Raw genomic sequence first — 41,372 nt, 5'->3', positions numbered from 1 at the left:
TCATAAGGTTCAGCGGCCCCCGCGAGCCGCGGTAGGGGATGGTCACGACCAGAGCCTTCTGCCGCCTGCTCAGCGTGCTGAAATCTGGTACTGCCCAGTCGAGGCCGACCAGCCGTAGGAGGCTTTCAACGAACCCCGTCGTCTGCCGGAGGGCCATGCCGAAGAGGACTTTCATCGTCAGGCACGTCTGGATCGCGGCATCGCTATACTGTGGCTGTCGGCCTCGCTTGCCGGTCGGCGGCGGCACCCAGACCATGTCCGGATCGAACCAGATCTTCAGGGACCCAAGCTGCTTCAGCGCTTCGTTGTAGGCCGGCCAGTTCTTGGTTTTGTAGCTCGGTGGGATGGGTCTGCCTATGCATACCAGCTACTACGCTGGATTCACAAGATGAACCCCTCGCTCGACCTTTGCGCAACAAAGCCGCGCCGAGCCAAAACCCTCGCCTATGAACTGGCGCCTATACCTGAGCCTGCCGGTGTTTCTTGGGAAAAACAATCAGGTGCGGGCGTAGACGTCCTCGTAGCGGATGATGTCGTCCTCGCCGAGGTAGGACCCGGTCTGCACCTCGATCAGCACCATCGGCACCTTGCCGGGGTTCTCCATCCGGTGCACGGCGCCCAGCGGGATGTAGACCGACTGGTTTTCCGTCACCAGCTTCACCTCCTCGTCCACCGTCACCTTGGCCGTGCCCTGCACGACGATCCAGTGTTCGGAGCGGTGGTGGTGGGACTGCAGCGACAGCGCGGCGCCGGGGTGGACGTGGATGCGCTTCACCTGGAACCGCTCGCCGATCACGAGGCTTTCGAACCAGCCCCAGGGGCGGTGGTCCACCGGCAGCTGCGTCGCCTGCTTGGCGCCGCGCTCCTTCAGGACCTTCACCGCGGTCTTCACGTTCTGCGCGCTCGACATGTCGGCCACCATGACCGCGTCGCGCATCGCCACCGCGACCACGTTCTTCAGGCCGATCCCCACCAGTTCCTGGTCGGGGTCCTCGGCGCGCAGCAGGCTGCCTTCGCAGTCGAGCGCCGTGGCATGGGCCGAGACCGCGTTGCCGTCCTCGTCGCGGTCGGATTCCAGCCAGACGGATTCCCAGCCGCCGAGGTCGGTCCAGTGCCCCTCGAAGCGCACCGCCGACAGGTTGCCGGCCTTCTCCATCACCGCGTAGTCGATCGACTGGTCCTCCACCGTGGCCCAGATCGCCGGGTCGATTCGGGTGAAGTCGAGGTCTTCCTTCGCCGCCTCCATCGCCTCGGCGACGCGGGCCAGGATGGCGGGGGCATGGGTCTTGAACGCCTCCACCAGCACGGAGGCCTTCGCCAGGAAGACACCCGCGTTCCACAGGTAGCGGCTGTCGGCAAAGAGCGTCTCGGCGGTGGCGGCATCGGGCTTCTCGACGAAGCGTTCCAGCCGGCAGAGGCCGGGCGCGCTTTCGGCCCCGGTCTCGAGCCAGCCATAGCCGGTCTCCGCCCGCGTCGGCACGATGCCGAAGGTCACGATCTGGCCTTCGGCGGCGGCCTTGGCGCCCAGCTTCACCGCGTCGCGGAACATCTCCGGCTGCGGCACCGCGTGGTCGGAGGGCACGAGCAGGATCATCGCCTCCGGATCCTTGCGCAGCGCGAAGAGCGCGGCGGCGGCGGCGGCGGGCGCGGTGTTGCGGCCCTCCGGCTCGATCAGGATGCCCGCGGGCTTCACCCCCAGGGCATCGAGCTGCTCGGTCACGATGAAGCGGAAGGGATCGCCGGTCACAACCAGCGGTGCACCGAATCCCTCGCCGGAAAACCGCCGGGTCGAGGCCTGGAACAGGCTTTCATCCCCGGTGACGTCGGCGAACTGCTTGGGATAGGACTTGCGCGACAGGGGCCACAGACGTGTTCCGGAGCCGCCGCAAAGAAGGACTGGAAAAATCATTTTCTCTCACCTGAAGGTCTTTTCCAGTAGGGCATAGTCACAGGCGAAGGCGGATTCCACCTTGCTCCGCATCCCGGCGTCGAAAAAACTGCCGTGCGAGAGTTTTGCGCCTATCATGAGGTCGCATGGCCACAGATCCATCGCCTTTCCGTCCCGCCCGCCGCTGCCCGATCCGGTGACGTTGCGGGCCTGCCGCTCCAGCCGGACGCCGCTGCGCTCTTCAACCAGAGCGAGCAAATCGTTGACCTGGTCGAGCCGGTAGAGCCGGTCGTAGGCGATGCCGTCGAGATAGAGCGCCTGCGGCCGCCAGTGCGGGTCGAGCAGGCACCCCGGCACCGAGGTCACGTGGTCGATGAACTGCCGGAAGGTGATGCCGCGGTCGTAATCCGGCGCCTCCGGCCCGGCCTGTCCTTTGGCCTGCGCCTGCACCGCCTCCACCACCGCGCGGGTGTGGAAGATGTTCGCGGGCACCGTGCGGCCGATCACGAACTTCTCCATGTAGGCCGACAGCAGCCGCCGTTCCGGATCGCGCAGCACCGCCACCTTCAGGACATCCGGGTCGCGGATCATCGCCTCCGCCTCTGCCTGCGGGTAGTCCGACAGCTGCGCCCCGGTGCGCACCCGGTCGGTCAGGGTGTGGATGTCGCGCGCCATCCAGTCGGCATGCGGCAGCCCGGCGCTGCGCACCATCTCGGACTTCAGCAGGGTGCAGGCGTTCTTGCCGATCGGACAATAGAGCATCCGGGCCGGAACAGAGACGAAAACCTGCGCCAGCGGCCAGCCCAGCGGGGTCTTGCGGGCGCGCGGGCCCTGGCGGAATTCCTCGGAGGCGAAGAGCATCCGGTAAAGCCGGTGCAGCGAGGTGAAGGGCGGCGCGGTGCGCGGGTTGGGCGGCCGGCCGAGGATCACCTCGTAGGCGGCGACGGCATCGGGCGGCAGGGGGGCAGGGGGCAGGGAAGCGGCGGGGGCTTCCGCCGCGTCCTCCTCCGGAAAGCCGGTCGCGGCGGTCATGCGGCATCCTGCGCGGCGGCGGTGCAGAGCGCCGGGTTCGACCACATCTGCACGCCGTCGATGGCCACCACCGGGCGCCCGCCCCGGAGCGGCGCGATGGCCGGGCGGTCGATCTCCATCCGCCAGCCGCGGCCGAGGAAATGCGCCTCCAGCGCGCCCTCGATGGTGCGGCTGTGGGTACCGATCAGCACCCGCCGCACCTGCCGGTCGAGCGCATCGGCATTGCCCGCGACAAAGGCGGTTTCCGCCCCCTGGATGTCGATGTGCAGGAGGTCGATGCGGCGGCCGCCCGCCAGCTCCTCCAGTGGGTAGCAGTCGAGCACCTGCACCTTCGGATCGGCCTCGGCCCGGGCCAGCGTCGCGGCGTCGGGGTCGAAGACCGCAGCCCCGCCCCAGCCCGCCGCCCCGGCGCGGGGAAAGATCGCCTTGCCGGGCCGCGCGGCGGCGATGCCGTGCACCAGCCGCCAGTCCTCAGGCCGGAAACCGTTGAGCGCCAGCGCCGCTTCCGCCTGCGCGAGGTGGCCGGCGTCGCCCTCCACCCCGACCAGCGTGAGCTCCAGCCCGCGGCGGCGCGCCGCAAGCCCGGTGTTCATCAGCCAGCAGCCCCAGCCGCAGCCCAGTTCGACCACGGTGAACCGGCCCTCCGCCGCCTCGACCGCGCGCAGGGCGGCGGCCCATTCGGCGATGTCGGCGTGCCAGTTGCCGGGGTCGGGCACCCCCTCGACGGTGCCCGCGAGCGGTTCGAGCACCGCCGGGCAGACCGCGACCGGCACCTTCAGCCCGAGGAAGTTGGTCACCGTCCCGGGCGCGGCGGCGGGCCGTTCGGCGGGGGCATGGCGGCGGAGCACCGCGATGGCGTCGAATTCCGACTGGTAGTGAAAGAGCGCCTCGTGCTGGGCATGGCCTGGGGCGGGCATCAGTCTCTCCTTTGCGGGCAGGGGCGGGCGGGAAACGGACCGGCGCGGCGCATCACTCCGCAGCCCTGCACCGGGCGCCGCCGTCCAGCTCCGCTAGGATCTGGCGCATGCGGGCGGCGTAGCGGCGGCCGATCGCGGCCTCCGAGAAGTCCCGCTGCACCCGGGCGCGCGCGGCGCGGGCGCGGCGGGCCAGTTCGCGGGGATCGTCGCGCATGGCGCGCATCTGGCGGGCGGCATGGGCAATGTCGGGCTCGGCCCATTTCTGGCCCGGCACCACGAAGATGTAATCGTCCTGCGTCAACTCCACCAAGCGGTAGTCCACCAGCCAGCAGGTCTCCTCGTCGCAGAAGTCCATGTTGCCGGAATAGCCCGTCGCCAGCACCGGCACGCCGAGGTTCATCGCCTCGATCATGCCGAAACCCCAGCCCTCCGAGCGGTGCAGCGAGATATAGGCGTCGGCGCCCTTCTTGAACTTCAGCAGGTCCTCGTAGCGCAGCGTCTCGTCGACCAGCGAGATCCGCGGATCGGCGGCCAGCGCCGCGTCCACCTGTTCCCAGATGGCCATCTGCACCGGGCAGGTCACCTTTGCCCGGTTCTGCGTCTTGATCACCAGCCGCACGTTATGGTTTTCGCCTACCGCTTCGCTGCCTGAGGCGGGTTTATCGCCTACCGCTTCGCTGCCTGAGGCGGGGGGGCCGTCCATGGGAAACGCCTGCGCGAAGGCCTGCAGCACCCCCAGCGGGTTCTTGCGCTGCACGAAGGAGAAGCTGTCGAAGGTCACGGCAAGGACGAAGGCGTCGTCGGGCACGCCGGTCTTCTCCTTCAGGAAGGCGCGGGCGTTGGTGCGGGTGATCTCCGGCAGGGCCTCGTAGGACATGCCGACATTGACCACGGGCCGGTCGGTGTGGGGCCGGTAGATGTCGACCCCGTACTGCGTCGACACCCAGATCTCGTCCATCAGGTCGAGCCCGAGATGGTGGCAGGCGGCGGGGCTGTCGAGTTCCCAGAACACGTAGCCGATGTTGTAGGCCCCCTCCATCACCTCCGGCTGGTAGGCGACGGACAGCGGCAGGCTCTCGGCGTTGATGTGGAAGAGGTTCACCCGCGCGGGCCGGTAATCGCCCGCGTCGCGCTCCGAGCTGAAGCCCTCGGGCGCGGGGTTGTCGAGGCTGTAGTCCACGGTGTTGATCGTCAGCCCCAGTTCGCGGCCCAGGGTGGCCTCGAGGCAGGCGGCCGAGAGCCGTGTCGCCTGGCCCAGCCCCGAGGCCTTCTTCACCGGGCCGATGATCTGGATGTCGACCGGGGGACCGCCGGGGACGGGCAGGCGCGCCGCCTCCAGCCGGTGGCCCTCGGCGGTGAGGGTGGCAAAGCGCAGCCCGTCCAGCTCGAACCCCTGCTGGCGCAGCACGCCGGCATAGGCGGCACGGGTCAGCCCCGGCATCGGGCGGTCGAGCTCGGCGCAGAACTCAGCCAGCGCGGTGGGGGTCGGGTCTGGCTCCGGGGGCTGGGGCCCGCGCAGCAGCCGCAGCGGGCCGCGCACCAGCGTCGTAAGCTGCGCCTCCGGCGGGGGCAGGATACCCTGCCGCGGGGCCAGCGCCGCCTCCAGCGTGTCGCGCGGCAGGTAACGCAGGAAATCCGGGCGGAAGAGCGCCATGATCAGCAGCGCGCAGGCCAGCCGGCGGCGGCCGTCCTCCTCCTCGAGCGGCAGCTCCGACAGCTCCGCCGTCTCCGCATGCATCCGCACCATGAACTCCGACGGCGCCCATGTCTGCCCGGCAAAGCGTTCGGGGACGTGGCTCAGCGCGGCGGCCATGTAGTCGGGCACGAGGCAATCCTCGCCGCCCACCGCCTCCGAATGGTTCACCGCCCACCAGAAGGCGGCCCAGGCGTACCAGTCGGGATTGTGGAAATCGATCGAGTGCAGGATCGGCTGCACCTCCATCATGAAGGACCAGGCGGCGCGCGACAGGTGGCGCGGCTGGCCGCCGATGACCTGCGGCGCGTTCAGCCAGGCGATGGTCTCCGCCGACATCGGCACCCGCAGGCTGCGCCGCATGGGCGCGTAGGAGCCAAGGTAGAACTTCAGGAAATGCGCCATGTCGCCGGGCCGCGCGGCGGGGTCGAACTGCGCATCCACCCGGTAGCGGTAGCGCATGTAGTCGGCATAGGCGAAGAGCGGCGCGGGCAGGGGGCCGTCGCGCCCGGGGGCCATGTAGTCGCGCGGCGCAAAGAGCCGTGCCTGCGCCGTGCTGCAGGCGGGGGCGGGGCGGGGCGCGGGCAGGGGCATTGCCCGGAGCCTCTCGGGCGAGAGCCGCTCCGCCAAGAGTTCCAGCCCGCCGTAGAGCCGCTTGCGCAGGGCGCTGCCGCGCAGCGGGGCCACCTCCGCGCCGGGGGCCGCCTCCACGATCTGCACCTGCTCGAGGAAGATGCTGCGGTCGCCCGAGAGTACGCGCAGGTCCACCCGCCCGGAGTTGGCCAGCGCGATGCGGGTCATTTCCGGCGTGACGGGGATGACGAAGCCGTGCCGCCCGTCGCCGACCCCGGCCTTTTCCAGGTCGCGGCGGTGCACGTTGGCGGCGACCTCGTGGATGCGCGCGCCCTGCACGAAGACTCCCACCCGCAGCATCTGCTGCCCGGCCGTCACCGGCTGCACCCAGCCGACGATCTCGCCGCCCATCAGCCCGTCGACGTAGCCGCGGAACCCGCCGTGGTGGTGGACGACGCGGGCGCGGAGCTTGCGCAGCCCGTCAGCGAGCGAGCGCATCGAAGTCCGCCTTCGCCATCATCGCCGCCAGTCCGCGCACGTCGACCTGCGGCTGCCAGCCCAGCCTGTCGCGCGCCTTCGTCGCGTCGCCGATCAGCAGGTCGACCTCTGCCGGGCGGTAGAACTTCGGATTGACCTTCATCACCAGCCGCCCGGTCCGGCGGTCGTGCGCCGTCTCCGTCTCACCCGAGCCCTGCCAGTCGAGCGCCATGTCCAGCGCGCCCGCGACATAGGTGAAGAAGTCGCGGATGGTGGTCGTCACCCCGGTGGCCAGCACGTAGTCGTCGGCCTCCTCCTGCTGGAGCATCCGCCACATGCCCTCGACGTAGTCGCCGGCAAAGCCCCAGTCGCGCTTTGCGTCCATGTTGCCCAGCTCCACCGGGGCGTTGCTGCCCCGGGCGATCCGCGCCAGCCCCTGGCTGATCTTGCGGGTCACGAACTCCTTCCCGCGCAGTGGCGATTCATGGTTGAACAGGATCCCCGAGGAGGCGTGCATGCCAAAGCTCTCGCGGTAGTTCACCGTGATGTAGTAGCCGTAGACCTTGGCCACGCCGTAGGGCGAGCGGGGATAAAGCCGGGTGGTCTCGCGCTGCGGCACCTCCTGCACGAGGCCGAACATCTCGGAGGTGGAGGCCTGGTAGAAGCGGGTCCCGGGCGAGAGCGTCCGCAGCGTGTCGAGGATGCGCACCACCGCCATGCCGTCGACATCGGCGGTATAGACCGGCAGGTCCCAAGAGGTGCCCACAAAGCTCTGCGCCGCGAGGTTGTAGAACTCGTCGGGCCTCGTCTTCTCGACCACGCGGAAGATGTTGTTGGGCTCGGCCAGGTCGAACTCGTGCAGCTCGACATCGCCGGTGATGCCAAGCAGGTCGAGCCGGGTGGTCTCCGGCTGCGAGATCCGCCGCACGCCGCCGTGCACCGCATATCCCTTCTCCAGCAGCAGTTTCGCTAGGTAGGCGCCGTCCTGCCCCGTGATGCCGGTGATGAATGCTGTCTTCATGTGTGGAACCCCGTTACCTCGGGCCCGTTGTCTCACCATCAAGGTTAAATGCGCGTTAAGCGCAAGTGAAGAACGAGCCTACTAGCTCTCGAAACGAGCAAATAAGGTTGCAACAAATTCTTGCGAAGAAGATTATTACATAATCCAACTTATAGGCCTTTAGTTTTGTAGCGGGGTGGATTCAAAAACGAAGTGCAAACTCTGTATGAAACCAGAAGTTTGCATGGAGGATGTGAATTGACCGCTGCTACCTGCACCTGACTTTCGAGGAACGCCGGAAATCCCGAAATGGTGTGAAGCCCAGATGTCGGCCCCGGAAATCGCGGCACGGCTGGGCCCCGCGCCTTCCACGATCTATCGCGAACTGCTTAGGAATGTCTTTGAAGACAAGGAGGTTCCAAGCCGAGCGCGAGAGCTTGGTTCCGTATGTCGGGCCTTTCGACGGCTTCCATGCAGTGCCGGCGTCTGTGTCCAAGACTTGCTGAGCTACTCCCCGATTGTTGGACAGTATCTGGCGTAAATTAAGCTACTCGTTGCACCTGCTGATCGGGTTGGTTGATATCATCTCTCTGCCAATAGACCAGCGCCGGTGGCTTGCCGCCGAGGGCCGAGTGAGGGCGCTGGTGATTGTAGAAGGTCATCCATTTCCGGATCGCCGCCTTCGTCTCTGACCCTGTCTCCCAGGCATGCAGGTAGACGCACTCGTATTTCAGGGTGCGCCACAGCCTCTCGATGAAGATGTTGTCGAGGAACCGGCCTTTCCCATCCATCGAGATCCGCACGCCCGACCGGCGGAGCCGATCCGTCCAGGCGAAGGACGTGAACTGCGAGCCCTGATCCGTATTCATGATCTCGGGCGGGCCGAACTTGTGGATGGCCTCGTTCAGCGCCTCGACACAGAAGTCGGCCTCCAAGGTGTTTGAGATCCGCCAGGACAGAACCTTGCGGGTGTGCCAGTCCATGATCGCCACGAGGTAAAGGAACCCACGCCGCATGGGCAGATAGGTGATGTCCGAGCACCAGACCTGGTTTGGGCGATCCACCCGCAGACCTCGTAGCAGGTAGGGATAGGTCTTGTGCCCCTTCGCCGACCTGCTCGTGTTGGGCTTCTGGTAAATCGGCATCAATCCCATGAGGCGCATCAGTCGCCGGATGCGCTTCTCGTTCACCGGGTGGCCGTCGTTGCGCAGGTGCCAGGTCATCTGACGAACGCCGAAGAACGGCGTCTCCAGGAACTGCTCGTCGATCCGCCGCATCAGGCCGAGGTTCTGTTCGGTCTCGCCCTTAGGCGTGTAGTAGAAAGACGAGCGCGCGATCGACAGCAGCTTGCACTGCTGGCCGATCGACAGATCCGGGTGGTCCGGCTCGATCATGCCGCGCCTCACTTTCCGCCCCAAGGCTTCAGCTTTCGTTCCAAAAAAGAGTTGGCCACCGCCAGCTCCCCGATCTTGGCGTGGAGCTCCTTCACCTGCTCCTCGTCAATCTCGGGCTTCTTGCGGCCCCCGCGCTCGAATACGCCCGATGCGCCTTCGAGCAGGGCTCGCTTCCATTGATGGATCATCGTCGGATGCACCCCGAACCGGCTTGCCAGCTCGGCGGCCGTCTCCTCGCCTTTCAGGGCTTCCAGCGCGACCTTGGCCTTGAACTCAGGCGCGTGCTGCTTCCGTTTCGACATCTCTGATCTCCTTCTCGTCGAAGATCAGCAGACTGCAAATCGTAGCTTATGTCAGCGTCCGAATTTCGGGGGGTAGCTCACCCTAGTCGACACATATCCCGGCCACGATCTCTCGCAGAGGGTCAGGCTTCAGAGCTTTCGCCGAATAACATCCTGCAACATCTCTCTGTCCAGCGTCCGGTCGGCGACGATCTTCTTCAGCCGACGCATCTCGTTAGGTAGCAACCCGCCGTATTATTTCTTTCAGTGGAAGTAAGTCGCCTGACTGATCCCCGCCTTGCGGCAGATCCCCATGATCGGCGTGCCTTGCTCGCCTTGCTTCAGAATGAACGCCTTCTGCGCTTCCGTGAACTTCGATGCCTTCATGCGATTCCGTTCTACTCCCAGTCAGGGGGATATTACGGAAAACTTCAATTTCAAACTGTCCAGTTTTCAGGGGGGCAGAACAACAACCTGCAGAATCTCATTATGAATGAGGGATCGGCAGAGGGCAGGTCACACCACATAAATTGAGCGGGCCCAATTTCCAGCACCTGTTGACAACCAAGAAGCCCCGAATATTCCTGAATTCAACCTCGTTGAGTTTCCAGCCGATCAAGGCAATCACTGCCCGGAATATCGATCTCAATCGACATCGTCGATCCGGGTTGATGAGCGCTTTCTATTCTAGGTGGCTAGCCTCTGTTCAAAAAACCCCAATCTCTTGTGTCTCTTTTTGGATATTGACGTTAGAAATTTTTCTCTCAGTTGGAAGTCCGGCATCATGATTTCTGACCTCCTTAGTTGTGCCTTCGAAAATTGGGACAACTAAGCACGGGTGAGATGTGATGACCTTTAGCCTATCATTTCGTTTCAGTCTTGGATATGGTGCTTTTATCGAGAAACATGAGACTGACTATGGCATCGTTTAATCTTGAAGAAATGTCCTTGGATGAGCTTAAAAAGCTGGAGAAGGAAGTTGGCAAGGCGATCAAAACCTTTGAATCGCGTCGTAAAGCTGAAGCACGCGCAGCTGCTGAGGCAGCCGCGCGCGAAAAGGGCTTTAGCTTGGCCGAGCTAGCCGAAGACCTGAAGGCAACTAAAACCGCGCCGAAATATCGACATCCTGAGAACCCTGAGCTCACTTGGACCGGCAGAGGGCGTAAGCCTTCGTGGTTCATTGATGCTCTAGCAGCGGGAACGCCCGCAGAAGATTTGCTCATTGAAGGCACATAAAGCCCCCGCCCTATGCTAATGCATAGGGCGGGAGTAACCCTTTGAAATCCCTAAAACCTCTTGACCTGCCCCCTGATTGCCCTCGCTCAGAAGTTAAGTCTGTTCCGGATTTGGTCCTTCTCTGACAGGTTAAAGTATTCCCGTGGCGTGAGCCTGTCGAGGTTCGTGTGGGGGCGATGGTGGTTGTAATCGTCTCGCCATGCCGAGATCAATTGGCGGACATGGCGCAGTCCAGAGAGGAGGTTCTCGTTGAGATGGCGCAATCGGGGCTTCGCTCCCGGTCCTGCCGGTGATCTTCTTTTCGGCGGGTATCAAGCCAGAGAGGATCAGAGATGGTTGTGCTATATGCCGGGTTGGACGTGTCGCTGGAACTGACCAGCATCTGTGTGGTGGATGAGGAAGGCCGGATGGTTCTGGAGGCGAAGGCTGCCTCGGAACCCGACGCCAGCGCCGACGCGCTGTGCGAAGCGGCGGGAGAGTTCGTGAGGGTTGGCCTCTAGGCGGGGCCGCTTTCGCAGTGGTTGCTCTTCGGCCTCAAGGATGCCGGCCTGCCCGCCGTGTGCCTCGAGGCGCGCCATGCGAAGGCAGCCATGGTCGCGATGAACCGGAACAAGAACGACCGCAACGACGCCCGGTCGATCGCCCAGCTGGTGCGATCTGGCTGGTTCAAGGCCGTTCATGTGAAGTCTCGCAAAAGCCAAGAGTTGCGCACGCTGCTGACGGCGCGAGAGTTCTACGTCAACAAGCTCCGAGACCATGAGAACGAGATCCGCGGCGTATTGCGTTCGTTCGGCCTGAAGGTCGGCAAGGTTGGGGCGCGAGCCTTTGAGGCCCAGGAGCTGGTTGCGGGGGAGCCCTTGCTCGAACTGTGTATCGAAACCCTGTTGGCAGGACTGGCAGCGATGAAGAAGGCGCTTGCCGAACTCCATCGCGCCCTACTGCGGCTGACCGAGAACGATGAGCTTTGCCGACGATTCATGACGATCCCTAGCGTAGTGCCGGTGACCGCGCTTGCCTTCAAGTCGACGATCGACGACCCCGCCAAGTTAAGAAGGTCGAGTGATGTCGGAGCGCACCTCGGGCTGACACCCCGATAATATCAGTCTGGCGAGACGGATGTCCGCGGTCGCATCGGTCATGTCCCGGGGCGTGGTGTAGCTGAGGCGGTCATCGGGTTTCTCGGTAGGGTCGGATTGCGAAAGCCAACCTGAACCGAGGGACGACCCCGATGACCAAACCCATGATGGACCTGAGAGAGCTCGTGGATGTTGGATGTCACTGAGAACTGACCCAGCGGCGATAGGAAATGTCACTGAGAACTGACCCATGTGGAACCCTCCCCCTGACGGGATTTGTCGGGGGTCATTGGAGTGATCGACATGGATATTTTGAGCGTCATTCGACGTTGGGCACTTCGGGATAAGTTGCCCATCCGTGAGATTTCGCGGCGGACTGGTCTGTCGCGCAATACTATCAGGCGTTACCTGCGTGCCGGGATCGTCGAGCCCAAGTTCAACGTGCCGTCGCGGCCGAGCAAGCTCGACGCGTACGCGGAGAAGTTGTCGGGCTGGTTGCTGGCCGAACAGCGCAAGTCGCGCAAGGAGCGGCGGACGGCAAAGCAGATGCACGCGGATCTGGTTCAGCTGGGATTCGACGGCTCCTACGAGCGGGTCTCAGCCTTTGTCCGCGCCTGGAAATCGGACCGGCAGCGGGCGCAGAGCACGACGGATCGCGGGACATTCGTGCCTCTGGTGTTCAAGCCGGGCGAGGCCTTCCAATTCGATTGGAGCGAAGATTACGCGATCATCGGGGGCGAACGGACCAAGCTGCAGGTCGCACACGTCAAGCTGTCGCATAGCCGCGCGTTTCTGGTCAGGGCGTATTTGCTGCAGACACATGAGATGCTGTTCGAGGCGCACTGGCACGCGTTCAGGGTCTTCGAAGGCGTGCCGGCCCGCGGGATCTACGACAATATGCGCACGGCGGTGGACCGTGTGGGCGTCGGCAAGAAGCGCGACGTGAATGCGCGCTTCATGGCGATGACAAGCCACTACGTATTCGAACCCGACTTCTGCAACCCGGCCGCCGGATGGGAGAAGGGGCAGGTCGAAAAGAACGTCCGCGATGCTCGCAGCCGGATGTGGCAGGTGATGCCCACCTTCCCTGATCTCGATGCGCTGAACCGCTGGCTGGAAGAACGGTGCAAGGCGCTGTGGGTCGAGACCGTACATGGCGGCTTGCCCGGGAGCATCGACGATGTCTGGCAAGCGGAGAAGCCCTCGCTGATGCCGTTGCCCACGGCGTTCGACGGCTATGTCGAGCAAAGCAAGCGGGTGTCCCCAACCTGCCTCATCACGTTTGATCGCAATCGCTACTCCGTGCCTGCCAGCTTTGCGAACCGGCCCGTCAGCCTGCACATCTACCCCGAAAGGCTGGTTGTCGTTGCTGAAGGGCATGTCGTCTGCGAGCACCAGCGCATCATTGAAAGGTCGCATCGGCAACCGGGCCGCGTCATCTATGATTGGCACCATTACCTCGCCGTGGTCCAGCGCAAGCCGGGCGCGCTGCGCAACGGTGCCCCGTTTGTCGAGATGCCGGAGGCATTCCGCCAGTTGCAGGATAAACTGCTCCGCAAGCCCGGCGGCGATCGAGAGATGGTGGAAATCTTGTCCCTGGTGCTCCATCACGACGAGCAAGTCGTGCTGTGCGCCGTGGACATGGCACTGCAGGCAGGCGTGCCGACAAAGACCCACGTATTGAATCTGCTCCATAGGCTGGTGGATGGCACGCCGACTGACCAGCCCGACGTGACGCCGCCTTCAAGTCTCGTCTTGACGAAAGAGCCCGAGGCCAATGTCGCACGCTACGATGGGCTGCGCACATCCGGAGGCAAACGCCATGCGTCATGATCCCGCCGGCGCTGCTATCGTCATCATGCTCCGCAGTCTGAAGATGCCAGGCATGGCGCAGGCCGTGCATGACCTCATGGAACAGGGTGCGCCTGCGTTCGAGGCGGCGATCCCCATCCTGTCGCAGCTGCTGAAGGCCGAAATGGCCGAACGTGAAGTGCGGTCCATCTCTTATCACATGAAGGCAGCGCGCTTCCCGGCTCACAAGGACCTGTCGGGCTTCGACTTCGCCGCCAGCGAGGTCAACGAGGCCCTCGTTCGGCAGCTTCACCGATGCGAGTTCCTGGATGCTGCCGAGAACGCGGTCCTGATTGGCGGGCCCGGCACCGGGAAAAGCCATGTTGCGACTGCCCTCGGTGTCCAAGCGATCGAGCATCACCGCAAACGCGTGCGCTTCTTCTCCACAGTCGAGCTGGTGAACGCGCTGGAACAGGAAAAGGCGCTGGGAAGGGCCGGGAAAATCGCCGAGGCGTTGGTGAAAACCGAATTGGTGATCCTCGACGAGCTCGGATACCTGCCGTTCAGCGCCTCGGGCGGCGCCTTGCTGTTCCACCTCCTCAGCAAGCTCTACGAGCGCACAAGCGTCGTGATCACCACGAACCTGAGCTTCAGCGAATGGGCCAGCGTCTTCGGTGACGCCAAAATGACCACCGCGCTCCTCGATCGCCTCACACACCGCTGCCACATCCTGGAAACCGGAAACGACAGCTATCGCTTCAAGGCCAGCTCGGAGACCGCGAAAAAGAAGAGGAAGGAGACGCCAATGTTGACCCCGTCATGAACCGACCGACATACTGACAGGCGGGTCAAATCTCGATGACAATGCTGGGTCAGTTCTCAGTGACATCCAACACTTCTGGAGCCTCAAGCATTTGCAACGCGAAGCCGATCGCGGTTAGACCAAGAAGCAGAAGGCCCACGGCGACGAGCGAGTAATGCAACCAAGCGTGATTGTAGAACGGGGTCGGTGCATAGCAGTCGCCACATCGCGTGGATCCGAAGCGCAATGAGTGATCGCATGCGCGGCAAGAGAAAAGCCTCAAGTCTTTCATTTTTCACCTCATAAACTGCTAAACTGAGACGGATGCAAGCTGCTTTACGTCTGGGGAAACATCAAGGTTTGTAAGAGCTGTTTAAAAGCGGCGAGTAACAAATTTGCGCCAGCTTTCTACGCTGCCGAATAACGATGCGGTGTAAAGACAAATCTCGCCTTGCTGTCATGTTGCTTGTGATCATATCGCGTTCCCTGACTTTAGCCTACGGCGGATGCCAGTCATCCAAGACACCCCGCCTTGTAACAGGAAATCTGTGCCCTCAGGCGTGCAGCTGTGTCAGGCGTGTCCGACATCGACGGCTGAAACAAGCCCGCGCTCCCGACGCGACAGAGTGCACGCTCAGTCTCGGTACCGGATTTCGGGCGGTTGAACCACACGGTGCAGCCGCTAACGATCAACGCGAGTGCCCAGATCAGAGCTGCGGCGGAGATCCGGTGCATCGCCTTGTCTTTGCGGCAAGGCGCCCACGACGGGAGCCAGCGGAACCGGCCAGTTTTCCTGCATCTTGGGCAGAACTCCCTGCGTTTCTGACAAGAAATCCCGCACGGCCGGAGGGCGGCACGCCTCAGCTCGCCGGACCTACCGTCGATCCAGCTGGCGAAGTAGCATAGCCCGGCTAGGTCTTTCTCCAGCATCGCCCATAAGCCCTTGATCTCAGACCGCACGTAGTCGCCCACCGGATAGCCCCGACGGGGTCCGGCAGGTACGGCAGCCTGGTGATTTTCCATTTGCACAGCTGGCGCAAGCTCAAGGTCATCTGCACCTCGGCATGGGTCAGCACGGTCTCGCACCACCGCTGCCAACGGTTGTATAGCATCTTGTGCGGGCCCAAATTTTGCGGAGCATCGAGCCGACGCAAATAACTGATATTAATAAGATTTATTTCGGACAGCACCCATCAATCATCGACGCAAGACCTGCCATGCAACGCAAGGAAGCTTGGTCCGAGGTGCGCCATCTGTGCGTCCGTCAGCCGAAAGAAATCGCTCATGTCACCGCTCGCGTTTCGAGCCGTGAATCAGAAGTCTGCGGCCAGATCAACAGTAGCCGCCCGGTTGCTACCGCGGATCAATGCGGCGGCGTCCAGTTCCATGGAAGCAGCTCGTCGAGCCGGTTGATCTTGTGATCATGGATGCGGTCAAGGATGTCAGCCAGCCAGGCTTGCGGATCGAGACCGCTCATCTTGGCTGTCTCGATGAGCGTCATCGCCCAGGCCAGCGTTTCGCCACCGCTGTCGGAGCCAGCGAAGAGCCAGTTCTTCCGCCCGATACCAATCGGGCGCATGGCGCGCTCGGCCGGTTTGTTGTCGATGCCGACACGGCCATCATCAAGGAAGAGCTCGAAGGACGGCCAGCGGCTGAGACCATAGCGGAGAACCTTGGCGGGAATGCGCAGCAATTGGACCTCGGCCCATACCTTAAAGGCTTCAACCATAGGGCGTGCTTGCGTTTGACTTGCAACTGCAGTTCGACCAGGACAGGTCGAGAGGGTGCAGGAGATTGTGGAGGTTAGGAAAAGGCGCCGAAATCCACCGGCAGGAATACCGCACCGCGATCCGGCGACCACAGAGCCTTCTTCTTCGGTTCGCGCCTCCAGCCATAGATCTGAGACCGCGTTATCTCGTGACGCCAGGCGACCTGGGTCACAGAAGCCCCGTCGACACCCAACTCCAGCAGGATCTCAAGCTTCTCATAGTCATTCCAGCGACGGCGTCGTTCGACACCCAGAACCCCGCCCAGCATGGCCCCTCCCGATAAGACACGTCGCTAACGACGTCGTTATGCACGTGTCTTAACTCACTGCGCCCCCGTCAGGCAGGCGGCCTCAATCGAGCGGCTACGATCAAGAAGCCCTGATCCTAAAAACCATCCAAGAAAACGGCTTACTCAATCAACGCGCTTTTAACAAAACTGCACCATCATTCCAAAAACAGGAGTGAATCATGCTGATAAAAGATAACAACTCGTTTCTGATGGCGTCCGGAGAAGGATCAAGAATCGAACTTAACTCAGCAGACTCACAAAAAGTAAGCTTTACTCAACTTTCGCAATCCACCGAGATCGGAGATCGACACCTCCATCTCTCCGAGAGCGTGAACTGGAAAGTTGGCGACAGAATAGCATTGGCATCGACGAGTTTGAAATCGAATGAAGCAGAAGTCTTTACCATCAAACATGTCTCTGTAGACGGAAGAGTCTTGGAGCTTGATCGCTCGGTAGGCCACTTCCACTCGGGCGTTCAAGAAGAGTATTCCATGGGAGATAAATGGTGGACGATGGATATGCGCGCAGAAGTTGCGCTGCTAAGTAGAAACATAAAAATACAAGGTGCATCCGACTCGTCACTAGATGGTTATGGAGGGCATACTGTCGTAATGAATGGGGCAGAGCAATACATCTCGGGTGTTGAGTATTACAACATGGGGCAAGCGGGTGCAGTTGGACGGTACCCGGCGCACTGGCATTCATTGCGTGACGACGGTTTAGGGCAGTACTTCAAGAACTCCAGCATTCATGGGTCCTTCAATAAGGGATTAACAATTCACGATACTAACAATCTAATAGTCACAAATAACGTAGTTTTTGACACCGTGGGACACGGATTCTTCTTTGAAGATGGAAGCGAAACAAATAATTATTTAATTGGAAATATTGCCTTTGGACAAAGAGCCGCCACATCAATAGAGGATGCTGCTATTGCATCAGATCACGTTCGGCCAACCAGCTTTTGGATCACAAATCCAAAAAATCATTTCATTGACAATCACGCCGCCGGCTCGGAGGGGTCAGGATTCTGGTTCACCGCAGAGGCAAATGTAAAGGGAGTATCTGCCTCTACCGGTGACTATGATGGGTACCAACCTCGCGCCCAAGCCGTTGGAACAATATCTGGAATAACCGCTCACTCAAATGAAGAAATAAACTTCTCAATGGGCTGGAGTATTTCCGATGACGGAAACCTCGATATGGGATCCCTGCTGTCCAGTAGAGATGAGGATGGAAATTTCAATAATTTCTCAGCAAATGATTTAACAATCTACAACGGCTCTGGCGACGCTCAACTTTGGATTCGTGCATTGGGTGGTGTATTCTCGGATGTAAAGGTTGCGAACGCGTCAGTAGGAGCTTTGCTAAGAGGGTATCAGATCATCAAAGATAGCCTATTTGTCGGGCGGACGAATGATCCTTCGTTAGACACCGGTCAAGAAGTACGACATGGCTTGCAACTTTACGATGAGGCGTTTGAGGTCGAAAACACCTTGTTTGCTAATTATGAAAATCTTGGAGATTTTGCATTCAGCGTACGCAGGGGGATCAGCGCTTCATCAAACTACTTATTGAAAGGAGTAGGATTTGATCACGTCCCCTCAGATAATATATTCTCAAATCAAGGGTACCGTGGTGAACGCATGGACGTACTAAATGGAACAGCAAGAGCGATAATGGATTTGGATGGGTCCTTATATGGCACCCCAGGCCTAATATTAACGCCAGTAATAAATGACCGAGCTCCAGGAGGCATTGATGTAATCGACCCTGGATTTAACTCTTCGGCCAATGCAATTTTGTCAGACAATGGGAAGATATGGCTCAACCCATCAGACACAAACTTTGGGGTGTTTTCATTTGATTCTCCTGGAAAATTTAGCATCTCAAAATCAAGCGGCGGTGCCTTGAGCGTGAATGGAAATGCGAAACTCCTAGTTGAATCTGGGAGTGATATCACATATTTAGTGGATCCTATGAATTGGGACTTCGATCTTGCAACCTTGTCACTGTCGCATCTTTTTGAGGGAAATGATGTTTTTTTGAACCTCGTAGACATGCCTGCGCGATTCAATATATCTGGCGCCACAGAGGCTTACTCAATGGAGCAGATGGAGGAAAATGGTGCGACCTCTTTTTATAGAGACGGCGATCAAGTAAGGATTAAACTTGTAGCAAGTAAGGCTTCCAATTGGCCAGCATCCCCCTCAAAAGAACTTCTTCAGAAGAACTTTGGCATCGACGTTCACATTTTCGACAGAGAAAAAACTAACGCGCCAGCACCTAGCGCAGTAAGAGAAAATATTGCAACCATTTCAAATGAAGTTGCGGTAGCGCCTGTTCTCGATTACGTCAACAACGTACCAATAAACCTTTCGCCGCTCCAGAATTTTCCGATTTGGTCGGAGGAAAGCAGCTGGGCTGGTAATCCTCCCAGTGCGGAGGAAATATTAGTTATTCGCGATGGAGAGAAACTTACGCTAGATCAGAGCGTAACAGTTTCCGGCATACTAATACATGGAGAAGGCTCTGCTTTGAGCGTCCTTGACCGCGCAGGGCTTGATATAGAGGTAACCGCGGATTGGATCTTAGTATTGGATGGGGGGCTACTTCAAGGCGGCACCGCTTCTAACCCTTTGGACACCAATTTTACTTTGACTCTTGCTGGAAAGGACAAGGAATCAGAAATCGATGTGTTGGGCTTGCTTTCAGGAAGCGACAGCAATGCGATTTACCTGCCCCTGACAAACGCCTCTGACCTCGAGAGGATTATAGGAACCGCCTCTGAAGATTTAATTTTTCCAGGCATCAGCGAAAAATTTTTAGTTGGTGGCAAGGGGAATGATATCATAAACGGCAGCGTCACCTTTGAGGACTTTGACTCCACTGTCGATATGATTTTTGATCTATTTCAATCCGGGCTTGACAGGAGGCCTAGCACAGTTGGCTTGCGTGAGACCTTAGACAGAATCCTTATTTCTTCGATTAACTATGAGTATTTGTCGCGAGCGATCATTAGATCCAAAGAGTTTCAAGATAAATACGGTGAGCTTTCAGATGATGGGTTTGTGAGCTTGTTGCTTTCCAATAAGTTTGGAGAGAATTCGAGACCGGACCTATTCCAGGAAAATGTCGCTAACCTTGCTTCGGGAGGCCGGCGTGAAGATGTTCTTATCGATATAGCTAGCAGCGTTGGCCCGATTGGAGAAATATACGTTGACAAATTTTATAATCATCGCGCCTCTCTGCAGAATGAATATGTGGAGGAGGTAGTAGGCTGGAGTTTAGCGGCGCTGAACCGGGCAGTTACAAGCGACGAAATTTTTGAGCTGGCCGACTCCTTGGTTCAGGAAGGGGGAGATAAGGATGCATTTACTTCCTCCCCTCTATCTCTTGAATTCCTTGAGATTTACTCAAGCCTCAATAACCAAGACTTTGTATCATCTTTATTCGCGAAAACTCTAGGCAGGGCTCCTACACTTTCTGGCCTTAGCAGGTGGATCGATTTTCTGGAATCCGGGCTAACGCGATCTGATGTTGTGTATGCGATTTCTCACAGCCGTGAGTTCCTCACATACTCTCGCAACGATGTTCTTAAGGCCATTCAAGAAACAAATGCGGGCAGCATACTGGAAGGGGGCGATGGGTCGGACACACTGTTCGGATCTATTTTTTCTGATACCTTTGTGTTTGGCGCCAATGACACCGGTTCGGATGTTGTCCTTAATTTTGACCCTTGGGACAAGATCTACGTAAAGGGGGGAGATTTCGATAGGCTAACCTTGGCGGGAGAACGCTTGAGGCAGTCAGGCGATGACATTGTTTTGAACTTGGATAATGGATCTGTTGTTTTCCGAGGTGTAGAGTTGGGTGAAATTTCCGAAGATTCCTTTTTGTTTTAGGGTGAAATATTACCCCGTGACAATCATCGCTCAATTATACAGAATTCGCTTGCACCGGTGAATAATGCGATTAATTTTAATTGCCCCCTGCCGGTTTTCAGAAAAAAACCTATCTCTAGATCCCACCGAAGCCACAACCCCGAATTCACGCACCAAGCCGTCTCGGAATAGCATGCTGGCGAGACGCTGCATACAAGCGGTCGCCGTTACGACCTGTCGTGCAACATGATCCGTGCGTGGGTCAACATGGCCGAGGCCGGCGCACTTGCCCCGACGGATACAGGAACGCGCGATACTGACAACGAGGTGCGATTTTCTGTTTCCGGTGCCGCCGATCGGAATGACGTTGCTCTTCTGGTAAAAGCATTAAAATTACGCAATATCCACCCCGCGGGTCCTCGAAGGTGAACTCTTCAATCTCCATGGTCGGGGACAACCGCGCGATTGGACTTGCCAGTTTGCCGTGCTCTGCCCAACCAAATACACTCATCCGCTCAGGATCGAGGCAAGTCTCGCAAGAACCTGCTCAACACGCATGTGTGAGGGCGGGCCGCGCGCTGCGCTGTGATATATCCCTTACAAGGCAGCTACAAATATGTTGCTCCCCACACGTCTTGGTCCCGAAAAGGAGCCCCCACGTGAGTTACGACCCGATTCTGGCAGAGATCCGCTTTGGCTGCGGCCTGTCCCCGGCACATGCGCCGCCGGGATCCGCGCGGGACATGCTGGAGCGCCTCGCCGGACCGGACCATATGGCGGAACTCTGGCCGATAGACGGGCCCGAGGTGCTAATGGACCGGCAGAAGACCTTCTTAGAGCTTCTACGCCAGCGCCGGGAGGCGAAAGGCGATGCCGTGCAACTCAAGAGCATCGCCCGCGACATACGCAAGCTGCGCAAGGCGGGCCGCGCGGCGCAGATGCGTTGGTTCGGCCAGAGCCTGCGTCGGCGTATCGGATCCGAAGATGGCTTTCGCGAGCGGCTCGCCTTCTTCTGGGGCGACCATTTCACCGCCATGGGCCAGGGCGGGGCCCTGCAAAACGGCACCTCGCCCTATGTCGAGGGCGCGATCCGGCCGTATCTTGCAGGACGCTTTGCCGACATGCTCAAGGCCGTGACGGCCTCACCGCTGATGCTGAATTACCTCAACCAAGCCAGTTCCATTGGCCCCGGCAGCGCCGCCGCCGTGCGGCGCAAGAAGTCCTGGGCCGGACTCAACGAGAACCTCGCACGCGAACTTATGGAGCTGCACACGCTCGGCGCTGGCGGCCCCTACGGGCAAAAGGATGTCACCGAGCTGGCGCAGCTACTCACCGGGTTCAGCTTCACGCACAAGCGGGGCTTCGTTTTCCGCCCAGAGTATGCCGAGCCTGGTCCGGAAACGGTGCTCGGCAAGAGCTACGGCGGTGCGGAGCCTGCCCGGCTGGACGAGGTCTTGGCGCTGCTCGAGGATCTCGCGGCCCATCCCGCGACGGCACAACACCTGTCGCGGAAGCTGGCGGTGCATTTCATCTCGAGCACGCCCGACCCAGAACTGGTCGAGGCCATGGCGGCACGCTACCGCGAGACCGATGGCCAACTACTGGCGGTCTACGAAGCCATGCTCTCACATCCCGCCGCCTGGCAGGGGCCAGGCAAAGTCAAGCCGCCGGTGGATTTCATCACCTCCGCCCTGCGCGCTCTCGCGGTGGAGGAGTTGCCCACCGGCAACCGCAAACGGATGGAGCGGTTCTTTTTCCGCCCGCTGCGGATGATGGGGCAGACCTGGGAAACCCCGGACGGGCCGAACGGGTGGCCCGAGGAAGACGCCTCCTGGGTTACCCCGCTGGCGCTGGCGGCGCGGCTGCAATGGGCGCTTGCCATCCCCGGGCAGGTCTATGGCGCCCTGCCCGACCCCCGGCAGTTCCTGACCGCCGCGCTTGGCGACCGCGCCCACGATAGCCTGCGCTTTGCCGCCGGTGCCGCCGAGGGTCGCCGCGAAGGCATTGCCCTGATCCTCGCCTCCCCCAGTTTCCAAAGGATGTGATGCGCATGACTCGGACGATCCAGACGAGTTGTAACGGCACAAGGAGTTCCTCATGAGTACCGGAGAGATGAACCGGCGCGGCTTCTTGGGGCGTGGCCTAACGCTTGGCTGTTCGGCGGCGGCGAGCCCGCTGCTCTCGACGTTGACCTTCGCCTCGGCGCCCTGGGACGCGCGGCTGGTGGTGATCATCCTGCGCGGCGGCATGGACGGGCTCGGCGTCCTACAGCCTTGGGGCGATCCCGAGTTCGCCACGTTGCGCCCCGGCATGGAGGCGCTGCGCCCGGGAAACCGCGGCGGCGCGCAGAACCTAGACGGCTTCTTCGCCCTGCACCCGGCAATGAGCCCGTTACTGCCGCTCTGGCGCTCTGGCGAGTTCGGCTTCGTGCAGGCGGTCTCTACCCCCTACCGCGACAAGCGCAGCCATTTCGACGGGCAGGGCATGCTCGAGGCAGGCACCGCCGACATGCTTCCCCGCTTCCGCGACGGCTGGCTCAACCGCATGCTGCAGCAGGTCCCCGGGCTGGAGGGCGAGACCGCCTATACCGTGGGCGTGCCCGAGATGCTGCTCACCCGCGGCCCCGCCCACGTGATGCATTGGTCGCCCGAGGCCGCGCTCGAGTTGAGCCCGCAGGCGCAGCGCCTGCTGGAGATAGTGATGCACGACGATCCGCTGTTCCGCGACAGCCTTGCCGATGCCGTCAGCTTGGCGCAGGTCCAGACAGAGGTACAGGCACAAACACGGGGCGCGACACAGCAGAAGATGCAGAAGGCCGCCAAGCCGCCCGCCAGTCACCAGCGGTTGGCTTCCTTTGCCGCAGGCAAGCTGCGCGGCGACAGCCGCGTGGCGGCCTTCTCGCTCGGCGGCTGGGACACCCACAACCGGCAGGATCAAACCCTTGCTCCGGCGCTCACCCGGCTCTCGGAGGTGCTGCTTACCCTAAGGGGGGACCTGGGACCGGTCTGGGAGCGGACCGCCGTTCTGGCGATGACCGAGTTCGGCCGCACGGCGCGGCTCAACGGCACCAGAGGCACTGACCACGGCACCGCCGGAACGATGCTCTTCGCCGGCGGCGCGCTGCGCGGCGGGCAGGTGCATGGCCGCTGGCCCGGCCTCGCCGAAGCCAACCTCTACCAGCGCCGCGATCTCATGCCGCTCAGCGATGTCCGGCTGCACGCCGCGGGCGTCATGCAGGGGCTCTTCGGCCTGTCGCGGGACGTGCTCGAAGGGTCAGTCTTTCCGGGGCTCGACATGACAGCTCCAAGCCGACTGGTGCTGTAAGGACACCGGCCCCCAACCGAAGACCCCAACGTCTTACTAACACAACCCCTGCCTAGGTGTTCATCCCTTGGTCAGCGCGTCGATGGCCTTCAGCCCCTTCAGGATGCGCCCGAGGTCCTCCACCGGCACCATGTTCGGCCCGTCCGACGGCGCGTTGTCGGGGTCCTCATGCGTTTCCATGAAGACCGCCGCCGCCCCCACCGCCAGCGCCGCGCGGGCCAGCGGTTCGACGTATTCGCGCTTGCCGCCCGTGGACTTGCCCTGCCCGCCCGGCATCTGCACCGAATGGGTGGCGTCCATCACCACCGGGTAGCCCGTGCCGGCCATGATCGGCAGCGACCGGAAATCGCTCACCAGCATGTTGTAGCCGAACGAGGTGCCGCGCTCGCACAGCAGGATGCGCTCGTTGCCGGTCGAGGCGATCTTCTCCGCCACGTTGCCCATGTCCCAAGGCGCCAGGAACTGGCCCTTCTTGACGTTGACCGCCGCACCAGTCTCTCCGGCGGCCAGCAGCAGGTCGGTCTGGCGGCAGAGGAAGGCGGGGATCTGCAGGATGTCGACCACCTCGGCCACGGGGGCGCATTGCTCCGGCCCGTGCACGTCGGTCAGGACCGGCACGCCGAACTCCTCGCGGATCAGGCCGAGGATCTTCAGCCCCTCCTCCATCCCGAGGCCCCGCCGCCCCTCCAGCGAGGAGCGGTTCGCCTTGTCGTAGCTCGCCTTGAAGATCCAGCGCGTGCCCGCGGCCTCGGCGGCGGCGGCGATCCTTTCGGCCAGCATCCGGGCGTGGTCGTGCGATTCAAGCTGGCAGGGCCCGGCGATCAGCACGAAGGGGCGGTCCTGGGCGATGGCGACATCGCCGCCGGGGGCAGAAACAGTGACTGTTTTCATGCGATGCCTTCCTTCTTCAGCACACCTTCGATGCGGGCCACGTCGACGGGGTTGTTGAGCTCCCAGAACACCCGGCCGCGCGCCTCGACGGGCACGCAGGTGACGGAAGCGCCGTTTTCCAGGAAGCGCAGCTGCTCCAGCCCCTCGGCGCGCTCCACCGGACCTTCCTCCCAGGCCATGTAGGCGGCCAGTGCGGCGGGGCGATAGGCGTAGACGCCGACGTGGTGCCAGACCTCCGGCGGGGTCTCGAGGTTGCCGACGTAAGGCAGCACCTCCTTCGAGAAGTAGATCGCCGTACCGTCGCGGCGCAAGACGGCGGTGGTGCCGCCGACCCGCCCGGCGTGACGGTCGGAGACGAAGTTCGACAGGGTGTCGTGGTCGCATTTCAGGACGGGGGTGGCCATCTCGACCTTGTCGTCCTGCATCGCGGCGATCAGCGCCTCGACGAACCACGGCGGCGTCAGCGGCGCGTCGCCCTGCAGGTTCACCACCACTTCCGGCGGCTCGGGCAGCTGCGCCACGCCCTCGGCACAGCGCTCCGTGCCGTTGCGCGCCCGGTCCGAGGTCATCAGCACCTCGGCGCCGAAGGCCCGCGCCGCGTCGCGGATCCGGACGTCGTCGGTCAGCACATAGACCGCATCGGCCCCCTGCACCTGCTGCGCCGCTTCCCAGGCGCGCTGGATCAGGCTCTTCTCGTGCCCGGTGGCCCCCTTCAGCCCGACCAGCGGTTTGCCCGGATACCGGGACGAGGCATAGCGGGCGGGAATGAAGATCACGGTTTTCATGGGGTTCGACCCTGTAACTGCGTTGCCTTGGGGAAGGACTCTGCGCCCTGCCGGTGTACTTCGGGGCGGGCGCTTCATCGCCCTGCGTTTCATGTTCTCGCGATCCGGCGCGGCTGTCACGCCACCCCGGCCCTCAGTGCGTCGTGGATGTGGATCAGCCCGGTCAGCGCGGCCCCTTCGGTGACCGGCAGGACGGTGCGTTTGGAGTCGTTCATGACCCCCAGCGCCTCCAGCAGCAGCGTGTCGGGGGCGGTGGTCAGGGGGGCGCGGGTCGCGACTTCGCCGGCGGTGCGGTCCATCAGCCCGGCCATGTTGCGGCGCAGGTCGCCGTCAGTGATGATCCCGGCCAGCCGGCCCTCTTCCACCAGCAGGGCCACGCCGAACCCCTTCTGCGACATGATCAGCAGCACGTCCGGCATGGGCGTGTCCGCGGCCACCACGGGCAGCTCGTCGCCGGTGTGCATGACCGCCGCCACCCGCAGAAGCTGCGCGCCCAGCGTGCCGCCGGGGTGGAAGGCGGCAAAGCTTTCGCGGTCGAAGCCCCGGTGCCGCATCATCGCCACCGCCAGCGCGTCGCCAAGCGCCATCGCCATCGTCGTCGAGGTGGTGGGCGCCATGCCGATCGCGCAGGCCTCCGGCGCGTCGGGCATCAGCAGCACGTGGTCCGCCGCCTGTGCCAGCGTGCTGTTGGCGCGCCGGGTCATCGCCACCAGCGGCACGGAGAACCGCGCGCAATGGGCGATCATGTCGGCCAGTTCCTTCGTCTCGCCCGAGTTGGAGATCAGGATCACCGCGTCGGCGCGGGTGATCATCCCGAGATCGCCGTGCGAGGCCTCGCCGGGGTGCACGGTCTGTGCCGGCGACCCGGTGGAGGCGAAGGTCGCCGCCATCTTGGCCGCCACGTGCCCCGACTTGCCCATGCCCGAGACGATGATCCGGCCCGGCACCTCCAGCAGCATGGCGGTGACCGCATCGAAGCTGCCGGGCAGTTCCCGGGCCAGCCGGTGCAGCGCCTCGCCTTCGGTGGTGAGCACCTGGCGGGCGATCTCGGACGGGGTCGGGGAGGGTTGGGACATGGAGGGAAGGCGCCTGTTTTCAGGCGCTCTCTAGCCGGTTCGGCGGGGCTTGTCCAACGCCACCGGCCGGGATGTCACCGGCCAGTCTGCGTCACGTGGCCTCCGATACCGGCAGAGCGCAAGCGAGTCAGAAATAGCGAATACGTACCACCGTACCACCCATACTCTTCGACTTGGGGAACAATGGCTCAATGACAGGGCGTGGATGGGGCGATGGTGACCAAAATCTTAACCCTTCCCGGGCGAGGATCGCGGGCGAAAGGTCCCGCGCCCATGTCCCAGCCCGCTCTCTCCCCCGTCCCGGCCCTGCCCCGGGTCACCGTCCTGATGGCCTGCCACAGGGGCGCCGCGCACCTGGGCCAACAGCTGGCCTCCATCGCCGCGCAGGAAGGGGTGGACTGGCACCTGCGCGCCTCCGACGACGGGCCGGGCGACGGTACGGACGATGGCACCGCCGCCCTCCTCGCCCGCTTCCGCGACGCCCACCCCGACCGGGTGACGCTGCACGCAGGGCCGCGGCGCGGGGTGGCGGCGCATTTCCTGTCGCTGCTCTGCGCCCCCGGCCTCGGCTCCGGCCCCGTGGCGCTCTCCGACCAGGACGACATCTGGTACCCGACGAAGCTGAAACAGGCTCTGTCACGCCTCGAAAGGGTCACTGGCCCGGCGGTCTACACCGCCCGCAGCCGCCACGTCGACGCCATGGGCCGTCCGCTCGGCCTGTCGCGACGGCCGCGCGGCGCGCCCTCCTTCGGCAATGCGCTGGTACAGAACCGGGTCTCCGGCCACGCGGCGGTGCTGAACCCGCAGGCGCTGGCGCTGGTGCGCGCCGTGGGCCCGGTAGAGGTGCCCTTCCACGACTGGTGGCTGGCGCTCCTGATCACCGGCGCCGGCGGCACGGTGGTGGAGGATGACTCGGTTGTGCTCGACTACCGCCAGCACGGCGGCAACGTCCTCGGCGCCCCGCGCGGCTGGCGCGCCCGGCTGGCCCGCGCCGCCCGGGTGCTGGGGCCGGAGGGCCGCCGGATCATGGCCGCCAACCGCACGGCCCTCGCCCGCGCCGCCCCGTTCCTGACGGAAGACGCGCGCGCCCTGCTCGACCGGCTCGACACCGCCCCGGCGCATGGGCCCGCCCGCCTGCACGCCCTGGCCCGCCTGGGCGTCCGGCGCGACGCGCCCGCGGCACAGGCCGTCCTCGCCCTTGCCGCGACCCTCGGGCGCTACTGACCCCCCAGGCCGCCCCCCGGACCCACGGCCCCCTCTTCATCTTGGCGGAAAATACCTCGGGGGAGCCGCTCCGCAGGGGCGGCGGGGGCAGCGCCCCCATCCCCCGGTTTCGCGCGCGAAACCGGGCCGGGTCAGGCGGCGGCCATGGCCTGCACGTGGTGGGCAATGGCGTCTTCGACGTCGTCGTAATACCAGGCGCGGCCGTGCTCCAGCACGATGCCGCTGTCGCACAAGAGCCGGATCTGCGGCAGGGCGTGGCTGCAGACCAGCGCCCCGGCCGAGCGCAGCCGCGCCTTGAACAGCGCGTCCGAGCGTTCGCGGAACGCCGCATCCCCCACCGCGGTGATCTCGTCCACCAGGTAGACGTCGAAATGGATGCCCATGGAGATGCCGAAGGCCAGCCGCGACCGCATCCCCGAGGAATACGTGCGGATCGGCATCCGGAAATGCGGCCCCAGCCCGGCGAAATCCTCGACGAAATCCACCAGCTCGTCGGTGTCGACGCCGTAGATGCGCGCCACGAAGCGGCAGTTCTGCTGGCCCGTCAGATCCGGGTGGAACGACCCGGCAAAGCCCACGGGCCAGGACACCTGCCCGGTGGTGACGATCCGCCCCTCCGTCGGCCGGGTCGCGCCCGAGACCATGCGCAGCACCGTCGACTTCCCCGCGCCGTTGCGCCCCAGAAGCCCGACCGACCGCCCGGTCGGCACCGTCAGGCTCATGCCCGAGACCACGGTGACCACCTTGCCCTCGGTCACGTAGCGCTTGGTGACGTTCTCGAAGCGGATCATCGCGCCGCGGCCCCCGCCCCCTGCGCCATCACAACCCGGCCCGTCACCGCCGGTCCTTCAACGCGTAGACCACCAGCACCAGCGTGCCCCAGACCAGCAGTATCAGCAGCGTGGCCAGCGCCAGAAGCATCTCGCGTTCCGGGTAGCGCGGGCTCTGCGCCAGTGTCGGGTGCACGTAGGCGGTGAGGTATCGGCTCTGCCGCCGCGCCTCCGCGACGCTGGCGTCATAGGCCGCCCGGGCCGAGGTATAGGTCGCCTCCGCGAACTCCCGGTCGACGACCAGCCGCTCGTACTCGCCGAAGAGGTCGGCATAGACGCCATCCTCGCCCGTGACCGCCTCCGCCCCGCCGGCCAGGCCCAGCTTGCGGCGTTCGGCGGCGATGCGGTCGCGGATCACCCCGATCCGGCTTTCGGCCTGCGTCAGCCGCGGGTCGTCGGCCCGGGTCCTGAGCGCCAGCAGGTCGTATTCGATCAGCTCGTTGGCCAGCAGCCCCTCGAGGTTGGCCAGCACGCCCGACTGCCGCTCCATGTCGACGGTGGGATCCACCATCTGGTTGCGGTTGCGGAAGGAGGTCAGCGCCTCGCGCGCGGCCTTCAGCCGGTCCTCCGCCTTCCCGAGGTCGGCGCGGGCGTAGCGGATCGCATCCTCCCGCGCGGTGGCGAGCAGCGCGTTGATCATCTCCGTCGAACGGTCGAACAGCGTCTCCGCGATGAGCTGGGCATCGCGCGCCTCGAAGGCCAGCACGCGCACCTCGATCAGCCCGGCGCCGTCGTCGTAGTAGATCTTCACCATGCGCTGCCAGTGATCGACGAGGTCCTCGATCGTGCCGTCGGGATCGAAGGCGAAATACGGGTCGGTGCCGCCCGGTTTCGACCAGATCGCGCGCAGGTCCACCGCCGCGTCGATCTCTGCCACCAGCTTCTGGCTCTGCAGGTATTCGTAGAGGATGTCGGTGTCCGAGGAGGAGGAGCCCGACAGCTGGGTGAGGCCGCCCAGCAGCTCCAGCGCGGAATTCGTCTCTTCCGTGCGGACGGAGAAGGCCACGGTGGAGGCATACTGGTCCGCCGCCCGCTCCCAGAGATACCAGGCCACGGCGGCGGCGGGCAGCAGCACGCCCAGCACGAAGCTCAGCATCAGCGCCCAGTGCCGCCGCCTGAGACGGGCGGGCCCGGCCATGCGCGCGCCGCCCGGAACGCCGGGGCGGAAGCCCGGCGGCGGGATCGGCATGGGCCGCGGCACCGGTTTGGGCTGGGCGCCGCCGGCGGGGGCATGGGCCGGCACGTGGGTTGGGACATGGGTTGGTACGGGGCGCGGCCCCGGCACATGCGCCGGAAGCTGGGCCTGCACGCCGCCATGGTCGCCGGACTGGTTGGCGGACTGGTTGGCGGGCTGGGTCACGGGCTGGGCATTGTTCTGGGCACCGTTCTGGGCACCGTTCTGGGCGGTGGCGGGCACATGCGCCTGTGTGCGGGCCGGCACCTGGGCGGCCCTCTGGGTCGAAACCTTGGTCAAGAGCGGTATCCGCAGACGATCCGAATGTCGCCGCACCTTCGGACATAAACCTTTAGGAAAGATTTACCGTGCATGGAGAAGGGCGGGGCCTGCCCCGCCCCCCGGGCCGCGCAGGGCCCCGCAAGGATCACCAGAGGATCACGGAAGGATCAGAGGCGCCCCGCCATGTCCGACACCACCCAGGCCCATGCGCCTCATGCCGGCGCGCCCCCCGCCCCCCAGCGTCCCCGCCCCGGGGTGCCGCGGCTGGCGACGCTGCGGTCCGTCGGGGCGCTGATGCTGCGCGAGATGGCCACCAGCTACGGACGCTCCCCCGGCGGCTACCTCTGGGCGGTGCTGGAGCCGGTGGCGGGCATCGCGCTTCTGACGGCGGTGTTCTCGATCGGCTTCCGCTCGCCGGTGCTGGGGACGAGCTTTGCGATGTTCTACGCCACCGGGATGCTGCCCTTCATCCTGTTCACCGACCTCGTGGGCAAGGTGGGCCAGGCGCTGAACTACTCGAAGCAGCTCCTGGCCTATCCCCGCGTGACCTTCGTCGACGCCATCGTGGCGCGCTTCGTGCTGAACCTGATGACCCAGATCCTCGTCAGCTACGCGGTGCTCGGCGGCATCGTCGCCCTGTTCGAGACGCGGGTCGTCGTCGACGGCATGGTGCTGGTGCGGGCCTATGCGCTGGCGGCGGCGCTGGCGCTGGGGCTGGGGACGTTCAACGCCTACATGCTGGTGCGCTTCCCGATCTACCAGCGCGTCTGGTCCATCGCCATGCGCCCACTGTTCCTGTTGTCCTGCGTCTTCTACCTGTTCGACAATCTGCCGGAGCCCTATCGCGGCTGGCTCTGGTACAACCCGCTGGTGCATGTGATCGGGCTGATCCGGCACGGCTTCTATCCCAACTACGACGCCCTCTACGTGTCGGAGGTCTACGTGCTGGCGGTGTCGCTCGTGGCGCTGGTCGCGGGGCTGATGCTGCTCAGGCGCGACCACCGGATGCTGCTGGAGCTCTAGCGTTTCGCGCGCGAAACCTCAGTGCGACAGATGCCGCGCCCGTGCGAGAATCGCCTGCGGATCCTCCGCGAGGCCGAGCGGCAGCAGCGCCACATGGGCGCCACGAGCCTCAGCCGCGCGCACCGCCTCCGCCTGCCCGCCCAAGTCGAAGACCATGACCGGTAGCCCGGTGGCCAGCGCCTCGTGAGTAGTGAACGAAAACGTCTCCGGCCAGAGCGAGGGGATCAGCCAACAGGTAATTTGGTAAAGAGCGGCAAGCTGCGGCAAATCCTCAACAGCGTAAGTACCATGTTTTTGCGCTGGAGGAGGCAATTTATAAGCGGGATCTATTTCTCCTAGAAGCACGATGCCACAGCCGCTCTCGCGAGATGCAGAAGCCAGCCGCTGTGCTATTGCAGCTCCCTTGTGTGGCGCAAGGTTGCCCAAGATACCGAGAACAGGTGGTGATTCCAAAGCCGGGCGCTTAAGTATTGGAACAGGTTTTGGTAGTGTGTGCGCGCGCACTTCAATCTTCGCACTTGGATAGACCTCAGAAAACAACGCCTTAGATGCATTCGAAAAGCAAACCACATGATCCGCGGAATTTACCAGAACACCCCAAGATTTTCGCCAATCTGAAAGAGAAACGATGAAGTTCTTTGGCCGACGCGCAACATGACAAGAAGAAGCCCGCTTAGGATCAGGCAACCCTGCCCATTTTTCATTTTTCTCCAACAGAGTCATATTGGGCGAAAGTGCAAAATAGTCATGCACCAAAAAAACAAGCTCATCCATAGGGCCTCGCAGCGAGAGAAACATTTTGGGTATGGATACAGGATCCAAATCACCAACAGCACAAGAGTAAACAAGCTTTCGCTCCGTGACAGGTGAAAGAAGGCGCTTTACCAATACCCAATCCTCTGTGCCAGCAGATATCAAGCCAATACCTCCATCAGTCCGCGAGAAATGCAACTCAACAGTAAAACGGAAATTACCCCCAACACGGATCACTAGCGCCGCCCCTACCCTCTCAATATCTGATTTTAGGCGTCTTTGCAGATCAACTTCCGCACCACCACCCATGGAATGACCAAGATAAATTGGCAAAGCGTCAGTACGACGAATTTCCGCCCTTGCAATCGCCAAAGCTAATCGCGCGCTTATAAGGGGATCGGCCCTCAGAAAAGCAGAGACCTCCAGATCAAAACGCGGGTATCTCTTTGATAGGATACTAGAATTTTTGAGGATAAGCCTTTTCTTTTCCTCACAACCAAAGCTTTTCCCACCAACATGAGCGACATATAGATTAGGTACGTTTACGTGATAGTACCCTTTTTTTCGAAGACGCTGGCACCAGTCGACTTCTTCACCGTAGCCTGGCGTAAAAACGGGATCGAAGCATGGCTCTATATCAAGAACTTCTCGAGATATAGCCATACAGAACCCAACACCGGTGGGCACGATAACTTGGGCACGGCCATTCAAGCCCCGAGCAAAGAAATCAAGCTTCTCGGCCTCATTGAGCGTTACAGAATGTCGCTCTCCGGGTGTTGGCACAGAGCAAAGCTCAGCGTCGTTCGAAAAGGGCGTAACCGAAGCAACTTTTGGATCTTCGAGCAAGGGCCTCAACAGGCGTGAAGCCCAAGCCTCCGGCAAGAACGCGTCCGAGTTCAACAAGACCACAGGATCGGACCAATATATGGCCTTCTTCAACCCCAAGTTTGCGCTATTAACAAAGCCAATATTACTCTTATTTTCTATTAGGTGTGCATTTCTTCGAATCGCCCAGCTTCGCAAGAACGGCAAAGTAGTAGAATCGGGAGAAGCATCATCTATGAGAACTATGCGCCAAGGAATGTCTGTGCAAGCCTCGACTCGCGCCAACGCTTCTTTCACAATAGACAAGCTGCCGAATACAGGCATAATCAAGGTGACGCCATTCGGCTTGCTCAGTAAAATAGATGCCTCAAAGAATCGAGGATTTATCGGCAAAACCTCCGATGCCGATAGATTGAGCAATTGCTTTATACGCGCTCGCGATGTAGGATCCCTATAACGCAACCAGCGAAGCGCATGCGGAAATGAGATTACAGACAACGCCAAAAAAGAAACGCTCAAACTCAAAATAGATATTTTGGAATAAGGCTTATCTTTTGGTAATTTTGAATCCAAAAACATGTCGAATAATCGCCGTATGCGAGAAAACACTACCGCCTCCCTGAGTTTCGAGCACAATTAGGTAAAAATTACCAAAAATAGTTCATTTTTCGTTACCAACTTTGCTCTGCCCGCTGCAAACTGGTCCGCTTGATGCTGGAGCTTTCGGCTAAGCTTTCCTGTCTGGGAGAGGAGCGGAAACGCATGAAGGCATTGAATTTTACGGAAGCGCAAAGGTCATTTGTCCTGACGCGGGGCGGGCAAGACTGGATCAGCCAAGCGACTTGCTTCAACTTGAAGAAACAGTGTGGTGGCCTGCTGCCGGACGAGATGCGCCGGCTGACCTGCTCCCCTCGGACTCCGCGTTTATTAGTTCGCTCTGTTCAGGTTTTGCACTGCGTCCGAAAGAACAGCCCCAGATCACGCTCTAACGCAAAGTTTGCAGACTTGTCTTGCCGCGCCTCAGCGCAGCCCGTTCTTCGCGATGAAGCCCGAGAGCTGCGCCACCGCCGCCGAACGCGCGGCGGCGATCGCCGCCGGGCCCTCGCCGGGCAGCACCGCCTCGATCTCGAACCGCTTGGCGCGGTCGGGGCCGGCCTCTTCCGGCGCGACATAGACCATCCCGGCGATGCGGAAGGTGCCGCGGGCGGTGGCGTAGAAGTCCTGCAGCCGCACATCCACCTTCACGTCCGGGTAGTCGCGGAACGGCCAGGGTTCGGCCGCCACCAGCCGCCCGGTGATCGCGTCGAGGTCGCGGGCGATCTGCAGCGTCACGGCGCGCGACGGCTCGTCGGTCCAGAGCGGTCCGAGCGGCACGATGGCGCTGTCCTTGTCCTGCACGTGGATCTCCTCGCCCTGCGCGTAGACCGGCAGGGTGACGGTGGCCACCTCGATCCGGGCATAGCGGGAGGACACCTTCTCCATGGGCGCGGCGGGCGCGGCGTCGAAGCGCGGTTCGGTCCCGCCACAGGCCGCGAGGGCCAGCGCGAGGACGGTCACGAGGGGCAGCTTTGTCATGGCGTCATCGTCCGGTGATCAGGGAATTGGGATTGCGCGCGATCTGCTTTGCCAGCCGGTCGATCGACGAGGCGGCCTCCTCGATCTGGCGCAGGGCGGAAGACATCTCGCGGCCGAAATCGGAGCCGCGCCCGTAGTCGGAGATCGTCACCCCGGCCTGATTGGCAACGACGGTCAGCCGGTCGGCCAGCGCCGGCAGCGAGCGGCTGGCGTCCGAGATCGCCTCGGCGGCGCGGCGGGCCGCGGCCAGCGTGGCGTTGGCGTTGGTCACCACCCCGCCCTGCCGCAGCTCCTCGAGCGCAAGGCGCAGTTCGGCCAGTGTGCCGTTCACCTGCGCGGGCAGTTCGCGGGTGCTGGGCTGGTCGACCAGCGCGTCGACGCTCTCGAGAAGCGCGCGGGCCTGCTCGGCCAGTTCGTCGAGCGAAAGCTGCTCGGCGTCCGAGAGCACCGCGCTGGCCTGGTCGGCGATGCCCGGCAGCTTGTCAGCGGTGGTCCCGAGGTTGTCGATCAGCTCCGAGACGGAGGCGAGGATACGCTCCTGCTGGGCCTCCTCCAGAAGCGCGTTGAGCTTGTCGGAGGCGTCGGTCAGCCCGGAGGCCAGTTCGCCCACCTGCGCGGGCAGCGCGGCGAATTCCTCGGCCGTCACCACCTGCCGCAGCCCATCGAGCGTGGCGCGCACATCGGCGGGCAGCGCCTTCAGGTCCGGGTCGGTCAGGATCGCGTCGGCGTCGTCCAGAAGCGTCGTCACCCGGGTGGAAATGTCCTCGAGCGGCAGGTTCTCGGCCTTCGACAGCACCGCGCCTGCCTGGTCGGCCAGCGCCGGCAGGGTCTCGGCCGTGGCGTCCAGCGAGGCGATCAGCTCGGAGACCGCCGCCACCACCGCCTGGTCCTGCACGTCGCCCAGGAGCGCGTTCAGCTTGTCGGAGGCATCGGTCAGCCCGCCCGCCAGCTCACCCACCTGCGCGGGCAGCGCGGCGATCTCCTCGCTGGTGGCGATCTCGCGCACCGCGTCCAGCGTCGCCCGCAGGTCGGCGGGGATCGCGGTCAGGTTCTCGTCGGTGATGAGCGTGTCGGCATTGCCCAGAAGGGTGGAAAGCTGCGCCGAAAGCTCGTCCAGCGGCAGGCCCTCGGCCTTGGCGAGCACCGCGCCCGCCTGCCCGGCAAGGTCGGGCAGGGTCGCCGCCGTCTCGTCCAGCGAGGCGATGAGCTCGGAGACCGCCGCAACCACCTGCTCGTCGCGGATCTCGCCCAGAAGGCCGTTCAGCGTGGCCGAGGCCTCCGTCAGCCCGCCTGCCAGCTCTCCGATCTGTTCGGGCAGCGCGGCGACTTCCTCGCTCGCGGCGAAGGCACGCACCGCTTCCAGCGTCGCCAGCACCGATTCCGGCACCTGCTGCACCTCTTCCGAGCCCACGACGCCGCGCAGGTCGCCCATCAGGCCGATGGCCTCCTGCATGACCTCCTCGACGGGCAGCGCGTCGACCCGGGCCAGCAGGCCCTGCGCCGTCGCCGCGATGTTGGCCACGTCCGAAGGCGCGGTGGGCAGCAGCGGATAGGGCGTGGCATCGCGGTCGAGCTCTGCCGGGGCGACCTCGGCCAGGTCGACGAGGTCGATCTTCAGCCCGCCGGTCAGCAGCGAGGCGTTGGTCAGGCGGCCGCGCAGGCCCTCCTGCACGCGGGTTTCGAGGTAGTCGAGGAAGCCCTCCTCGCTCACCCCTTCCTCGAGCCCGATGCGGCCCGGGTTGATCCGGATGGTGGTGGCCAGCCGCACCTGCGGGTCGCCGAAGCGTTCCGCGTCCACGAGGCCGGAGATCGACTCCACCTCGCCGATGCGCAGCCCGCCCAGCGTCACCGGCGCGCCCGCGCTGAGACCGGCGAGGTTCTCCTCGAAGATCATCATCATGGTGATCGAGCCGCCCTCGCCCTCGAGGAAGAAGTCCTCGCGCGCGGTCTCCTCGTCGGGATGCAGGGTGAAGGTCACCCCGTCCCGCAGCGGCGTGCCGCCGGAGGCCAGCGTCTCGAAGGTGACGCCGCCGGAGATCAGCGAGGCCAGCGACGAGAAGTCGAGGCTGGCGCCCTGCGCGTTGATCGAGAAGCTGAAGCCGGAGATGTCCCAGAACCGGGTCGAGGAGGTCACGAGCCGGGTGTAGGGTTCCAGCACCACCGCCTGCGCGGTCACGGTCAGCCCGTCGTCGGAGACCTCGGTGCGGCCCATCCGGCCGACTTGCACGCCGCGGTAGAGGATCGGGGTGTTGTCGGTCGGCAGCCCGTTCTCGGAGCGGAGGGTGAAGGTCACGCCCTCCTCGCCGAGCGCGAGCATCGGCGCATCGTTGACACCGACGAAGCGGTCCTCGGGCGTGCCCGGCTCGCCGTCCCACGCGCCGGCGATGTAGACGCCCGACAGCACGGTATCGAGGCCGGTGACCCCCTGCGCGGTCACCTCCGGGCGGACGATCCAGAAGCTGGAGTCGGCGTCGACGTATGGCGCGATGGTCTTGTCCAGCCGGATCTCCGTGACCACGCGGTCCAGTTCGGCGGAGAAGTGCACGCCTTCCACCACGCCCACGGCGATGTCGCGGTAGCGCAGCTCGGTCTCGTGCGGGCTGACGCCGGCGGCCTGGTCGAAGGCGACCTCGATCAGCGGGCCGCGGTCGTTCCAGTTCTGCCAGGCCACGCCGAGCGCGGCGAGGATGGCGATCACCGGGATCAGCCAGATCAGCGACAGGCTGGTGGGGCGGCGGGACGGCTTCGAAAGCGGCACGTCGCGGGTCTGGGAGGACTGATCGGTCATTCGGATCCGTGGCTCGGGGGCAGCATGGCGGCCGTCTGGCCGTGCGGGACATGGGTATCCCAGATCAGGCGCGTGTCGAACGACCTGGCAGACAGCATGGTGAATATGACGGAGAGCGCAAAGGTCAATGCCGCCGGACCGGGATGAATCGACGCCACGACAGACAGTTGCACCAATGCACTGAGGATCGCGACCACGAAGACGTCGATCATCGACCAGCGGCCGATGAACTCGACGATCTCGTAGAGGTGCATCTTGCCGTGCGCGCCCTGCACCGCGCCGCGCTGCACCGAAAGCGCGAGATAGGCGATGGCGATGAACTTGGCGACCGGGATGACGACCGAGGCGATCAGCACGATGGCGGCGATGGCGATCTCGCCGTGGCGGGCGATCTCGACCGCGCCGCCGACGATGGTGTTGGACTCGGTGCTGACGAGGGTCGAGGTCACGAGCATCGGGTAGAGGTTGGCGGGGATGTAGCACAGCAGGCCGGTGACCCAGAACGCCCAGACCATCTGCAGGCTGCCCTCGTGGCGCGACTGCAGGCGGTGACCGCAGCGGCCGCACTCCGGCGTGCCGGCGGGCCAGACGCGGGCGCAGGCGGTACAGGTGACCAGCCCCATCTCGCGGGCGGTGCTCATCGCGCGCCTGCGCGTCCGCCGCGTCCGTCCTGTCCGGACGGTGTGCCTTCGCGGTCCTGCATGGCTGCTCTCATCCCCAAATGGCGGGCCCAGGTTGCGGGGCCGGGTGACCGGCCCGGTCCCAAGCCCCCGGACCCGGTGCCGTCCCGCCCCGTCTTTCGTGCCCGGTCTGTCCGGCCCGTTTTCCCCCGGGCATGCCGCAGCGTCCCGGGGACCACAGGATAGTCCGGCACCGGAGCATCGGCAATACGACGCTCCCCAGCGGCGGGGATCAAAGCGCCCGCGAAGGCCACTCAGACCGGTTCGCGGGCAGATGCCGTTGCGTCAGCCTCGGCCTCGTCGATGGCCTGCCAGATCGACCAGCTGCACATGAACCGGTCCGAGACCACCACGATCACCGAGAGCGCGACGAACATCCAGAACGCCGGGCCGAATTCCAGCCGGGCGAGGTCGGAGACCTTCACCAGCGCCACCGCGCAGCCGATGGAGAAGACCTCCGTCATCGACCATGGCTTCAGCTCCTGCGCGGCGCGGAAGGCGACCCGGGCGTGGCGCGCAGGCCTGAGCCCCATCTCGAGCGGGGCGATGACGTAGATCAGCAGCCCCACGCGCAGCGCCGGAAGCGCCACGATCAGCATCACCGTCGCCACCGAGACCAGCACCAGCACGCCGGAGCGGAAGCTGGTGGCCACGTCCAGCAGCGACACCCGGTTCCCCAGCCCTGCTGCGTTGATCGACAGGAAGGGGTGGAAGGCGGCGGCCAGCACCAGGATCAGCACCGCCAGCGACAGGGCGAGGATCGGGATCCCGGCGTTCTCGCGGCTGGAGATCAGCACCGTGCCGCAGCGGTCGCAGACGGCGCGGCGCCCCGCGGGCGGGGTCCGCGCCACGTAGACCTCGTCGCAGTTCGGACAGCCGATCAGCGCGGCCGGGTCCTTCCCCTCCAGCCCCTTCCCGGCATCCGCGCGATCCGTCTGAGCCGTCATTCCCGGTCCCTTCCAAGGCGGGCCCCGCCGCTTCGGGCGCCCTTCCCTGCATCCTAGTGCGGCGGCGCGGCACGGGCAACGCGACCAGGGGGTGTTAGATATGTGTTATATATAGTGTTACGCCCCTTCCGGACGCCGTTTTCCCCGGCGATTCCAGTGGCTTGCCGGGACCCCCCGTGTGTAAAGTGGTGATTCTGCGTGTGCAGAGTGGTGATTCACCGTGTGCAAAGTGGTGATTCCCGAATCGGGGTTGATTTCCGCGATGAAAACAGGGGCCCAAACGCCTGTCACGATTCGGATTTTCCGGGCCGGAGCGTGTGTGAAGTGTCGTTTCTAAATAAAGCGTGTGTGAAGTGTCGTCGCTGCATATGAATTACTACTCAAGACAAAAAAACGTGCTCATAATCACACAGACCCGGCGGCGAACCGTGCAAATTTATGGACTGTAACATGGCAAAACCGTAGCAAGAGTGCGGGCCAAGAAGAGCAGAGGTAAGAACATGCCGGGTATCCCTTCCCGACACTCACGACGCGGACGGATCGTCGGGGCGCTTCTCGGTTCCGTGGCAACGCTCTGGTCTTCTGCCGCGGTACCGCAGGAAGGCCGCGACGGCGCCACCATGAACCTCTACGGGACGCCGGGCCTTGTCGACATGCCGACGGCCGAAGTCCTGCCGGATGCGACGCTCAGCGCAACCTACGGCGGATTCGGTAACTACACCCGCTCAACCCTGAGTTTCCAGATCACGCCCCGCTTGTCGGGCAGCTTTCGCTACGCGGAATTGAAGGATTTCCCAAGCCTTGGGGCGGCTGATTTTTACGACCGCAGTTTCGACGTCCGTTACCTTCTGATGAAGGAGAGCGGCTGGCGTCCGGCGATTGTTCTTGGGCTCTCTGACGTGATTGGTACCGGGATCTACAGCGGCGAATACGTGGTTGCGACCAAGACGCTGATGCCTGGCCTGAAGGTGACCGGCGGGATCGGCTGGGGCCGCTTCGGTAGCGATGGGACACTCGGAAGTACGGGCCGCCGGCCCAAGGTCGGCAGCCTAACCGCGGTTGCGCAAGGAAGCGTGACTCCCGAGCGTTGGTTCCGCGGCGACATGGCGGCGTTCGGCGGTGTCAGCTACGCCCCCAACGACCGCTTCAAGTTCAAGGTCGAATACTCCTCCGACCAGTACGAACGCGAAGTTGCGAGCGGCGGTGTCGAGCACAAGTCGCCTTGGAACTTCGGCGTCGATTACAAGCTCTGGCAGGGCGCGGGCCAGCTTTCGCTCTACAGTGTGCTTGGCAGCGAGGTCGGCGCGCAGCTGACGGTTTACACCAACCCGAAGACTCTGGGCGTTCCGGGCGGGGTTGAGCCGTCCGGCCTGCCCGTCGCCCCCCGTCCAGCCGGCGCCGCCGCCGACCTTGGCTGGACCGTTGACCCGCAGAAGACCACCGCAGCGCAGACGCAGCTTGCCCAGACGCTCGCTTCGGAAGGCATCCGGCTGGAGGGCATGACCCTCGAGAGCCGTCGCGCCGTCGTGCGCGTGTCCAACCCGCGCTTCAACTCCGAAGCGCAGGCGCTTGGCCGTATCGCCCGCGTCATGACCCGGACGCTTCCTGCATCGGTCGAACAGTTCGAAATCATCCCGATGGTCAACGGCATGGCCACGTCGTCGGTCGTCATCATGCGCTCCGACCTCGAACGGGAAGAGCATGAGGCCGCCATCGAGATCCTGCCGCGCGTGCGCTTCTACGACGGTTTCGGGCGCGAACCCGAGGCGTATCAGTCGTCCTATCCGCAGTTCGATTGGTCGCTTGCTCCCTACCTCGACGTGTCGGTCTTCGACCCCGAAGAGCCTGTCCGGACCGAGGGCGGCCTGCGCGGTACATTCAGCCTCGACGTCACACCGAACCTCGTGTTCTCGGGGTCGGCCTCCTATCGCGTCACCGGCAACATCAGCGACATCAGCCGCCGGGATGAATCTGGCCTGCCGCGCGTTCGCACGGATGCGCCGGTCTACGCCGCAGAGGGTGACGAAACCATCGAGAACCTCCAGCTCGCCTATTACGGGCGCCCGGGCAAGAACCTCTACGGCCGGATTTCGGCGGGCTACCTCGAAGAGATGTACGGCGGTGTCTCGGCCGAGATCCTCTGGAAGCCGGTCACCAGCCGTGTCGCCTTCGGCGCGGAAGTGAACTGGATCCAGCGCCGCGACTACGATCAGCTCTTCGGCTTCCAGTCGATGACCACCACCGACCCGGTGTCCGGCGTCAAGCGCGAGATCCCGGAGTTCAACGGCCATGTCTCAGCGTACTACGACTTCGGCAACGGCTTCCACGGCCAGCTTGACGTGGGCCGCTACCTGGCCGGCGACATCGGTGCCACCGTGGGGCTCGACCGCGAGTTTGCCAACGGCTGGAGCGTCGGCGCCTATGCGACCGTCACCGATGCCTCTGCCGAAGACTTCGGCGAAGGTTCCTTCGACAAGGGTATCCGCGTCACGATCCCGATCAGCTCGCTGCTCAACGTCCCCACCCGGCGCGAGAACAACATCAATGTTCGGTCGCTGACCCGTGACGGCGGTGCGCGCCTCAACGTTCGTGGCCGGCTCTACGAACAGGTTCGGGACTACCACAAACCCGAAGTTGTCGAATCGTGGGGGAGGTTCTGGCGATGAGCATGACACGCCTGAAGACAATCGGCCTCGCCCTGTGCGCCGGCCTGATCCTCGCATCCTGCGGCAGCGACAAGTCGGCGAGCACCCTGGATGTGCTCAAAGGCATCCCCGCCTCGATCAAGGCGCGCCGGACGCCCCCGCCGCCGATCTCCGCGGCACAGATCGCCCAGGCCCTGCAGTCGACCAACAAGCCGGTCGCCCTGTTCCAGCTCGAGAACCGCAGGAACGCGCAGGTGCTCCTGTCGGAGGTCGAGCGCAACGGCGAATACCAGACCTTCGGCAACCAGGCGCGGCAGGCCGTCGTGATGCGCGACGGCATGATCACCGCCTCGCGCGGGCTTGGCGGCGACCTCATGTCCACCGAAGAGGACGAGCTGCTTTACATGATCCAGTCGCGCGCGGGCGGCAACGTCAGCTACGTGCAGCG

At 63.3% G+C, this 41,372-nt stretch carries 30 protein-coding genes and 4 pseudogenes; 13 read left to right on the top strand and 21 right to left on the bottom strand.

The window, feature by feature from the left end; translation table 11 throughout:
* From ACU0DV_RS00725 to gmd, 6 genes are all read right to left on the bottom strand, one after another.
* Positions 1–358 (bottom strand): transposase (locus ACU0DV_RS00725; protein WP_446273465.1); only part of this gene is annotated, 358 nt, incomplete at its 3' end.
* A 138-nt stretch (positions 359–496) separates the two neighbouring features.
* Positions 497–1,909, bottom strand: coding sequence for a mannose-1-phosphate guanylyltransferase/mannose-6-phosphate isomerase (locus tag ACU0DV_RS00720; protein WP_446273464.1), 1,413 nt, complete (start codon positions 1,907–1,909; stop codon positions 497–499).
* 6 nt (positions 1,910–1,915) lie between these two features.
* A complete protein-coding gene (locus tag ACU0DV_RS00715) occupies positions 1,916–2,920 on the bottom strand; it encodes a sulfotransferase family 2 domain-containing protein (protein ID WP_446273463.1) in 1,005 nt (334 codons plus the stop codon).
* The gene (locus ACU0DV_RS00710; RefSeq protein ID WP_446273462.1) at positions 2,917–3,837 is read right to left on the bottom strand and encodes a class I SAM-dependent methyltransferase; all 921 of its coding nucleotides are present in this window, start codon (positions 3,835–3,837) and stop codon (positions 2,917–2,919) included. Before ACU0DV_RS00710 ends, ACU0DV_RS00715 begins: the two co-directional genes overlap by 4 nt.
* Before the next feature lie 52 nt (positions 3,838–3,889).
* Positions 3,890–6,601, bottom strand: coding sequence for a glycosyltransferase (locus ACU0DV_RS00705; RefSeq protein WP_446273461.1), 2,712 nt, complete (start codon positions 6,599–6,601; stop codon positions 3,890–3,892).
* The gene (gmd, locus tag ACU0DV_RS00700; protein WP_446273460.1) at positions 6,585–7,601 is read right to left on the bottom strand and encodes a GDP-mannose 4,6-dehydratase; all 1,017 of its coding nucleotides are present in this window, start codon (positions 7,599–7,601) and stop codon (positions 6,585–6,587) included. Before gmd ends, ACU0DV_RS00705 begins: the two co-directional genes overlap by 17 nt.
* A gap of 236 nt (positions 7,602–7,837) precedes the next feature.
* Between gmd and ACU0DV_RS00695 the strand changes: the two are divergent.
* Positions 7,838–8,001, top strand: a pseudogene (locus ACU0DV_RS00695) (helix-turn-helix domain-containing protein); the annotation flags it as partial.
* 121 nt (positions 8,002–8,122) lie between these two features.
* Here ACU0DV_RS00695 and ACU0DV_RS00690 read toward each other — a convergent pair.
* Both ACU0DV_RS00690 and ACU0DV_RS00685 read right to left on the bottom strand, forming a co-directional pair.
* Positions 8,123–9,276, bottom strand: a protein-coding gene (locus ACU0DV_RS00690; protein ID WP_446273459.1) for an IS3 family transposase whose coding sequence is annotated in 2 segments (ribosomal slippage) — positions 8,123–9,024 and positions 9,024–9,276 — 1,155 coding nt in all. Because the reading frame shifts where the segments join, the coding sequence is not laid out codon by codon here.
* An 85-nt stretch (positions 9,277–9,361) separates the two neighbouring features.
* Positions 9,362–9,642: pseudogene (locus tag ACU0DV_RS00685) on the bottom strand (transposase); the annotation flags it as partial.
* Between the two features lie 531 nt (positions 9,643–10,173).
* Between ACU0DV_RS00685 and ACU0DV_RS00680 the strand changes: the two are divergent.
* Complete coding sequence (locus ACU0DV_RS00680; RefSeq protein ID WP_446273458.1) at positions 10,174–10,491, top strand: H-NS histone family protein; 318 nt, start codon at positions 10,174–10,176, stop codon at positions 10,489–10,491.
* An 86-nt stretch (positions 10,492–10,577) separates the two neighbouring features.
* On the opposite strand, the pseudogene ACU0DV_RS00675 reads toward ACU0DV_RS00680, so the two are convergent.
* Positions 10,578–10,745: pseudogene (locus tag ACU0DV_RS00675) on the bottom strand (integrase core domain-containing protein); the annotation flags it as partial.
* Positions 10,746–10,823: 78 nt separating this feature from the next.
* Here ACU0DV_RS00675 and ACU0DV_RS00670 point away from each other — a divergent pair.
* From ACU0DV_RS00670 to istB, 4 genes are all read left to right on the top strand, one after another.
* The gene (locus tag ACU0DV_RS00670) at positions 10,824–10,991 is read left to right on the top strand and encodes a hypothetical protein (RefSeq protein ID WP_446273457.1); all 168 of its coding nucleotides are present in this window, start codon (positions 10,824–10,826) and stop codon (positions 10,989–10,991) included.
* 21 nt (positions 10,992–11,012) lie between these two features.
* Positions 11,013–11,588: an IS110 family transposase gene (locus ACU0DV_RS00665; RefSeq protein WP_446273456.1), complete on the top strand. Its 576-nt coding sequence runs from the start codon at positions 11,013–11,015 to the stop codon at positions 11,586–11,588.
* Positions 11,589–11,870: 282 nt separating this feature from the next.
* Positions 11,871–13,400: an IS21 family transposase gene (istA, locus tag ACU0DV_RS00660; RefSeq protein ID WP_283983595.1), complete on the top strand. Its 1,530-nt coding sequence runs from the start codon at positions 11,871–11,873 to the stop codon at positions 13,398–13,400.
* Positions 13,390–14,181 (top strand): IS21-like element helper ATPase IstB, encoded by a 792-nt coding sequence (gene istB, locus ACU0DV_RS00655; RefSeq protein WP_089852619.1) that lies wholly within the window; start codon positions 13,390–13,392, stop codon positions 14,179–14,181. The genes istA and istB overlap by 11 nt, the downstream gene beginning before the upstream one ends.
* A 1,342-nt stretch (positions 14,182–15,523) precedes the next feature.
* Here istB and ACU0DV_RS00650 read toward each other — a convergent pair.
* Positions 15,524–15,907, bottom strand: a pseudogene (locus tag ACU0DV_RS00650) (IS66 family transposase); the annotation flags it as partial.
* A 56-nt stretch (positions 15,908–15,963) separates the two neighbouring features.
* The gene (locus ACU0DV_RS00645; RefSeq protein ID WP_446273455.1) at positions 15,964–16,197 is read right to left on the bottom strand and encodes a transposase; all 234 of its coding nucleotides are present in this window, start codon (positions 16,195–16,197) and stop codon (positions 15,964–15,966) included.
* A 200-nt stretch (positions 16,198–16,397) separates the two neighbouring features.
* Between ACU0DV_RS00645 and ACU0DV_RS00640 the strand changes: the two genes are divergently transcribed.
* The 3 genes from ACU0DV_RS00640 to ACU0DV_RS00630 all read left to right on the top strand — a co-directional run bounded on the left by ACU0DV_RS00640 (position 16,398) and on the right by ACU0DV_RS00630 (position 23,426).
* Positions 16,398–20,123 (top strand): DUF4214 domain-containing protein, encoded by a 3,726-nt coding sequence (locus ACU0DV_RS00640; protein ID WP_446273454.1) that lies wholly within the window; start codon positions 16,398–16,400, stop codon positions 20,121–20,123.
* 638 nt (positions 20,124–20,761) lie between these two features.
* Entirely contained in the window at positions 20,762–22,147 is a 1,386-nt protein-coding gene (locus tag ACU0DV_RS00635; protein WP_446273453.1) for a DUF1800 domain-containing protein, read from the top strand.
* A gap of 52 nt (positions 22,148–22,199) precedes the next feature.
* Positions 22,200–23,426: a DUF1501 domain-containing protein gene (locus tag ACU0DV_RS00630; RefSeq protein ID WP_446273452.1), complete on the top strand. Its 1,227-nt coding sequence runs from the start codon at positions 22,200–22,202 to the stop codon at positions 23,424–23,426.
* Between the two features lie 60 nt (positions 23,427–23,486).
* Here ACU0DV_RS00630 and kdsA read toward each other — a convergent pair whose 3' ends face one another.
* The 3 genes from kdsA to ACU0DV_RS00615 all read right to left on the bottom strand — a co-directional run bounded on the left by kdsA (position 23,487) and on the right by ACU0DV_RS00615 (position 26,178).
* A complete protein-coding gene (gene kdsA / locus ACU0DV_RS00625) occupies positions 23,487–24,317 on the bottom strand; it encodes a 3-deoxy-8-phosphooctulonate synthase (protein ID WP_446273451.1) in 831 nt (276 codons plus the stop codon).
* Positions 24,314–25,102 (bottom strand): 3-deoxy-manno-octulosonate cytidylyltransferase, encoded by a 789-nt coding sequence (locus ACU0DV_RS00620; RefSeq protein WP_283983588.1) that lies wholly within the window; start codon positions 25,100–25,102, stop codon positions 24,314–24,316. The genes kdsA and ACU0DV_RS00620 overlap by 4 nt, the downstream gene beginning before the upstream one ends.
* Positions 25,103–25,218: 116 nt before the next feature.
* Positions 25,219–26,178 carry a KpsF/GutQ family sugar-phosphate isomerase gene (locus tag ACU0DV_RS00615; RefSeq protein WP_446273450.1) on the bottom strand — a complete coding sequence of 320 codons (960 nt, stop codon included), beginning with the start codon at positions 26,176–26,178 and terminating at the stop codon, positions 25,219–25,221.
* A 273-nt stretch (positions 26,179–26,451) separates the two neighbouring features.
* Here ACU0DV_RS00615 and ACU0DV_RS00610 point away from each other — a divergent pair, with 273 nt between their 5' ends.
* Positions 26,452–27,402, top strand: coding sequence for a glycosyltransferase (locus ACU0DV_RS00610; RefSeq protein WP_446273449.1), 951 nt, complete (start codon positions 26,452–26,454; stop codon positions 27,400–27,402).
* A 131-nt stretch (positions 27,403–27,533) separates the two neighbouring features.
* On the opposite strand, the gene ACU0DV_RS00605 is transcribed toward ACU0DV_RS00610, so the two are convergent.
* Both ACU0DV_RS00605 and ACU0DV_RS00600 read right to left on the bottom strand, forming a co-directional pair.
* Positions 27,534–28,193 (bottom strand): ABC transporter ATP-binding protein, encoded by a 660-nt coding sequence (locus ACU0DV_RS00605; protein ID WP_347100752.1) that lies wholly within the window; start codon positions 28,191–28,193, stop codon positions 27,534–27,536.
* A 43-nt stretch (positions 28,194–28,236) separates the two neighbouring features.
* A complete protein-coding gene (locus ACU0DV_RS00600) occupies positions 28,237–29,706 on the bottom strand; it encodes a capsule biosynthesis protein (RefSeq protein WP_446273448.1) in 1,470 nt (489 codons plus the stop codon).
* Between the two features lie 165 nt (positions 29,707–29,871).
* Between ACU0DV_RS00600 and ACU0DV_RS00595 the strand changes: the two genes are divergently transcribed.
* The gene (locus ACU0DV_RS00595; protein WP_446273447.1) at positions 29,872–30,711 is read left to right on the top strand and encodes an ABC transporter permease; all 840 of its coding nucleotides are present in this window, start codon (positions 29,872–29,874) and stop codon (positions 30,709–30,711) included.
* 18 nt (positions 30,712–30,729) lie between these two features.
* Here ACU0DV_RS00595 and ACU0DV_RS00590 read toward each other — a convergent pair whose 3' ends face one another.
* The 5 genes from ACU0DV_RS00590 to ACU0DV_RS00570 form a co-directional block, all read right to left on the bottom strand.
* Positions 30,730–32,868 carry a glycosyltransferase family 2 protein gene (locus ACU0DV_RS00590; protein WP_446273446.1) on the bottom strand — a complete coding sequence of 713 codons (2,139 nt, stop codon included), beginning with the start codon at positions 32,866–32,868 and terminating at the stop codon, positions 30,730–30,732.
* A 441-nt stretch (positions 32,869–33,309) separates the two neighbouring features.
* On the bottom strand, positions 33,310–33,864 hold the full coding sequence (locus ACU0DV_RS00585) for a PqiC family protein (protein ID WP_446273445.1): 555 nt from the start codon (positions 33,862–33,864) through the stop codon (positions 33,310–33,312).
* Positions 33,865–33,868: 4 nt separating this feature from the next.
* The gene (locus tag ACU0DV_RS00580; protein ID WP_446273444.1) at positions 33,869–36,652 is read right to left on the bottom strand and encodes an MlaD family protein; all 2,784 of its coding nucleotides are present in this window, start codon (positions 36,650–36,652) and stop codon (positions 33,869–33,871) included.
* Positions 36,649–37,293: a paraquat-inducible protein A gene (locus ACU0DV_RS00575; RefSeq protein ID WP_370311663.1), complete on the bottom strand. Its 645-nt coding sequence runs from the start codon at positions 37,291–37,293 to the stop codon at positions 36,649–36,651. The genes ACU0DV_RS00580 and ACU0DV_RS00575 overlap by 4 nt, the downstream gene beginning before the upstream one ends.
* A gap of 293 nt (positions 37,294–37,586) precedes the next feature.
* The gene (locus tag ACU0DV_RS00570; RefSeq protein ID WP_446273443.1) at positions 37,587–38,279 is read right to left on the bottom strand and encodes a paraquat-inducible protein A; all 693 of its coding nucleotides are present in this window, start codon (positions 38,277–38,279) and stop codon (positions 37,587–37,589) included.
* A gap of 563 nt (positions 38,280–38,842) precedes the next feature.
* Between ACU0DV_RS00570 and ACU0DV_RS00565 the strand changes: the two genes are divergently transcribed.
* Both ACU0DV_RS00565 and ACU0DV_RS00560 read left to right on the top strand, forming a co-directional pair.
* Positions 38,843–40,945 carry a YjbH domain-containing protein gene (locus tag ACU0DV_RS00565; RefSeq protein ID WP_446273442.1) on the top strand — a complete coding sequence of 701 codons (2,103 nt, stop codon included), beginning with the start codon at positions 38,843–38,845 and terminating at the stop codon, positions 40,943–40,945.
* Positions 40,942–41,372 (top strand): YjbF family lipoprotein (locus ACU0DV_RS00560; protein ID WP_446273441.1); only part of this gene is annotated, 431 nt, incomplete at its 3' end. The genes ACU0DV_RS00565 and ACU0DV_RS00560, both read left to right, overlap by 4 nt.

The organism is Sagittula sp. (genome assembly GCF_052825245.1).
Note: the sequence above shows the minus strand (reverse complement) of the source record. Positions and strands in the feature narration are given on the sequence as shown.

What these genes read in the sequence shown, in the direction of transcription:
- ACU0DV_RS00680 (WP_446273458.1), top strand. Translation starts at nt 10,174, where the DNA reads ATGGCATCGTTTAATCTTGAAGAAATGTCCTTGGATGAGCTTAAAAAG.
- ACU0DV_RS00590 (WP_446273446.1), bottom strand. Translation starts at nt 32,868, where the DNA reads ATGTTTTTGGATTCAAAATTACCAAAAGATAAGCCTTATTCCAAAATA.
- ACU0DV_RS00640 (WP_446273454.1), top strand. Translation starts at nt 16,398, where the DNA reads ATGCTGATAAAAGATAACAACTCGTTTCTGATGGCGTCCGGAGAAGGA.
- ACU0DV_RS00605 (WP_347100752.1), bottom strand. Translation starts at nt 28,193, where the DNA reads ATGATCCGCTTCGAGAACGTCACCAAGCGCTACGTGACCGAGGGCAAG.
- ACU0DV_RS00720 (WP_446273464.1), bottom strand. Translation starts at nt 1,909, where the DNA reads ATGATTTTTCCAGTCCTTCTTTGCGGCGGCTCCGGAACACGTCTGTGG.
- ACU0DV_RS00615 (WP_446273450.1), bottom strand. Translation starts at nt 26,178, where the DNA reads ATGTCCCAACCCTCCCCGACCCCGTCCGAGATCGCCCGCCAGGTGCTC.
- kdsA (WP_446273451.1), bottom strand. Translation starts at nt 24,317, where the DNA reads ATGAAAACAGTCACTGTTTCTGCCCCCGGCGGCGATGTCGCCATCGCC.
- istB (WP_089852619.1), top strand. Translation starts at nt 13,390, where the DNA reads ATGCGTCATGATCCCGCCGGCGCTGCTATCGTCATCATGCTCCGCAGT.
- ACU0DV_RS00630 (WP_446273452.1), top strand. Translation starts at nt 22,200, where the DNA reads ATGAGTACCGGAGAGATGAACCGGCGCGGCTTCTTGGGGCGTGGCCTA.
- ACU0DV_RS00610 (WP_446273449.1), top strand. Translation starts at nt 26,452, where the DNA reads ATGTCCCAGCCCGCTCTCTCCCCCGTCCCGGCCCTGCCCCGGGTCACC.
- ACU0DV_RS00575 (WP_370311663.1), bottom strand. Translation starts at nt 37,293, where the DNA reads ATGAGCACCGCCCGCGAGATGGGGCTGGTCACCTGTACCGCCTGCGCC.
- istA (WP_283983595.1), top strand. Translation starts at nt 11,871, where the DNA reads ATGGATATTTTGAGCGTCATTCGACGTTGGGCACTTCGGGATAAGTTG.
- ACU0DV_RS00710 (WP_446273462.1), bottom strand. Translation starts at nt 3,837, where the DNA reads ATGCCCGCCCCAGGCCATGCCCAGCACGAGGCGCTCTTTCACTACCAG.
- ACU0DV_RS00570 (WP_446273443.1), bottom strand. Translation starts at nt 38,279, where the DNA reads ATGACGGCTCAGACGGATCGCGCGGATGCCGGGAAGGGGCTGGAGGGG.
- ACU0DV_RS00580 (WP_446273444.1), bottom strand. Translation starts at nt 36,652, where the DNA reads ATGACCGATCAGTCCTCCCAGACCCGCGACGTGCCGCTTTCGAAGCCG.
- ACU0DV_RS00595 (WP_446273447.1), top strand. Translation starts at nt 29,872, where the DNA reads ATGTCCGACACCACCCAGGCCCATGCGCCTCATGCCGGCGCGCCCCCC.
- ACU0DV_RS00585 (WP_446273445.1), bottom strand. Translation starts at nt 33,864, where the DNA reads ATGACAAAGCTGCCCCTCGTGACCGTCCTCGCGCTGGCCCTCGCGGCC.
- ACU0DV_RS00620 (WP_283983588.1), bottom strand. Translation starts at nt 25,102, where the DNA reads ATGAAAACCGTGATCTTCATTCCCGCCCGCTATGCCTCGTCCCGGTAT.
- ACU0DV_RS00670 (WP_446273457.1), top strand. Translation starts at nt 10,824, where the DNA reads ATGGTTGTGCTATATGCCGGGTTGGACGTGTCGCTGGAACTGACCAGC.
- ACU0DV_RS00705 (WP_446273461.1), bottom strand. Translation starts at nt 6,601, where the DNA reads ATGCGCTCGCTCGCTGACGGGCTGCGCAAGCTCCGCGCCCGCGTCGTC.
- ACU0DV_RS00715 (WP_446273463.1), bottom strand. Translation starts at nt 2,920, where the DNA reads ATGACCGCCGCGACCGGCTTTCCGGAGGAGGACGCGGCGGAAGCCCCC.
- ACU0DV_RS00645 (WP_446273455.1), bottom strand. Translation starts at nt 16,197, where the DNA reads ATGCTGGGCGGGGTTCTGGGTGTCGAACGACGCCGTCGCTGGAATGAC.
- gmd (WP_446273460.1), bottom strand. Translation starts at nt 7,601, where the DNA reads ATGAAGACAGCATTCATCACCGGCATCACGGGGCAGGACGGCGCCTAC.